The 57,671-nt window shown below is 35.9% G+C and carries 47 protein-coding genes and 1 pseudogene (1 of these 48 cut by a window edge); 34 read left to right on the forward strand and 14 right to left on the reverse strand.

The annotated features are described in order from the left end of the window. Window positions 1–703 precede the first annotated feature (703 nt). Window positions 704–1,522 (forward strand): pseudouridine synthase, encoded by an 819-nt coding sequence (locus tag P700755_RS10555; RefSeq protein ID WP_015024656.1) that lies wholly within the window; start codon window positions 704–706, stop codon window positions 1,520–1,522. 243 nt (window positions 1,523–1,765) lie between these two features. Here the strand turns inward: P700755_RS10555 and P700755_RS20270 are convergent. Beyond that, window positions 1,766–2,478, reverse strand: a pseudogene (locus P700755_RS20270) (IS1595 family transposase). A gap of 260 nt (window positions 2,479–2,738) precedes the next feature. Between P700755_RS20270 and P700755_RS10560 the strand changes: the two are divergent. The 6 genes from P700755_RS10560 to P700755_RS10585 all read left to right on the forward strand — a co-directional run bounded on the left by P700755_RS10560 (window position 2,739) and on the right by P700755_RS10585 (window position 9,932). Continuing rightward, window positions 2,739–4,139: an arginine decarboxylase gene (locus P700755_RS10560; RefSeq protein ID WP_015024657.1), complete on the forward strand. Its 1,401-nt coding sequence runs from the start codon at window positions 2,739–2,741 to the stop codon at window positions 4,137–4,139. Next, on the forward strand, window positions 4,129–5,004 hold the full coding sequence (gene speB, locus P700755_RS10565; RefSeq protein WP_015024658.1) for an agmatinase: 876 nt from the start codon (window positions 4,129–4,131) through the stop codon (window positions 5,002–5,004). The genes P700755_RS10560 and speB overlap by 11 nt, the downstream gene beginning before the upstream one ends. A gap of 354 nt (window positions 5,005–5,358) precedes the next feature. Then, a complete protein-coding gene (locus P700755_RS10570; protein WP_425357611.1) occupies window positions 5,359–5,685 on the forward strand; it encodes a four helix bundle protein in 327 nt (108 codons plus the stop codon). A gap of 472 nt (window positions 5,686–6,157) precedes the next feature. Further along, on the forward strand, window positions 6,158–7,126 hold the full coding sequence (locus P700755_RS10575; protein ID WP_015024660.1) for a deoxyhypusine synthase family protein: 969 nt from the start codon (window positions 6,158–6,160) through the stop codon (window positions 7,124–7,126). Window positions 7,127–7,365: 239 nt separating this feature from the next. Beyond that, window positions 7,366–8,904 carry a carbon-nitrogen hydrolase family protein gene (locus P700755_RS10580; protein ID WP_015024661.1) on the forward strand — a complete coding sequence of 513 codons (1,539 nt, stop codon included), beginning with the start codon at window positions 7,366–7,368 and terminating at the stop codon, window positions 8,902–8,904. A gap of 101 nt (window positions 8,905–9,005) precedes the next feature. After that, entirely contained in the window at window positions 9,006–9,932 is a 927-nt protein-coding gene (locus tag P700755_RS10585) for a M43 family zinc metalloprotease (RefSeq protein ID WP_015024662.1), read from the forward strand. Window positions 9,933–9,984: 52 nt separating this feature from the next. On the opposite strand, the gene P700755_RS10590 is transcribed toward P700755_RS10585, so the two are convergent. Together P700755_RS10590 and P700755_RS10595 are read right to left on the reverse strand one after the other, a co-directional pair. Continuing rightward, on the reverse strand, window positions 9,985–10,677 hold the full coding sequence (locus tag P700755_RS10590) for a zinc metallopeptidase (RefSeq protein WP_015024663.1): 693 nt from the start codon (window positions 10,675–10,677) through the stop codon (window positions 9,985–9,987). 63 nt (window positions 10,678–10,740) lie between these two features. Beyond that, window positions 10,741–11,262 carry a DUF5004 domain-containing protein gene (locus P700755_RS10595; RefSeq protein ID WP_015024664.1) on the reverse strand — a complete coding sequence of 174 codons (522 nt, stop codon included), beginning with the start codon at window positions 11,260–11,262 and terminating at the stop codon, window positions 10,741–10,743. A gap of 169 nt (window positions 11,263–11,431) precedes the next feature. Between P700755_RS10595 and rplM the strand changes: the two genes are divergently transcribed. From rplM to P700755_RS10655, 12 genes are all read left to right on the forward strand, one after another. Continuing rightward, on the forward strand, window positions 11,432–11,887 hold the full coding sequence (gene rplM / locus P700755_RS10600) for a 50S ribosomal protein L13 (protein WP_015024665.1): 456 nt from the start codon (window positions 11,432–11,434) through the stop codon (window positions 11,885–11,887). Then, window positions 11,888–12,274 carry a 30S ribosomal protein S9 gene (gene rpsI, locus P700755_RS10605; protein ID WP_015024666.1) on the forward strand — a complete coding sequence of 129 codons (387 nt, stop codon included), beginning with the start codon at window positions 11,888–11,890 and terminating at the stop codon, window positions 12,272–12,274. Window positions 12,275–12,435: 161 nt separating this feature from the next. Then, the gene (gene rpsB, locus P700755_RS10610) at window positions 12,436–13,377 is read left to right on the forward strand and encodes a 30S ribosomal protein S2 (RefSeq protein ID WP_015024667.1); all 942 of its coding nucleotides are present in this window, start codon (window positions 12,436–12,438) and stop codon (window positions 13,375–13,377) included. A 74-nt stretch (window positions 13,378–13,451) separates the two neighbouring features. After that, window positions 13,452–14,273: a translation elongation factor Ts gene (gene tsf, locus P700755_RS10615; protein WP_015024668.1), complete on the forward strand. Its 822-nt coding sequence runs from the start codon at window positions 13,452–13,454 to the stop codon at window positions 14,271–14,273. 134 nt (window positions 14,274–14,407) lie between these two features. Further along, on the forward strand, window positions 14,408–15,115 hold the full coding sequence (gene pyrH, locus P700755_RS10620; protein ID WP_015024669.1) for a UMP kinase: 708 nt from the start codon (window positions 14,408–14,410) through the stop codon (window positions 15,113–15,115). 11 nt (window positions 15,116–15,126) lie between these two features. Next, window positions 15,127–15,681 (forward strand): ribosome recycling factor, encoded by a 555-nt coding sequence (gene frr, locus P700755_RS10625; protein WP_015024670.1) that lies wholly within the window; start codon window positions 15,127–15,129, stop codon window positions 15,679–15,681. A 34-nt stretch (window positions 15,682–15,715) separates the two neighbouring features. After that, complete coding sequence (locus P700755_RS10630) at window positions 15,716–18,019, forward strand: DUF5686 family protein (RefSeq protein WP_015024671.1); 2,304 nt, start codon at window positions 15,716–15,718, stop codon at window positions 18,017–18,019. 56 nt (window positions 18,020–18,075) lie between these two features. Next, window positions 18,076–20,490 (forward strand): efflux RND transporter permease subunit, encoded by a 2,415-nt coding sequence (locus P700755_RS10635; protein ID WP_015024672.1) that lies wholly within the window; start codon window positions 18,076–18,078, stop codon window positions 20,488–20,490. 130 nt (window positions 20,491–20,620) lie between these two features. Then, complete coding sequence (locus tag P700755_RS10640) at window positions 20,621–23,884, forward strand: T9SS type A sorting domain-containing protein (RefSeq protein WP_015024673.1); 3,264 nt, start codon at window positions 20,621–20,623, stop codon at window positions 23,882–23,884. 68 nt (window positions 23,885–23,952) lie between these two features. Beyond that, the gene (locus P700755_RS10645) at window positions 23,953–24,669 is read left to right on the forward strand and encodes a tRNA1(Val) (adenine(37)-N6)-methyltransferase (RefSeq protein WP_015024674.1); all 717 of its coding nucleotides are present in this window, start codon (window positions 23,953–23,955) and stop codon (window positions 24,667–24,669) included. 91 nt (window positions 24,670–24,760) lie between these two features. Then, the gene (locus P700755_RS10650) at window positions 24,761–25,939 is read left to right on the forward strand and encodes an acyl-CoA dehydrogenase family protein (protein WP_015024675.1); all 1,179 of its coding nucleotides are present in this window, start codon (window positions 24,761–24,763) and stop codon (window positions 25,937–25,939) included. A gap of 90 nt (window positions 25,940–26,029) precedes the next feature. After that, entirely contained in the window at window positions 26,030–26,815 is a 786-nt protein-coding gene (locus P700755_RS10655) for a DUF3050 domain-containing protein (protein WP_015024676.1), read from the forward strand. A gap of 41 nt (window positions 26,816–26,856) precedes the next feature. On the opposite strand, the gene P700755_RS10660 is transcribed toward P700755_RS10655, so the two are convergent. The 6 genes from P700755_RS10660 to P700755_RS21105 form a co-directional block, all read right to left on the reverse strand. Beyond that, window positions 26,857–27,186, reverse strand: coding sequence for a 2Fe-2S iron-sulfur cluster-binding family protein (locus P700755_RS10660; protein WP_015024677.1), 330 nt, complete (start codon window positions 27,184–27,186; stop codon window positions 26,857–26,859). Between the two features lie 141 nt (window positions 27,187–27,327). Continuing rightward, entirely contained in the window at window positions 27,328–28,389 is a 1,062-nt protein-coding gene (locus P700755_RS10665; RefSeq protein WP_015024678.1) for an NAD(P)/FAD-dependent oxidoreductase, read from the reverse strand. Between the two features lie 42 nt (window positions 28,390–28,431). Further along, window positions 28,432–28,692: a NifU family protein gene (locus P700755_RS10670; protein ID WP_041758764.1), complete on the reverse strand. Its 261-nt coding sequence runs from the start codon at window positions 28,690–28,692 to the stop codon at window positions 28,432–28,434. Continuing rightward, complete coding sequence (locus P700755_RS10675; protein ID WP_015024680.1) at window positions 28,692–29,837, reverse strand: Mrp/NBP35 family ATP-binding protein; 1,146 nt, start codon at window positions 29,835–29,837, stop codon at window positions 28,692–28,694. The genes P700755_RS10670 and P700755_RS10675 overlap by 1 nt, the downstream gene beginning before the upstream one ends. Window positions 29,838–29,981: 144 nt before the next feature. Then, window positions 29,982–30,959: an acyltransferase gene (locus tag P700755_RS10680; RefSeq protein ID WP_015024681.1), complete on the reverse strand. Its 978-nt coding sequence runs from the start codon at window positions 30,957–30,959 to the stop codon at window positions 29,982–29,984. Between the two features lie 75 nt (window positions 30,960–31,034). After that, window positions 31,035–31,151 (reverse strand): hypothetical protein, encoded by a 117-nt coding sequence (locus P700755_RS21105; protein ID WP_342626312.1) that lies wholly within the window; start codon window positions 31,149–31,151, stop codon window positions 31,035–31,037. A 591-nt stretch (window positions 31,152–31,742) separates the two neighbouring features. On the opposite strand from P700755_RS21105, the gene P700755_RS10685 reads away from it, so the two are divergent. The 4 genes from P700755_RS10685 to P700755_RS10700 all read left to right on the forward strand — a co-directional run bounded on the left by P700755_RS10685 (window position 31,743) and on the right by P700755_RS10700 (window position 38,602). Next, entirely contained in the window at window positions 31,743–34,538 is a 2,796-nt protein-coding gene (locus P700755_RS10685; RefSeq protein WP_015024682.1) for a TonB-dependent receptor, read from the forward strand. Between the two features lie 57 nt (window positions 34,539–34,595). Then, complete coding sequence (locus P700755_RS10690; protein WP_015024683.1) at window positions 34,596–36,515, forward strand: hypothetical protein; 1,920 nt, start codon at window positions 34,596–34,598, stop codon at window positions 36,513–36,515. Window positions 36,516–36,839: 324 nt separating this feature from the next. Further along, window positions 36,840–37,526 carry a response regulator transcription factor gene (locus P700755_RS10695; protein WP_015024684.1) on the forward strand — a complete coding sequence of 229 codons (687 nt, stop codon included), beginning with the start codon at window positions 36,840–36,842 and terminating at the stop codon, window positions 37,524–37,526. Beyond that, window positions 37,523–38,602 (forward strand): sensor histidine kinase, encoded by a 1,080-nt coding sequence (locus P700755_RS10700; RefSeq protein ID WP_015024685.1) that lies wholly within the window; start codon window positions 37,523–37,525, stop codon window positions 38,600–38,602. Before P700755_RS10695 ends, P700755_RS10700 begins: the two co-directional genes overlap by 4 nt. Here the strand turns inward: P700755_RS10700 and P700755_RS10705 are convergent. Next, a complete protein-coding gene (locus P700755_RS10705; protein ID WP_015024686.1) occupies window positions 38,541–39,602 on the reverse strand; it encodes a glycosyltransferase in 1,062 nt (353 codons plus the stop codon). The genes P700755_RS10700 and P700755_RS10705 overlap by 62 nt on opposite strands. Window positions 39,603–39,663: 61 nt before the next feature. Here P700755_RS10705 and trmB point away from each other — a divergent pair, with 61 nt between their 5' ends. From trmB to P700755_RS10725, 4 genes are all read left to right on the forward strand, one after another. Continuing rightward, window positions 39,664–40,341: a tRNA (guanosine(46)-N7)-methyltransferase TrmB gene (gene trmB / locus P700755_RS10710; RefSeq protein ID WP_015024687.1), complete on the forward strand. Its 678-nt coding sequence runs from the start codon at window positions 39,664–39,666 to the stop codon at window positions 40,339–40,341. A gap of 8 nt (window positions 40,342–40,349) precedes the next feature. Next, complete coding sequence (locus P700755_RS10715; RefSeq protein WP_015024688.1) at window positions 40,350–40,973, forward strand: LysE family translocator; 624 nt, start codon at window positions 40,350–40,352, stop codon at window positions 40,971–40,973. Continuing rightward, window positions 40,974–41,315 (forward strand): MGMT family protein, encoded by a 342-nt coding sequence (locus P700755_RS10720; RefSeq protein ID WP_015024689.1) that lies wholly within the window; start codon window positions 40,974–40,976, stop codon window positions 41,313–41,315. Between the two features lie 224 nt (window positions 41,316–41,539). Next, entirely contained in the window at window positions 41,540–44,944 is a 3,405-nt protein-coding gene (locus P700755_RS10725; RefSeq protein WP_015024690.1) for a hypothetical protein, read from the forward strand. Here P700755_RS10725 and P700755_RS10730 read toward each other — a convergent pair. Further along, window positions 44,941–46,461: a lytic transglycosylase domain-containing protein gene (locus P700755_RS10730; RefSeq protein ID WP_015024691.1), complete on the reverse strand. Its 1,521-nt coding sequence runs from the start codon at window positions 46,459–46,461 to the stop codon at window positions 44,941–44,943. The two genes, P700755_RS10725 and P700755_RS10730, sit on opposite strands and share 4 nt — an antisense overlap. Before the next feature lie 140 nt (window positions 46,462–46,601). On the opposite strand from P700755_RS10730, the gene P700755_RS10735 reads away from it, so the two are divergent. Then, window positions 46,602–47,645: a ferredoxin--NADP reductase gene (locus tag P700755_RS10735; protein ID WP_015024692.1), complete on the forward strand. Its 1,044-nt coding sequence runs from the start codon at window positions 46,602–46,604 to the stop codon at window positions 47,643–47,645. Window positions 47,646–48,171: 526 nt separating this feature from the next. On the opposite strand, the gene P700755_RS19340 is transcribed toward P700755_RS10735, so the two are convergent. Next, window positions 48,172–48,408 carry a hypothetical protein gene (locus P700755_RS19340; protein WP_015024693.1) on the reverse strand — a complete coding sequence of 79 codons (237 nt, stop codon included), beginning with the start codon at window positions 48,406–48,408 and terminating at the stop codon, window positions 48,172–48,174. Window positions 48,409–48,507: 99 nt separating this feature from the next. On the opposite strand from P700755_RS19340, the gene P700755_RS10740 reads away from it, so the two are divergent. Genes P700755_RS10740 through P700755_RS10750 form a run of 3 tightly spaced genes read left to right on the forward strand, consistent with a single transcriptional unit; the run spans window position 48,508 to window position 50,467 of the window. Then, window positions 48,508–49,161: a metal-dependent transcriptional regulator gene (locus P700755_RS10740; protein ID WP_015024694.1), complete on the forward strand. Its 654-nt coding sequence runs from the start codon at window positions 48,508–48,510 to the stop codon at window positions 49,159–49,161. A 1-nt stretch (window position 49,162) separates the two neighbouring features. Next, window positions 49,163–49,984 (forward strand): ZIP family metal transporter, encoded by an 822-nt coding sequence (locus P700755_RS10745; RefSeq protein ID WP_015024695.1) that lies wholly within the window; start codon window positions 49,163–49,165, stop codon window positions 49,982–49,984. Window positions 49,985–50,032: 48 nt separating this feature from the next. After that, window positions 50,033–50,467, forward strand: coding sequence for a hypothetical protein (locus P700755_RS10750; RefSeq protein ID WP_015024696.1), 435 nt, complete (start codon window positions 50,033–50,035; stop codon window positions 50,465–50,467). 1 nt (window position 50,468) lies between these two features. Here P700755_RS10750 and P700755_RS10755 read toward each other — a convergent pair whose 3' ends face one another. Then, window positions 50,469–51,068: a lipoprotein signal peptidase gene (locus tag P700755_RS10755; protein ID WP_015024697.1), complete on the reverse strand. Its 600-nt coding sequence runs from the start codon at window positions 51,066–51,068 to the stop codon at window positions 50,469–50,471. Window positions 51,069–51,725: 657 nt separating this feature from the next. Here P700755_RS10755 and P700755_RS10765 point away from each other — a divergent pair. Then, on the forward strand, window positions 51,726–53,246 hold the full coding sequence (locus P700755_RS10765) for a hypothetical protein (RefSeq protein ID WP_015024699.1): 1,521 nt from the start codon (window positions 51,726–51,728) through the stop codon (window positions 53,244–53,246). A 435-nt stretch (window positions 53,247–53,681) separates the two neighbouring features. Here P700755_RS10765 and P700755_RS10770 read toward each other — a convergent pair whose 3' ends face one another. Further along, window positions 53,682–54,206, reverse strand: a complete 525-nt coding sequence (locus tag P700755_RS10770) for a hypothetical protein (RefSeq protein WP_015024700.1) — start codon at window positions 54,204–54,206, stop codon at window positions 53,682–53,684. A 69-nt stretch (window positions 54,207–54,275) separates the two neighbouring features. Here P700755_RS10770 and P700755_RS10775 point away from each other — a divergent pair, with 69 nt between their 5' ends. After that, complete coding sequence (locus P700755_RS10775; RefSeq protein WP_015024701.1) at window positions 54,276–57,257, forward strand: zinc-dependent metalloprotease; 2,982 nt, start codon at window positions 54,276–54,278, stop codon at window positions 57,255–57,257. A gap of 72 nt (window positions 57,258–57,329) precedes the next feature. After that, on the forward strand, window positions 57,330–57,671 hold the beginning of the coding sequence (locus tag P700755_RS10780; RefSeq protein ID WP_015024702.1) for an NAD(P)/FAD-dependent oxidoreductase. The gene runs 771 nt beyond the window's last position; 342 of the gene's 1,113 nt are visible here — the first part of the coding sequence; it begins with the start codon at window positions 57,330–57,332; the stop codon falls past the right edge of the window.

Raw genomic sequence — 57,671 nt, forward strand, 5'->3', positions numbered from 1 at the left:
ATTATTTTGAATATAACTACTTTTACTCCCCCAAATAAGCATTAGGAATCGTGTTTTGTTTGCGTATTGGTTATTTTTTCTGTGACATACTTGAAAGCTCAAGACAAATTAGTTCTGTTTTTTTATAGGCTTAAACTCGGGGTTTCTGTTTCAGAAGTTTAAGGTGCTGAGAAAATTAATCCTTTCAGGACACCGATATTGAGTGGTGTGCAGACGGAATATAAATTTATAAAAAGTTGGTAGTCAACCTGAGTTAATTTATACCAAGTGAGGTATTGTAAAAGAGGCAACCCCAATAGAACTCAATTTGATCTTTCTTTGAAATTAGATCATCTAAATCTGCCGATTTTATTTAAATACTTTGTTGTGGAAGGCTTAACTTTGAAATTGGGGTCTGGAATGAGTTATCTTATCAATTCTCAACACAAAACTATAGTAGTGTCTAAGTCTTCTATTTAATAAATTTCAGACCAATTTAAGGACGTAAATTATAGAGCTAATAGTGGAGGTCAATTATAAAATGGAATGAGGCTTTACTATTGGATTTAGATATGATAGAAATTTTATCGTTATCAACAACGGAAATAACCCAGAGACAGGTCAACTCAATACCATTATATGACAGCTCAGTTTTCAATACTTTTTTAAATAATACTAAATACTCAAGAGTCTAAAAAACAGTACCTTTGCAAAAAATTTGAAAATGAAAGATCCTAAAAAAAATAAAACCAATCCAAAGACGTCTCCAAAAGATAAATTCAGTAAGAAAGAAGTTGCGCAGTCCAAAGTAGACAAGCAAATTAAGAATCCAAGTGCGGGCATGCGTCTTAACAAATACATTTCTAACTCAGGGGTTTGTTCCCGTCGCGATGCTGATATCTATATAAAATCTGGCAACGTAACGGTAAATGGAGAGGTGATTATAGAAATGGGACACCATGTGAAGCTAGAGGATGAGGTTAAGTTCGACGGACGTAGAATCAATCCAGAGCCTAAAGCATATGTTTTGCTTAATAAACCCAAGAGCTTTTATGTCACGGGTAGTTACGAAAAAGGGAAGCTTACCGCTTTAGACCTAGTCCAAAATGCCTCTAAGTCTAAACTTGCACCGGTTGGCAAATTAGACACCAGTGCTATGGGACTTATCCTCTTTACAAACGATGGTACGCTGGCTAAAAAACTCTCGGGTCATAAAAATGGAATTCGACAAATTTATCAAGTTGAATTAACTAAGCCTTTAAGAGAATCTGATTTAGAAGTGATTAAAGATGGTCCGTTTATCGAAGGTTCTAAAGTAAAAATTGAAGAAGCGGCTTTTGTCGACAATAGACCAAAAAACATCGTAGGACTTGAACTAAGGAGTCAACGTGCTCATATCGTTCAACGTATATTTAAAAAACTGGGTTATGAGATTGAAAAAATGGATCGCGTGATTTATGCAAATCTCGATAAGAAAAATTTACCTAGAGGTCATTATCGTCACCTTACCAGACAAGAGGTCATCAATTTAGGAATGGTTTAAAACACTCTAATTGGCAATCTTTGTCATAATTTTAATGTTTTGAATTGTCTTGTCTTTTTGATTACTCGGCTCAAAATATAACAGCTCGCAAAGCAACTTATGATCACCAAATGGACAACATTGAATTTATGGAAAGGTAAAACTTTTCTAGTATCTTTTCCGATTTAGGTAATACAATGCTGCTGAGGGTAATGTAAAAAAGATGCGTATAAGTGATAGTAGTTAAAGTTATGGAGGTTACCGCTAATTACTTATAATTCCCTTCTGATTAATTTTATCATCAAGCATTTTGGTTATTAGAGTATTGAAAATCGCGACCTTGTTCCGCAAGTGGTTTTGTTTATGACAGAACTCATTGAAATACCGATTGATGTTGAACTCGCTTACCCATAAATATGTTTCTTTTATCTATGATTTTACCTGATGAATTATGGTGTGCAATGCTTTAAAGTTCTGCCTAATGTTGCTTGGTATTTGGGCAATGTTGAAAGCTTAGGCAAAAGATCCGTATCTTCTCCAAGGGTCTGTCGTGATGAGCGCATCTCTTTAGATGTGGTCCACAGATATATAATTGTAATGAACTTGTCGAAAAGTCCATTATGCTTACCATATACAAAGTTTGACCTTACCCAGATCGGTAAGTTGTAAAGCTTTCGATGCTTTCTTTCTCTTTCTTGACGTCACAGCTACGAAAGATTTCCACTTCCTTATAGCCCCAAGTACAAACTCTACAACATGTACTACGCGATACAAGTGTTTGAAGTAGAAGACCATAGGTGTATGCAGATATTATATTGGCGAGCAAAATCCATCTTAATTTGACAGGCGGTAAGGTTATATTTTAAACACATACATTTGTTCTAATTCTTCAAACTAGAGAGGTATTCCTTGCATTCGAGACTCGTTTTAAACCGATCAGAGAACTCTAGAAGATTTTGATCTTTAAGTGTGCTCAAATTTATTAATTTTAATTAGCCTAGAGTTAAGTATTTGTTGACTGACCTCTTTAATCTTAAACAAATTTGGACCTTTAAATCTTAAAAAGAGATCTATAATTTTAACAAATTATCAGTTTTTTTTTATTCATAAATAAACTTATTTTGCATAATATTATTAGTCTTTTGTCTATTTTTATTCCCTATTACTAATTGAAATAGGTGTTCATTTTTAAAACTATTTTTTTACTTAACTTTAAACCAATAATTACCTATTATAAATGAATACAAAGTATATTGACCTCATAAGTCAAACTTATCAATTTCCTCAGGACGAATTTCAACTTAAAAACGATCACCTGACATTTCACGACATCGATTTGATGGAATTGGTTGAAAAATACGGCGCCCCTCTTAAATTTACCTACTTACCAAAGATTTCTGAAAATATTCACAGGGCTCAAAAGTGGTTTAAAGATGCCATTGAAAAGAATAATTACAGAGCGACTTACAATTATTGCTATTGCACCAAGAGTTCTCATTTTAAACATGTTCTAGATGAAGCCCTTAAAAATGATATTCACATAGAAACATCATCAGCATTTGATATAGATATTGTCAATAGTTTAAAGGAAAGGGGTAAAATCACCAAAGACACTTATGTTATTTGTAATGGCTTCAAGAGAGATCAATATGTCTCTAATATTGCTAATCTCATCAATAATGGACATCAGAATTGTATTCCAGTGATAGATAACTATGAGGAAATCGATTTGTTAACCAAGGCGATTGATAAAGATTTTAAAATAGGTATTCGAATTGCATCAGAGGAAGAACCAAAGTTTGAGTTTTATACCTCAAGGTTAGGAATAGGCTATAAAAATATTATTCCGTTTTACGAAGATCAAATCAAAAACAATGATCAAGTGGAGTTGAAAATGCTTCATTTCTTTATCAATACAGGTATAAGGGATAATGCGTATTATTGGAATGAACTTCAGAAGTGTTTACGTGTATATACTCGCCTAAAGAAGGTATGCCCAAGTTTAGATAGTCTCAATATTGGTGGGGGTTTTCCCATAAAAAATTCACTGGCTTTTGAATATGATTACCAATATATTATTGAAGAGGTTGTTAGTCAAATTAAATTAACTTGCGAAGAAGAAGAGGTGCCTGTCCCTCATATTTTTACGGAATTTGGTAGTTTTACGGTTGGTGAAAGTGGAGGTGCCATTTATGAAGTCCTTTACCAAAAACAACAAAATGATCGTGAAAAATGGAATATTATTAATTCTTCTTTTATCACAACTTTACCCGATTCTTGGGCGATTAGTAAGCGTTTTATTATGCTAGCTTTAAACCGTTGGAACGATAGATACGAAAGAGTCCTACTGGGCGGCTTAACCTGTGACAGTGATGATTATTACAATTCGGAACAACATGTGAATGCTATTTATTTGCCTAAGTATGAAAAGGAAAACCCACTATATATAGGCTTTTTCAATACTGGAGCCTATCAAGAAACCATAGGTGGTTTTGGCGGATTGCAGCATTGTTTGATTCCAAGTCCAAAACATATTTTAATTCAAAAGAACGATGACGGAAGTCTGTCAACGAAACTATTTAGTGAACAACAAAAAAGTGAAGATTTACTCAAAATTTTAGGTTATCATGGCGTTTAAAACAAATTATGCAGGAATTCCAGACAAGTATGCCCGTATCGACGAGGCGAAAGTTATTCTAATTCCAGTTCCTTATGATGGAACAAGCTCTTGGCAAAAAGGAGCAGATAAAGGCCCTGAGGCTTTTTTAAAAGCTTCGGAAAATATGGAGTTGTACGATATTGAAACCCGTACTGAAGTCTATAAAAAGGGTATTTATCTTGCGCCAGCAGTTTCAGAGAATAGCTCTCCAGAAAAAATGGTTGAGGCAGTGCATAAAACCACTAAGAATTACATCAATCAAGATAAATTCGTCACTATTTTTGGAGGAGAACATTCGGTTTCAATAGGAACCATAAGGGCTTTTCATGACCATTTTCCAGACCTTACTGTTCTTCAATTAGATGCTCATGCAGATTTGAGGCCCTCTTATGAAGGGAGTACTTGTAATCACGCTTGTGCTCTTCATGAAGCCAGCAAAAAAGGGAACCTTCTTCAAGTAGGTATTCGGTCTATGGATGTTTCTGAAGTAGAACATATGGACGAAAATCGCGTTTACTTTGCTCATGACTTATATGAGGATTGGACTGAAGATGCCATTGGGCAAATGACCCCTAATGTTTTTATAACGATAGATCTAGACGCTTTTGATCCTTCTATTATGCCTTCTACAGGAACTCCCGAGCCAGGTGGACTTTTTTGGTATGAGACTTTAGAATTCTTAAAAGAAATTTTCAAAAAGAAAAATGTGGTCGGATTTGATATTGTTGAGCTCTGTCCCAATGAAAAGGATAAATCTTCAGACTTTCTTGCTGCGAAACTTTATTATAAAATGTTGAGCTATAAGTTTAAATATGAAGATGGATATAAAGAGGATGAGGAGTAGATTTTAAAGGTTTGATAAATAGAAAAGAGAAAAGAGGAAAAAGAAAAAAGAGAATAGAACAAAGAGAGAATAGAACAAAGAGAGAATAGAACAAAGAGAGAATAGAAAAGAGAAAATAGAAAAAAGAGGAAAAAGAGAATAGAACAAGGAGGAAATAGTAAAAGAGGATAGAGAGAGAATTGAACAAAGAGAGAATAGAGGAAAATAGAACAAGGAGTTTAGGGAAAAGAGCAAGGAGGAAATAGAAAAAGGTGTGTAAAGAGTAAGAAATGATTTAAGTACTGATGAAAATTTAAAGTTGAGTGTATTATTTTAAAATCACTTCTAATGGCTAAAAGGCACAACTATAAAAATTTGACTATTTGGAAATTGGGTCTTGAAATTGCTTTCAATATTTCTGATATTATAAAAAAGTTCCCTGAAATTGAAAGATTTGCACTCTCTGATCAAATGAATCGTTGTTCGATTTCTATACCGAGTAATATAGCAGAAGGCTCCGCTAGAAGTCAAAAAAGCTTTAAATATTATGTAAATATAGCAATGGGTTCTTCTTTTGAATTAGTCACACAATTAATTATTGCCAAACATAGAGCATATATTACAGAAGCCGAATTTGAAATGATAGAGGCTAAGATTGAGCATTTTCAACGAATGGCATCTGGTTTTCAAAATCAACTTTAAGTTAGGGAGAAGGACGGGAGAAGAGAAGAGAAGAGAAGAGAAAAAAGAACAAAGAAGAGAGCAAATGTGAAAGTACAAGGAGAAAAGAACAAAGACTAGAAGAGAAAAAAGGTGGAAGAACAAAGAAAATAGAAAAAAGAACAGAGAAGAGAGCAAAGGTGAAAGAACAAAGAAAATAGAAAAAAGAACAGAGAAGAGAGCAAAGGTGAAAGACCAAGGAGAAAAGAACAAAGACTAGAAGAGAAAAAAGGTGGAAGAACAAATAGAAGAGAAAATAGAAGAGAACAAGGACAAAGAAAGACAGAGAATAAAGAAAATAGAGTAAAGAAGTTAGCCAATAAAAAAATTAGAGTTTTTTAAAAAGATATTGAATGGCTAAAATCTACATCTTTTTGAAATTTAAATACAACTATTAAAGTCCTTTTTCTTTGTTCTATTATCTTTTCTATTGTTTAAATTATATAAAAAAAATATGGGTAAACCTATTACAGACTTTATTGAAAAGTACTTTCTCCATTTTAATGCGGCAAGCCTAGTAGATGCTGCTAAAGCATACGGAAAGCAATTGGAGGGAGGGTCAAAGATGTTGGTATCTTTAGCTGGGGCTATGAGTACAGCCGAACTTGGTAAAATATTTGCTGAGATGATTCGTCAGGACAAGGTACATATCATTTCTTGTACTGGGGCTAATTTAGAAGAAGACGTCATGAACTTGGTGGCTCATTCTCATTATAAGCGTGTTCCAGAATACAGAGATTTAACCCCCAAAGATGAGTGGAATTTACTAGAAAAAGGTTTAAATCGAGTTACCGACACCTGTATTCCAGAAGAAGAGGCCTTTAGACGTATACAGAAGCATATCGTAAAAATCTGGAAAGAGGCTGAAGCTAAAGGAGAACGCTATTTACCTCATGAGTATTTGTATAAACTTCTGCTTTCTGATGTTTTGGAGGAGCATTACGAAATCGATCTTAAAGATTCTTGGATGTATGCAGCTGCGGAAAAGAACCTGCCTATTGTAGTTCCAGGATGGGAAGATAGTACGATGGGGAATATATTTGCTAGCTATGTCATGAAAGGAGAGCTTAAAGCATCTACGGTTAAATCTGGGATTGAGTATATGACGTTCCTAGCCGATTGGTATACCGAAAATTCTAGACAAGGTATAGGATTTTTCCAGATTGGTGGTGGTATTGCTGGTGATTTCCCAATTTGTGTAGTTCCAATGCTTTACCAAGATATGGAAAGAACCGATACTCCTTTTTGGAGCTATTTCTGTCAAATATCAGATTCAACGACAAGTTATGGGTCGTATTCTGGAGCAGTTCCAAATGAGAAAATCACTTGGGGAAAACTGGATATAAATACTCCGAAATTCATTATTGAAAGTGACGCTACTATAGTAGCACCGTTAATTTTTGCTTACCTATTAGAGATGTAATTTTAGTTATCCTCCTTGCTAACCGTACTTAATACCAATTTATTTATGCGACATTATAAATTTAATTTGGTACAAGACCTTCAGAACTCATCTTCACTATTGATCTTGATTTTAAATGGAGGGGTATTTTGATGCTTATTTCCTGAGAGCTTATAATTAACTTTGCACTAAATCTATTTAATTTTTTTTGTCAAGATTTTCTTCTGAAGTTAATTGATATTAACCCAAATTACTTTTATATGTCCGCCGAGAATTCTCCCAAAATTGAACAAATTGAGTTAAAATATCTCTCCTTAAAAGATTTTGAAGCTTTAAAAGAAGTCTTTATTGAAATTTATGGAGATGCTCCAGATGCGTATTGGAAAAAGGATGAGTTGAGGGGTTTGATAGATGTTTTCCCTGAAGGTCAAGTGGTGATTTTAATCAACGGAGATTTAGCTGGTTGTGCTTTTTCGATAATAGTAGACTATGGAAAGTTGTCTGATCACCATACTTACGATGATATTGCTGGGGATAGTAAATTTAAAAACCACACGGAATTTGGGGATATGCTTTATGGAATTGATGTTATCATAAAAAAAGAATATCGAGGTTTAAAGCTTGGAAGACGCCTTTACGACTACAGAAAAGAATTGACGGAGCAGCTTAACCTCAAGGGAATTGTCTTTGGTGGGAGAATCCCTAATTACTATAAGGTTTCTCATGAAATCACTCCCAAAGAGTACATCCAAAAAGTGAGAACTAAGGAAATAGACGATCCCGTCTTGAATTTCCAATTGTCCAACGACTTTAGGCCTGTACGGATCTTATCGAACTATCTAGATGGAGACAAAGACTCTAAAGAATATGCAGTGCTAATGCAGTGGGATAATATCTATTATGAAAAACAAACCAAAGTCCCTACCAACCAAAAAAGTGAAGTAAGGATTGGGTTGGTGCAATGGCAGATGCGTTCCTATAGCAGCTTGGAAGAATTACTTCATCAGGTTGAGTATTTTGTAGAATCGCTTTCGGGTTACCGATCGGATTTTGCTTTGTTTCCGGAGTTTTTTAATGCGCCTTTGATGTCGAAGTATAATCACTTGAGCGAGCCTGAGGCAATTAGAGAATTGGCTAAGTATACAGAACCTATCAAAAATAAAATGTCCGAATTATCTATTGCTTATAACATTAATATTATTTCAGGGAGTATGCCTGAAATGATTAATAACAAGCTATATAATGTCGGCTATTTGTGTATGAGAGATGGCAGCACAGAGCGCTATGAGAAGATACATGTTACTCCAGACGAAGCCAAGATTTGGGGTATGCAAAAAGGAAGTGAGTTTAAGGTTTTTGATACCGATTGCGGTAAAATAGGGATCTTGATTTGCTATGATGTTGAGTTTCCGGAGCTTTCTAGGATTTTGGCTAAAGAAGGGATGGATATTCTTTTTGTTCCTTTCCTAACGGATACTCAAAATGGATTTTCTCGAGTTAAACTTTGCGCTCAAGCTAGAGCAGTAGAAAATGAATGCTATGTGGCTATAGCAGGAAGTGTAGGTAATTTACCTAAGGTCCATAATATGGATATTCAATACGCTCAGTCTGCAGTCTTCACCCCTTCAGATTTTGCGTTTCCTAGTGATGGGATCAAAGCTCAGACTACGCCAAATACAGAAATGATATTGATTGCCGATGTAGACCTATTAGCTTTAAGAGAACTCCATAACTTTGGGAGTGTCAAAAACCTAAAGGATATTAGAAACGATCTGTATACGTTGACCAGAAAGGAGTAGGGTTTTAATTTCTTGTTATTTTCAATTTGATAAAGGGTATAACGTTGGTTTTTATAGATTGATCTGTTTTCTGTATTTTAGTCATTATTAAACGATGAATTATGGATTGGACATTGAAGAATTTAGGTTTTTTTTTACTGAGTCTCACACTAGGGTCTACAGCTTCTAAGGAGAATATAGCTGGAGATTGTTTTTACGATTTGAGTGAAATTGTAGGATTTCCTCAAACGACTTGCAAGCCAGATCCGAATTACAGCTATTCCACAGATCCAGACTACTTAAACAACTTTTCAGAATTAATTGTGCCTTTAGTGTTTTGGGGAATTAATCAAGATGATGGAAGTAATGATGATTTTTTGACTGAATCTAAAGTTCGAGAGTCGGTGGATCTCTTAAATTCTGCTTTCGCAGACATGAAGATTTGTTTTAAACTTCAAGAATTGAAGTATGTCAATGACTCTGAAATCTATTGGACAGATTATTACAAGTTTAATAAATATATCCGTGAAAACGACTATTCCAAACCTGCAGCTTTGAATGTTTATATCCCCTATAGATTTACTAATAATGATAATAGCTTAAGAGGAGGAAAATGGTCCGCAAATCAATTTGCAGTTAATATGCTAAATTATAATACGGGTATACTCCCTCATGAAGTGGGTCATATTTTGGGGCTACTGCACACACATGCAGGAGCAAAAGCAGTTAATTGTGAACAGGTTATTAGAGATGAAGAAGATCCAGATTACAATGCCAGATGCTCTGGGGATAGAGTTACAGATACTAACGCTATACCAAGTCTTTATGGTAAGTTCCACTTAATAGACACCCATTGTGAATACGTTGGAAATCTAGTGGATTGTAAAGGAACACCTTATACGATTTCAGAACAAGACGTACGCAACTTTATGGCTTACACTCAGCATTTCTGCAGGTCGGTATTCACTGTTGGTCAAGGTATAAGAGTAAGGGAGTTTATAAAAAACAAAAGAGCTCTAAAAAAGTTGGAGTTTGTAAGCAATAAATAAAATAGGCGTGTTGAAATTTCAATACGCCTTTTTTAGTTATAGCAAGATAACTCTAGTCTCTTCCTAGATAAATACTTATGAAATATAATAAAGTAGCTAACGAACCTATTGCTGCAACTACATAAGTTCTAGCAGCCCATTTTAAAGAATCTTCAGACATTTTGTACTCTTCTTGATTCACTATATTGTGATCTTTTAGCCAAGCAAGGGCTCTATTGCTAGCATCATACTCTACAGGTAATGTAATAAAGCTAAAAAGAGTTCCCAGTCCAAACATGATAATTCCAGCTAGTAGAACCATTTGGCCAACACCCACAGAAACCATAGTCATTAATATAAGACCTCCAAAAATGACCCATTGACTCCATTGCGAAGCTACACTCACAAGGGGGACAAGTTGACTCCTCATTTCCAGCCAAGAATAGGCTTTAGCATGTTGTACAGCATGACCTACCTCGTGAGCAGCAACAGCTGCAGCTGCGGCATTTCTTTCGTTGTAAACACTTTCGCTGAGGTTGATTGTTTTTTTTGTGGGATGATAATGATCGGTTAATTGTCCTGGTGTTGAAATGACTTTCACATCATAGATATGATGATCTTCTAGCATTTTCTTGGCGATTTCTGCACCACTCATTCCATTCTGAAGTTGAATTTTAGAATATTTTTTAAATTTCTTCTTTAGTGTGTTACTCACGTACCAGCTCACAAGTAGTATGGCTCCAATTAATATATAGTATCCCATCATTTCGTTATAGTTTTTATAATAATTATTTCATCAAAAGTTTGACCAAAACCTCATTTGTCATGTCTATTTTTCAAATATAAATTCCAAAGTTTCTAGATCTGCATTTTCATTATCACTACTCCCAAGGTCAAGATATTCGTTCACCTGAGCTCTAGTGATAGTAAATTTTAAAAGGTCGTTGTCAAGCTGAACAGAAACACGTTCTGTTGTTGTAGAATTATCGATGGTGGTAGTGGCTGTCAAAATTCCATTTTCTAAACCATAACTACCGGTGTTGAGAGTATCTGTGCAGCTGATTTCATTATTATTTTCTCCTATAAAATCAAGTTTTGGATAAGTAAAGGTAAAGGTGTCATTTTCAAAATTAATCGCCATGGTTGAAAAGCAATCGGTTTCAAGCCTTAGATTTGTATTTGAAATTCCATCGTTATTTAAGTCTGTAGGTTCATTTGCATTTAGTTCAACCAAAAACCAATCCCCTTGAATATCACTTTTGGATAATGCTTGAGGAGTGTTATCGTCGTTGCTACATCCCAAAAGAATAAAGCTTACTAAAAGGGTATAAACACACTTTATTAATTTCATAAGTCAATTTATTTCAAGCTAAAGTACTATCTAAATACTTGAAAATAAATACACTTAACAAAATATTCTAGAGCATACCTTGCTATATAAATTTATAATCGTAAATTTGCAAACTTATTTTCATGACATTGAAAGTAAAAGGAATGTTTAATTATTTAAAAATTTAAGTGTGGATACATTAAGTTACAAAACGGTTTCTACCAACAAATCAACTGCAGATAAGCAATGGGTTGTTGTAGATGCCGCCGGACAATCTCTTGGACGTGTATCTTCTATTGTTGCCAAATTTTTGAGAGGTAAGTACAAACCTAGTTTTAGCCCTCATGTAGACTGTGGAGACAACGTAATTGTTGTTAACGCTGAAAAAGTCAACTTGACAGGTAAGAAGTGGGACTCAAAAAATTATATCCGATATACAGGATATCCAGGTGGACAAAGAAGTTTAACAGCTCAAGAAGTATTTGACAAGAGCCCAGAGCGTCTTGTTGAAAAATCTGTAAAGGGAATGCTGCCTAAAAACAAATTAGGTTCAGCATTGTTTAGAAATCTTCGAGTCTTTACAGGCGAGGAGCACAGTTTAAGTGCTCAAAAACCAAAAGAAATTAATATAAACGAACTAGTGTAAATGGATACAATTCACAAAATTGGCCGTAGAAAAACAGCCGTAGCTAGAGTTTATCTTTCTGAGGGTAAAGGTGAAATTACAGTTAACAAGAAAAAAGTTAGCGAGTATTTTACAACAGGACCTTTACTTTATAAAATAAATCAAGCCCTTATATTGACAGGGAATGAGGATAGATTTGATATCAATGTAAATGTCTTTGGTGGAGGTATTACCGGACAAGCAGAAGCTATCAGACTTGCCTTATCCAGAGCAATGTGCGAGCTAGACCCAGAAAATAGAACTACTCTAAAACCAGAGGGATTACTTACTAGAGATCCTAGAATGGTTGAGCGTAAAAAATTCGGTCAGAAAAAGGCAAGAAAGAAATTCCAATTCTCAAAACGTTAATCGAGAATTTCCTTCACAAATTGAAATTATTAACAGTTCAATTTTTTGTTGTTATCTGGAGTGCAAACCCAGAGTTAGTTTAGCATCTAAATGAATAAGGTCACTATTAATTGCAACTTATTTATTGCTATCCCAACAGAAGAACGTAAACTAAAACAAAAATGGCAAACCCAATAGTAGTCAAGGATTTACTTGACGCTGGTGTACATTTCGGACACCTTACCAGACGATGGAATCCAAACATGGCTCCCTATGTATACATGGAGCGTAATGGTATTCACATCATCAACCTTTACAAGACAGTTGCTAAAATGGAAGAAGCTGGAGAAGCTCTTTCTAGAATTGCAGCAAGCGGAAGAAAAATACTTTTCGTCGCTACCAAAAAACAAGCTAAAGAAATTGTAGCTCAAGAATCTCAAAGAGCTCAGATGCCTTATATCACTGAAAGGTGGCCTGGTGGAATGTTGACAAATTTTGTCACCATTAGAAAATCAGTCAAAAAAATGGCAACTGTAGACCGTATGAAAAAAGACGGAACTTTCAATTCTCTTTCTAAAAAGGAAAGATTGCAAGTTGACAGGATGAGAGCTAAGCTTGAGAAAAACTTGGGGTCTATTTCAGAAATGTCTAGATTACCTGCTGCAATATTCGTTGTAGATACTTTAAGAGAACATATTGCGGTAAAAGAAGCACAAAAATTAAACATTCCTGTTTTTGCATTGGTAGATACTAACTCTAATCCTAGAGATGTAGATTATGCTATCCCTGCTAATGACGATGCTTCAAAATCTATCCATAAAGTTATGTCTTATATGACAGACTCTATTCTTGAAGGTTTAAACGAACGTAAAGACGGTAAAGACAGCGGAGAAGACAAACCTGCTAAAGCTAAAAAAGAAGCTAATGCTGATGAGAAGCCAGCTAAAGCCGAGAAAAAAGCAACAGCAGTAGAAGAAGCTCCTGAAAATAAAGCTAAAGAAGAAACTAATACTGAAGCCCAACCAGCAAACGCTGAAGAAAAAGCGGCAGTAGTAGAAGAAGTTCCAACTGAGAAAGCTGAGCCCAAAAAACCAGCTGGAGAAGAGAATAAAGCTTCAGAATAAAATAGACTAAACTATAAAAAGTCGCTTAGGTTTATGCTTAAGCGACTTTCATGTTAACACAAAATACATATATCATGGCAAAAATTACGGCTGCTGAAGTCAATAAGCTAAGAAAAAGCACTGGTGCTGGAATGATGGATTGTAAAAAAGCTCTTGTAGAAAGCGAGGGTGATTTTGACAAGGCTATCGAAATTTTAAGAAAAAGAGGTCAAAAAGTAGCAGCAAAAAGGGCAGATCGAGATTCTTCTGAAGGTGCTGTTATTGCTTGTGTAAACGATGATGCTACTAAAGGTGCAATCGTTTCTTTAAACTGTGAAACTGATTTCGTTGCAAAAAACGATTCGTTTACAAAAATGGCTCATGATTTCGCAAACTTAGCACTTGGTGTTGAGACGAAAGAAGAGTTGCTTAAACTAGATTACAACGGAATTACAGTTGAAGAAAAATTAACTGAACAAACCGGAGTCATTGGAGAGAAAATTGAAATTGGAGATTTTAGAATTTTAAAAGCAGCGTTCGTTGGGTCTTATATCCATGCTGGTAATAAAATTGCAGTTTTAACAGGTCTTTCTAAGTCCGCTGAAGGTGCAGAAGAGGTTGCTAAAGAAGTTTCTATGCAAGCTGCTGCCATGAATCCAGTAGCACTAAATGAAGCAGGAGTCGATCAAACTACCATAGATAAAGAGATCGAAATTGCAAAAGATCAATTGAGGCAAGAAGGGAAACCTGAAAATATGCTAGACAAAATTGCTGAAGGAAAAATTAAGCGTTTCTTTAAAGACAATACTCTTGTGAATCAAGATTTTATCAAGGACAATAAAACGTCTGTTGCCCAACACGTTAAAACATTGGGTGATGTTGAAATTGTAGCTTTTGAGAGAGTTGCTTTAGGATAATCTTACAGTATAAATACAAAAAGCCCTTTCGTGTTTGCGGAAGGGCTTTTTTTGTGGGTAAAAATGAGGAACATAACTCATTTATCAGAATAAGATAATCCCTATATTTGCAAAACTTTATTTAAAAATTTACCATGCAGTATAAACGTGTTTTACTTAAACTCTCTGGAGAAGCTCTTATGGGCAATCGTAAATATGGAATTGATCCTAAGCGATTAGACGATTACGCTAAGGAGATTAAAAGTATAATCAATAAAGGGGTGGAAGTCGCGATTGTAATAGGTGGAGGTAATATTTTTAGGGGTATAGCTGGAGCTAGCAAAGGTATGGATCGAGTTCAAGGGGACAATATGGGCATGCTTGCTACTGTAATTAATGGTCTTGCCTTACAGAGCTCTTGTGAAGATAATGGAATGCAAACTAGGTTACAGTCTGCTATTAAAATCAATGAAGTTGCAGAACCTTTTATAAGACGTAAAGCGATAAGACACCTAGAAAAAGGAAGAGTAGTTATTTTTGGTGGAGGAACGGGTAATCCATATTTTACGACAGATTCTGCTGCTGTGCTCAGGGCTATAGAAATGGAAGCGGATGTGATTTTGAAAGGAACTCGAGTAGATGGTATTTACACATCAGATCCAGAAAGCAATACTGATGCCACAAAATTTGATTTTATCAGTTTTGATGATGTATTAAAAAAAGGCTTGAAAGTGATGGATACCACTGCATTTACCTTGAGCCAAGAAAATAAATTACCCATCATAGTGTTTGATATGAACACCCCAGGAAATTTATTGAGAATTATCTCTGGAGAAAATATTGGAACTAAAGTTAATTTATAGAATTAAATGTCATGAATGAAGAAATAGAATTTATTATAGATAGTACCAAAGAATCCATGGAGCAAGCTATCCAACATTTAAGAAAACAGTTGGCAAGCATTAGAGCAGGGAAAGCAAATCCTTCGATGCTATCTTCGGTAATGGTTCAATACTATGGGGCTAAAACACCTATAAGTCAAGTGAGTAATATCAATACTCCAGATGCTAGGACGTTGACCATCCAACCCTTTGAAAAAAGCATTATCAAAGATATTGAAAAGGGTATTATGAATGCTAATTTAGGATTTAACCCGATGAACAATGGGGAAAGTGTTATCATAAACGTACCTCCACTAACAGAAGAAAGGCGTCTTCAACTTTCTAAAAAAGCCAAAGCTGAAGCTGAAGAGGCTAAAATTGGTGTTAGAAACGACAGGAGAAACGCTATGAATGAGATTAAAAAAGCAGACCTTCCAGAAGATGTTCAAAAAGATACTGAAGACGATATACAGAAATTAACCGATTCTTTTATTGAAGAGATTGATAAAATCTACGCGAGTAAAGAAAAAGAAATCATGACCGTTTAATCTCAACGGACAATTCGTTTTATAAGTTCAGCATTTGAAAATTCAATATCTCTTCACGTTTTCACTATTCATCTTTGTGTTGAGCTCCAATGCTCAATCTATAGTTTCAGGAAAAATTGTTGAAAACACAATAAAAGAGTCCCCCATCTCTAACGCTGTTTTGATGACCAGTCAACAGCGTTATTTTTTTTCCAACCATGCGGGAGAGTTTAGATTTGAATTGAATCCCAGTGAGCATGTCGACCAAATCTTGGCGAAAGGCTTTTTGGTTTATAATCAGGAAAATCTCTCTTCTCTTATCAAAATGCAACCTTCAGAAGCCTCAACAGGAACACTTCTTAAAGGGTCAAAAATAGCTGAAGTAACCAAACGGCAAGTAGCTTCTATGAACTTTAAGTTCAAGAGTTTTAGTAAGACGGTAATCAGTAACGGAGCTCCAGATTTTGTATTAAGAAAAGACTTGGATTTTAGATTAACTCAGAGTAGGGGTCTTCAGCAAAAAATAAATGCAATAGGAGTAGAAGGTCTTGAAGGGGTAGTTCCACAAATGGTAAATAAAGACATCCACTTTTTTAATTGGTTTCAAACTTATATTAAAATTTTCGAAGAGCAATTTGTCTCTCCATTCAATACCTTGAGCAAAGTCAATTATGAATTTTATTCGATTTATGAAGATGCTCAATTAGAAATCATAAGTATTGAGCCCCTATCAAAAAGATTTCAAAGATCGTTTAAAGGGGTGCTAGTTTTAGATAAATCTTCCTTGAAATTCAAAAAAATTCAAGTCACTCTCAATGCAGATTACAAGTTGTCGCTGTCAACTGAATTTGATGATAAGTTAGGATTACCAGTATCCACAGAGCTATCCATTTCCCCAGGAGATGGAGGGGAAAAAGTATCATTTTTTGAAGGAGGTTTAGATTTTGGCCGTATACAAAAGAAAAATCCTAAACACGATAAGGCTGAATTAGTCCACCAGCAGATTTACTTTGACTACAAAAGCGGAGATACTGTAGCCCCTTTCCTTAAGCAACTAAGTAAAATCCTTGAGGATCGAGATTATACTGTTCCATATGCGTATTGGGAGGAATTGAATTATGACTTCATAAAAGGAAAAGTTCTTGATACATTAGCTTTAAGGCTATATGTCGACAAGGAAAATGTAAAGAATCGAGTTAAGAGAATTTCAGCATTTGATGCAGGCTATTTTCCTGTAGGTAGTGTCGATGTGGATCTAACACGCTTAATAAAGCTGAATAATTACGAAGGCTTGCGTCTTGGGTTAGGTTTACAGACCAATCAATCTTTTTCTGAAAAGTATAGGATAGGTGGGTTTACAGCCTATGGAACTCAAGATGGTAATTTTAAATACGGACTTAATGTAGGGAAATTACTCAATGCCGATACAAGCACATGGCTAAATGCTTTTTACGATAACGATATTGAAGAAGTCGGTGCTAATAGTTATCTTACAGACCAACGCGTCTATTCCCTTTTTGAACCGAGGCTGGTTAATATTACCTTTTTTTATAAGTATAAAAAATACGGGCTAAGTTTGCAGCACAACTTTACACCCCAGTTGATGTCGGAGTTGAAAGTGGATAAAAATAACATCTCCCAAACACGAGCATATGCTTTTGAAAACGATGGGAATTTATTTGAGAATTATAATTTAACAACAGCGACTTTTGGGTTGAGGTGGACGCCCAACACTACCTATTCTAAAGTTGGTGAAAGAATCTATATCGATGATGAATTCACCCCAGAAATTACGGCACAGCTAAGCCAAAGTATTGAAGGGGTTTTGGACGGTGACTTCAGTTTTACAAAGCTTAGTGCAAAAATAGATTATGATTTTCAACACAGCTGGGGGAGTCTATCTAGCATAGAGCTTGGAGGTGATCTGGGATTTGGCGACATCCCTTTAATGCACACGTTTCATGCTTTCCCTAATAGTCCAAATAAGCCGACAGTGTTGAATAGATTTTCAGTAGCTGGTGTAAAAAGTTTTGAAACTATGTATTTCAACGAGTTTTTCAGCACCAAATTAGCAACGCTTCATCTTAAACATAGACTCGCTCCTTTTAAACTTTCGAATACAATCCAACCAGAATTAGTTTTGATTTCTCGACATGCTATTGGTGATTTTCAAAACCCAGAACTTCACCAAAATATTGCTTTCAACACCTTATCCCAAGGGTATAACGAAGCAGCACTAGAAATTAATAAATTGTTTTTTGGGTTTGGTTTGAGTTTTGCCTATCGCTATGGGGCTTACCATTTGCCAGAATTTGAAGATAATCTTTCGCTTAAATTTACTTTCTATCTAAAGCTCTAATTTTGAAGTGGTTTACACATTTGATTTTTTACATTTGCAAACTCAGATTATAACTTATGCATAAGGTGTTTAGCTTTGGATTTTGGAATTTTATCGCTAGTAGGATTCTTAGGAATAGGATTGTCATTATTCTTATTCTTCTAGGATTAACTGTATTTCTAAGTATGCAGTGGCAACATATTCAGTTTTCTTATTCTGAAGCTAATTTGCTTCCAGATGATGCCCCTATCAATCAACAGTATGCAGACTTTGAAGAGAAATTTGGATCTGATGGTAATGTGATTATGCTAGCCACAGATGATGAGGATTTATTTACGTTGGAAAAGTTTAAAGCTTGGAAAACACTATCAGATACTCTTGCTACTTTTCCTGAAATAAAATCCGTTATTGGGATTCATAATCTTCAAGAATTGATAAAACTTGAAAATCCTAAGCGTTTTGAAATGCAACAGATTTTAAGTAAAAGTACTGATTTTTCAAAACAACAACTGGAAGCCTACAGCAAGTCTCTTTTTACAGATTATCCTTTTTATGATGGACTGATCTTCAATTCTAAAAATAAAACAGTGCAAACTGTAGCGTATATGCAAGATAGCATAGTCAACGCTCAAGGGCGGAAGGTATTTATCATGGAGAAGTTTGTTCCCTTGATAGAGTCGTTTAAGAAAAACCACACTATCGAGCTTCATGTTTCTGGGATGCCCTACATACGAACTCTCAATTCGCAAAATATTGTAGATGAAATCCAATGGTTTGTATTAGCGGCTTTATTGGTAACCTCCTTTATATTCTTTTTCTTTTTTAGGTCATTTCGCGCCACATTAATTTCAATGTTAACCGTTATCATTGGTGTGATGTGGGCCTTTGGATTTATGGGTATTCTAGGTTTCGAAATTACGGTTTTAACGGCCGTCATCCCCCCACTTATCATTATTATAGGGATTCCTAACTGTATTTTCTTGATCAATAAATACCAGCATGAAATCAAAAAACATGGTAACCAGGCAAAGTCTCTTCAGCGTGTAATCACTAAAATTGGAAATGCTACACTGATGACCAATGTGACTACGGCTTCGGGATTTGCAACCTTCATTTTCACTCAAAGTGAATTACTAAAGGAGTTCGGGATATTAGCATCCATCAACATTATTGCCATTTTTATTTTGAGTCTTCTTATTATACCTATTATTTATAGTTACATGCCACTGCCCAATGATAAGCACTTAAGACATCTTGGTAAACAATGGATAGAAAGCTTTGTAGAATGGATTGTGAAAATGGTAAGGGATAAGAGAATTACTATTTACTTTACCTCTGTTGCCGTTTTAGGGATAAGCATCATAGGTATTTTCAATATTAAAATTTCTGGTAGCTTACTAGAGGATATGCCACAAAATGCTGAATTCTTCAAGGATATTAAATTCTTTGAAGATAAGTTTGATGGGGTTTTACCACTAGAAATAATGATCGACACTAAAAGGCCTAATAGTGTGATTAAGTTATCAACTTTGAAAAAGATGGATCAATTAGCCTCTGAAATTGTTGATATAAAAGAGCTTTCTGCGCCATTATCGGTTGTTAATCTGGCTAAATATTCCAAGCAAGCCTTTTATAATAATAACCCCAAGTATTACCAATTACCAACCTCTCAAGAGCAAACTTTTATGTCGCCTTACCTCAAAAGTATGGAAAATATGAAAGGAGCTGGAATAAGTTCATACGTGGATTCAACCGGACAATACGCGAGGATGACCATGTTTATGAAGGATGTCACGACAGAGGAAATCAAAAAAATTGAAGAGCGGCTTTTACCCGAAATTCAAAAGATATTTCCAGAAGACCGTTATGAAGTGACTATGACAGGAAAAGCTCTGGTTTATCAAAAGGGGACACATTATTTGGTAGACAATTTAGTGTTATCCCTTTCTTTAGCTATTTTGCTTATTGCTCTATTTATGGCCTGGATTTTTCGTTCTTTTAGGATGATCTTGATTTCACTTATCCCCAATTTGCTGCCTTTATTAATGACAGCTGGTATGATGGGTTTTCTAGGTGTTCCTATAAAGCCGTCTACAATTCTCGTCTTTAGTATAGCGTTTGGGATAAGCGTAGATGATACCATACACTTTTTGGCAAAATACAGGCAAGAGTTAAAGGCTAACCACTGGAAGATTAAGCGGTCTGTATATTTATCTTTAAGGGAAACTACTGTAAGTATGTTTTATACCTCTATCGTTTTATTCTTTGGTTTTTCAGTGTTTATGATCTCAAGTTTTGGAGGAACCGTTGCCCTAGGAGGCTTGGTTTCTGCCACGCTCCTCTTCGCTATGCTAGCAAATTTATTGTTGTTACCTTCACTATTATTGTCATTGGAACGGAGTATTGCCAACCAAAAAACAATGAAAGAGCCACAGATGCAAATCATTGATAATGATGTAGATGACCGTAAATCTAGCGATAACACAGATTAAAGATTTTTAATTAGTGCTTCATTAAACTTTATTTTTTAATTAGCAATTAAACTAAACAATTCTAAATTTTATTTATATTATATTTGTTTTAACCATATTAAAATTTGTATACTATATAATTGCTTGAATTATGAAAAAAATTATTTTATTCCTAGCACTAGTCCTTTCTGTGTCCACCCAAGCACAGGTGACTCAAATCTGGACAGATTACGGTGGGTTTTGGACTTCTTCCTCCACCAGTATTAACTCTGTAAAACCAGATAACTCTCACAACTTGTTGGCGTTTAGATCCGATGGAATTAATTATTCTACGGGGGTGGATGATGCCAAGCTTAACACAAACGGTGTTTCTTTTACTCCTTTAAATATAAGAGCTTTACCCATTCCTACACTTCCACTTCCGATACCTGTAGAAACATTTTATTTAGTTGTTTTAGGACAATTGGCAGATGGTATGGATAACGGTGCAGATGATGGCCCTACAAATCCTTTTGCACCAATTACCCAAGGTTCAGAAGTTGCAAGTTATTTAACCGACGGAATTAATGGTTTAGACCTTGGTACAGGTATAGCAAATATACCCTCAGGGACAACTTCTAGATTCAATTTGAGTACTGGCGGTATCAAGACTTCTCAAATTGGTGATGGTTTACCAGATATATTGATTAGTCAGACAGCTAAACCTACTCGTATTGGAGATAAAACAGATAGGTTAAGATTTGTGGATGATAACGATGAAATTGTAGGGGAAGAGGTATTAATTAATTTATCCAGCACTACTGATTACCCAGTTGTTGGAAATTGGCAGACTGATTTTTATAAGTTTGAGAGTACACAAGAAAGAGACGCTTTAGTTAATATTGAGAAACCTTTATCTTTTTTTGCTGAAGATTTGTCTTATTTTGGCATAACATCGGCCAATGCGAGCGATGCGGTGGCGCTTATTTACGAACCGAGAGGATCATCAGACCCTGCTTTTATAGCCTTTAACGAGCCTTCTCTTGGGGTAGCGAGTCAACTTGTGGTCAACTCTCAACCTACAGAGCAAGAGTGCGACGGTACTCTGCCAGAGTCAATTTTAGTTCAAGTAGAAGATTCAGATGGTGCTAGTGTTCTACAAGAGGATCTTTTAATAACAGCCACAAAAGTTTCTGGTCCCGGAGATTTACTGGGAACCACTAAGGAACTAACAAATAAAAGTGGTTTAGCCACTTTTAATGATTTGGAGCTTAGTGTTGGTGGTACACATATTATAGAATTTTCATATACTAGTTTAGATTCAGCAACAACAACTGAAATTACTTTTTCGGCATCTTGTTCAGGAGTTCCCGTAGAGTGGACGGGAGAGGTTAGCACTGCTTGGAACAATGTTGGCAACTGGGACGGCACAGAAATTCCTAATGCCAATTTTAATGTTATCATTCCTAATGGACGCCTTAGATACCCGGTTTTAGTTTCAGATGCTGGTGCCAATAATTTAGAAATGGGAGATGGAACTTCCATCACCTTAAATGGACGCCTTTTTGCCATCAACGGTTCTATGGCAAATGTAGCTTCTGGAGCTACTGTAGACGGTTCTGTAACAGGCTCAACCTTGTATTTTTCAAATCAGGAGGCTGCCCAAACAATACCATCAGGTTTTATTTCTGGAGATTTATCCAACTTAACTGTAGAAAACCCAGATGGTGTCACCACAAACTCAGATATCTCTCTTTTAGAGGTGTTTACTTTAAAAGACGGCGATTTCACCATTGCTTCATCATCAACATTTACCTTCAAGAGTTCAGCTACCAAAACAGCTGTGCTTGATAGAGTGCCGTCTGGTTCTAGTATAAGTGGCTGTGTTGTGATAGAGCGGTTTATACCAAGTGGAAAGAGAGCGTTTAGGTTTCTATCTTCACCAGTCACCACCTCTGTTTCTTGTGGAAAGCCAACGATACAAGATAATTTGCAGGAAGGTGGCCAAATAACTGATATTGAAAATACTCCTGTTGTTGATCCAAATCCAGGTTATGGAATCCATATTACGGGATCTACAACTGGCGCAAATGGATTTGATGCCACTAATACAGGAAATCCATCTATGTTTACATTCAATGAATCAACACAAGATTGGGAGAATATTCCCAATACAGATGATGGCAGCGGACTTTCCTCTGGACAGTCCTTTTTAGCCCTTATAAGGGGAAGTCGAGCCTTAGACCTTACTGTTGATAACATCCAATCTGGACCAGAAACAAGATTGAGATTTACAGGAGAATTAGCCACAGGAAATTGGGATGTTTTGTCCAGTGATCTTGGTCCAGATCTAGTAGATTTTAGTTTTATAGGAAATCCTTATCAAGCACAAATTGACTTAAAAGCGTTCTTGGAGAGTAATAACGTAAGTGGTCTAAGAACAGATTATGTTTATGTTTTTGATCCAACCATAGGAACCTCTGGTAGCTATGTTACGGTGGACTTATCAACAAACAACGGTACGAACAACGTTGCTGGGTCTGCCGCTGATAAATATTTGCAACCCCATCAAGCCTTTTTTGCTGAGACTAGTGCTACTGATCCATCAGTAACTTTTGGTGAGATTTACAAAAAGACAGGCGCTTTGGCATTCGTAGGTAATGCTGTTTTCAGAACACCACCGTCTAATGGTTCTTTGAACACAGAGCTAAATATTAATTTGAAAAGGAATGTAGATCTCGAGAGTTTCGTGGTAGATGGGGCTAGACTTGTAATGCACGATTATTATTCCAATGAAGTAAATGAAAAAGATGCGCTCAAGTTTTCCAATAGTGAAGAGTCCATTGCATTATTAAATTCTCTAGATGGGATTGAGGACTACTTGTCTGTAGAAAAAAGAGCGACGCCTATAGAAGGTGAAGTTGTTCAATTAAGTATTTGGAATTATTTCACCCCAAACAATACTTTAAGATCCACGAGCTATACTTTAAGTATAAAAGCAAGTCAACTCAACCAGATTGTTAGTCTTGTGGACAATTACACCGAGCAAATTATCGAGCTTGCGCAAAATGATGAAACAACTGATTATAGTTTCGAAATTTATAGTGCTATCCCAAATAGTTATGATTTCAATAGATTTAAATTAGTCTTTGGAAAAACAACGCTTTCGGTTAACAATCCCATAGAGCTGGAAAGTTTTAAATTGTACCCCAACCCAAGTACAGATAATCGCTTTACTATTTCTTTACCTAAGTTTACGAGTCAAGAAGTAAGTGTTGAAGTCTACGATATGTTGGGTAGAAATGTTTTTTCAGAAAACTATAAAACAGATTCGGGACAGATCGATGTTTATGCTAAAGCTCTGACTTCTGGTATATATTTAGTTAAACTCTCTTCGGAAACTCTCCAAGCTACTAAAAAGCTGATTATTAAATAAGGTTATTCATTATTAACACAAAAGCACGTTTTTTTAAAAAGCGTGCTTTTTTATTTAAAACTCATACAGTGTCAAATATATTTAAATTCAAAGATTTTGAAGTTCGCCAATCTCAATCCTCTATGAAAATAGGCACGGACGCAGTGCTTTTAGGAGCATGGACAAAAATACCTGAAACGGTCCAAAGTATATTAGATGTTGGAGCTGGTACTGGAATATTAGCCCTGCAGATGGCTCAAAGAAGTTTTGCTGAAACTATCGATGCTGTTGAGATTGATCCGGATGCTTTTGAAGAATGTGTTGATAACTTTGAGAATAGTCCTTGGGGAGATAGATTGTATTGTTACCATTCAGATTTTCATAGTTTTGCTGAAGAAATGGAAGAAACATACGATCTCATTATTAGCAATCCCCCTTTTTTTGAAGTTTCTAAGAATCTTTCAACGAAAGGAAGGTCAACAGCCAGAAGCCAAACTGACTTAAATTTTGAAACTCTAGTGTTGGGTGTTAACCACCTATTACACCAAGAGGGAAACTTATCTGTAATAGTGCCTTACGTTGCTAGTGAAGGTTTTATAAAAATAGCAGCTAAATTTGATTTGTATCCAAACCAAATTCTAAATGTAAGAGGCCATTCATCTTCACCGCTGAAGCGATCGCTTATTAATTTCAGAAGAAATAAAGAAGAGACTATTATTCAAAACGAATTGGTTATTGAGCTGGAAAGACATGTCTATACCCGAGATTATATAGATTTAGTTAAAGATTTCTATTTAAAGATGTGATTATTTACGATTTAATCAAAATAATAACAAAGCTTCACAGATGTTCATAATTCTATTCATTAAATTTGTGAACAATATTTGAAAAAAAATTATGAGACAAGATACTTTCCAAGCTCCAGACTACTACGAAATCGACGATTTGCTTACCGAAGAACACAGGATGATTCGTCAAGCTGCTCGTGACTGGGTAAAGCGCGATGTAAGTCCAATTATAGAAGAGGCTGCACAAAAAGCAGAATTTCCAAAGTCAATCATCAAAGGTTTATCAAATATTGGTGCTTTTGGTCCCTACATTCCAGAAGAGTATGGCGGTGCTGGACTAGACCAGATCTCTTACGGTTTAATCATGCAAGAAATAGAGCGTGGTGACAGTGGCGTAAGGTCTACAGCTTCTGTTCAATCTTCTCTGGTCATGTTTCCTATATATGAATTCGGAACTGAAGAGCAGCGTAAGAAATTCCTACCAAAATTAGCTTCAGGAGAGTTTATGGGATCGTTTGGGTTAACCGAACCTGATCACGGTTCTAATCCAAGTGGTATGACAACTCATTTTGTAGATAAAGGGGACCATTATTTACTTAATGGAGCGAAAATGTGGATTTCCAACTCTCCATTTTGTGATATTGCTGTCGTTTGGGCTAAAAACGAAGAAGGTAGAATTCATGGACTTATCGTAGAGCGAGGTATGGAAGGCTTTTCCACCCCTGAAACTCATAACAAATGGTCGCTTAGAGCTTCTGCAACTGGGGAATTGATTTTCCAAGATGTTAAAGTCCCTAAAGAAAATTTGCTTCCAGGGAAAAGTGGCTTAGGAGCACCATTGTTATGTTTAGATTCAGCTCGATATGGTATAGCTTGGGGTGCTATTGGAGCGGCTATGGATTGTTACGATACTGCTTTGCGTTACGCCAAAGAACGTATTCAATTTGGGAAACCTATTGCGGGATATCAATTGCAACAAAAGAAACTAGCCGAAATGATTACTGAAATCACAAAAGCACAGCTTTTGGCATTGAGATTAGGTCAGTTAAAAAACGAAGGAAAAGCCTCTACTGCTCAAATTTCTATGGCTAAACGAAATAATGTAGAAATGGCTATTCATATCGCGAGAGAATCGCGACAAATTCTTGGTGGAATGGGAATTACAGGAGAATATAGCATCATGCGGCATATGATGAATCTCGAGAGTGTAATTACTTACGAAGGAACTCACGATATTCACTTATTGATTACAGGACTTGACATTACAGGTCTATCTGCTTTCAAATAGGTAGAATATTTTTTAAAGAAAATATAAAAATTGCAGCCAGTTGAACTTGTTTTGACTGGTTTATTTATTTTTGTAAAAAATAATATAAAGATGAAGCAGGTTGATGAAGTACAAGCAAGTTTAAAAGAGTTAAGAGACCAACTTATGGGTCACAAGCTTTATAAAGATGTAGAGAGTCCACAGGATTTAAAAATCTTTATGGAGCACCATGTTTTTGCAGTTTGGGATTTTATGTCCTTATTAAAGTCGCTTCAAACACAACTCACCTGTACGACTTCACCATGGGTTCCTATAGGAAATCCAAAGCATAGATATCTTATAAATGAAATTGTCTTGGCAGAAGAAACAGACCTCAATTCTTATGGTGAGCGTCAAAGCCATTTTGAGATGTATTTGGATGCCATGAAAAAGGCTGAATCCTCAACCAAAGCCATTCATGAGTTTGTTAGCCAAGTACAAGAAGGGACTGACATTTTTTCGGTAATCTCTACTAGCGATTTACCGATTTCCGTCAAAGAATTTCTGTTGTTTACATTTAATGTTATCAAAAGAAACAAACCTCATGAGATTGCTGCTTGTTTTACTTTTGGTAGAGAAGAATTGATTCCAGATATGTTTACCTCTATCATAGGTGAAATACAAAAGAACTTTCCAAAAGAGGATTTAAGTTTGTTTAAATACTATTTCGATAGACATATTGAATTGGATGCAGACGAACATGGTCCTATGGCCTTAGAATTAATCACCGAGTTGTGTGGTTCAGATAAGCAGAAGTGGGAGGAAGTAGAGATTTGCTCTCGAGAAGCTTTAGAAAAGAGGTTAGGCTTATGGAACGGGATCGCTAAAGAAATAAATTATTATAAGGCTATAGCTTAGCCTTTTGAAGCTGTCTTTATTAGGCTTATAGAATTGTCAATTTACTCTTCACTAGGAGCTAGCTCTATTTTAAGACCCTCCATACTTTCAGTAATAGGGAGTTGGCAGCTCAATCTACTATTATCTTCTACATAGAAAGCTTCAGCTAGCATAGCTTCTTCTTCATCTCCTTTTTCTGGAAGCGGAGTTATAGATTGGATGTAGCACTGGCAAGAGGCGCACATCGCCATACCACCACAGATACCAATAGTGCCCTCAGGAGCAAGTTCATAAGAACGAATAATCTCCATGAGATTCATAGCCATATCTGTGGGAGCATCTACTAGGTGGGACGTTCCTTCCCGATCGACTATTGTAATTTTCACATCCATAAGAATTCTCCAATCAAAGGTTAATTTGGTCAACAAAAGTACTTGGTCTGTAGATACATGTTTAGTACTTCCATAATGATTTTAAATAAAACACCTTGCTAAGATTGTTCCTAGCAAGGTGAGATTGTTTATGACATACTATCAATCAATAGTTCTAACTACGGCCTTAGGGGCTTCTTTTCTGGTCCCATCAAATCCAGTCACACCGCCTACTGTTGTATATTTCATCACATAGCGTTTATTGGGATGGATTCTCCGAAAAGCGCTCTGACACATAAGTGTAGCTTCATGAAAACCGCATAGAATTAACTTCAATTTTCCAGGATAAATATTCACATCTCCAATAGCGTATATTCCAGGAATATTGGTTTGATAATCTAAGGTATTATCGACTTTTATAGCATTCTTTTCAATTTCTAATCCCCAGTCGGCAATAGGGCCTAATTTAGGAGATAAACCAAATAATGGAATAAAATAATCTGTATCTAATTCGAAATCCTCCTCAGGATTATTGTTCATCCTTATGGACACGGACTCCAATTGCTCGCCTCCGTGAACATCGACAATCTCTGCAGGGGTGATCAATTTTATTTTACCGATATCTTTTAGTTCTTTCACACGATCTACGGACTCTAGAGCCCCTCTGAATTCATTTCGCCTATGGACTAAAGTTACTTCAGAAGCAATATCTGCCAAGTAAATACTCCAATCTAAAGCAGAATCTCCACCGCCAGAAATAACCACAGATTTATCTCTGAACTTCTCAGGATCTTTTACCATATAGTGAACTCCTTTATTTTCGAATAAAGAAAGATTAGCAATAGGTGGCTTTCTGGGTACAAAGCTCCCTAAACCTCCAGCAATAGCAATGATAGGGGCATGGTGTTTTGTCCCTTGGTCTGTTGTGACAATAAAGCTCCCATCTTCTTGCTTTTCTATATCTTGAGCTTTTTCGCCCAAAGTAAATCCAGGCTGGAAAGATTTGATTTGCTCCATCAAGTTATCGACTAGTTGCCCAGCTTTCACCTCAGGAAATCCCGGAATGTCATAAATAGGTTTCTTTGGGTAAAGCTCAGATAATTGTCCACCAGGTTGTGGTAGGGCATCAATGATATGACACTTCAGCTTTAATAAACCGGCTTCAAATACTGCAAAAAGTCCCGTTGGACCGGCGCCTATAATTAGAATATCAGTTTTAATCATACTTAAAAGTAACGTTTGAATAAAAATTAAAAAATCTCACTTTTATTTTTTAGCAAATTGACCTACCGTCACATTTATCACCTCTTTTATTTGAGGAGCATATTTTTTTATCGTCATCTCTACTCCAGACTTTAAGGTCATTTGGTTGACTGTGCAGTCTACGCAAGTTCCTAAAAGTTGAACTTTAACCAGTGAGTCGTCTTCAATAGATAATAGCTCGATATCTCCACCATCACTTTTCAAAAAAGGACGAATTTCATCTAAAGCAATTTCTACTGTTTTTCTTAATTCTTGACCAGTCATCATATTTTCTTATTTTTAATCGCACTACAACCCGCCATGGTTGTTATCTTAATGGCATCTGTAGGCGGTAAGTTTTTATTTCTATTTACTACTTCTTGTACAGTGTTTTTTGTCAATTCCTTAAAAGACTCACTAAGTGGTGTTCCATCTTGCAAGGCTGCGGGTCGACCGATATCACCTGATTCTCTTAAACTTTGTACCAATGGAATTTCACCTAAAAAAGGCACTCCAATATCTTCAGCAAGATACTTAGCTCCTTTTTCTCCAAAGATATAGTATTTCTTATCAGGTAATTCCTCTGGAGTAAAATAGGCCATATTTTCGCAGATACCTAAAACTGGAACGTTTATGCTTTCCTGTTGAAACATAGACACTGCTTTTTTTGCGTCTGCCAAAGCCACATTTTGTGGGGTACTTACAATTAAAGCTCCTGTAATGGGCATGGACTGCATAATCGATAAATGAATATCTCCAGTTCCTGGGGGGAGATCAACTAATAAGAAGTCGAGTTCTCCCCAATCTGAATCAAAAATCATTTGGTTGAGAGCCTTTGCTGCCATAGGTCCTCTCCAAATCACGGCTTCATCGGGTTTGGTAAAAAATCCTATCGATAATATTTTAACACCATAATTCTCAATGGGCTTCATTTTGGATTTGCCGTTCTTAGTTACCGAAAGCGGCTTTTCATTAGCTACGTCAAACATCATTGGACCAGATGGGCCATAAATATCAGCATCCAAAAGTCCTACCTTAAATCCCATCTTAGTTAGAGTTACCGCTAGATTTGCAGTGACTGTAGATTTCCCTACACCTCCTTTACCAGAGGCTACGGCAATAATATTTTGAATCCCGGGGATGGGTTTACCTTTTATTTCATTGGTGGCCTTTTTCTCTTTAGCCTCCACACTGATTTTTACTTCAACTTTGGCTTTTTCGTAAACATGTTTGTGGATAGCTTTCATTACATCTACCTCTGCACGTTTCTTAATATGTAAGGCCGGAGTAGATAGTTTTAGATCTATAACAACCTCATCGCCAAAAGTGACAATATTTTGTAGAGCTCCACTTTCTACTATATTTTGCCCTTCTCCTGCAACAGTTATAGTTTCAAGAGCTTTTTTTATGTCGTCTTTATTGAGTTTCATACACTTATAAAAATTCTAATTAAGATTTAATCTAAATGCAAATATACAAGTTTATGATCTATTTACTTATTCTATATTCTATTTTACAAGATTTCTTAGGGATAAATTAACGTGTTGAAAAGTTTAGGACTAAATCTTATCTCATTAGAGAACCAGCAAATTACAACCTCGAATATCACTTTGATCGAAGCGTCCTAAGATTTCAAATTCTGTATCGTTGATTTGCTTGCCAAGATCTTGAGTGGCGATAAAAGGGCATGAGTTGAAATTGGCAAGATCAATCACATTAATACCACCTGTACTGCCAAAGCTTAGATAGTGAAAGGGATCTTCTGTATCTCTTATCATAATTTTCATGTGGTGAGGACATTGGAATTTGCTTTGTCCTTGAGAATAGGCCTGAGACAGGAGCTCTGTCATACCATATTCGCTGTGAATGTTCTTTACACCGAAACCTTTAGATAGAACAGCATGAAGTTCTTTACGAATCATTTCTTTACGTCTGCCTTTCATTCCTCCTGTTTCCATCACAATACTGTGCTTCAATTGAAATTTTTTATTTTCAACTAAATCTAATAGAGCAAACGAAACTCCTATAAGTAATACCTTATGTCCAGCATCATCTATTTTTTGAAGTGTTTCCGAAAGCTGTTCTATTTCATCTAAATAAAAGCCACTCTCTTTAAATTTGCTTTTTTTTATAAAATGGTCTACCATATATACCAACGAAGATCCTTCTCTTTCCAAGTAGGAAGGTAGTAAGCCTAAAATGACATAGTCTTCGATAGAACCATAAGCTTCCTCAAAAGTATGGATAAAGCTATCCTCATAAACCCTAAGGTCCTTAACGTAATGTCGACTTTGCTGTTGCCCAGTGGTTCCACTGCTCAAAAAAGTCATTTCAGGAGTGAACTCTTTCGTTTTGACTTGGTGAGTTTTGAAGAATTCAATGGGTAAAAAAGGGATTTCATTTAAGGTTTGAACTTCTTGTTCTCTGATGTTTAAATAACTGCAAAATTCCTTATAAACAGAATTATACTGAATTTGTTCCTTAAAAAGCTTTAGAGCTATAGTTTGAAAATCTTTTTCTGATTGTATTGAAAAAGGAAAGACAGAAGTCATATATATCAATTGACTTCAAAAGTAATAAAAAAACACCCTGTAGAAAGGGTGCTTTAGTTTTAAAAGTATTTCAGTTTAGTTTATAACATTTTTTTTCGTAACAAATGAGGTTCCTAGAATCACTCTTATAAGGTAAACTCCTGTATTGAGGTTTGATACATTTATAGATCCCAAAGCTTTTGAAGTTAACACGCGTTATCCAAGCATATTAAAGAGCTGAACTTCCAAATCATAAGATGTTGAAGATTCTACAGTCAATACTCTATGATACAAATTCAGCATTTAAATGTAGTATAAAATCAGTTTTTTTTACTTATTAATCGTTATAAAATAGAACTATAACTAGTGCTATGCTTATTTTTTTTCCTCAACTAAGTAAAAAGCCTGTGCTGAGCTACGTCGTTGTATAATTCTATGTATTCATACGGCATTATAAATATAATTTGGTATTACCTGTTATAACAGGATTTTGTGCAAAAGCAAGAGATGAGAATATTAAAACAAATATAAAAGTATTTTTTTATAATATTTTTTCTAGAGGCCAGCTAAAAGTGATACAAATTTTATAAAAAATAAAAAGCTTTTTACCACAATATCAATCAATTAACGCTTTGGTAAACTTTAAACCCAGTATATGTTGGAGTTTTAAAATTCAAAATAGACAAGGTTAAGCCAGTATTAATAAATCAAGAATCTATTAATCTAAATGAAATCTTTTGTTAACATCGAGATAACATCGACGGTGGGCTTGAAACTTAGATTTGCGTCAAAATTGAAACAGTAATGCACAAACGATTAATTATTCTTTTAAGCTTAATAACCACAATTGGTTTTTCACAAAATCCTGAAAAAGGGACTCTCGTCGGAAAATTACTTGATATAGATTTAGGGAACCAATCTTTGCCGTTTGCTAATGTTCAAATAAAAGGAACCTCAAAAGGGGCTACAACGGATTTTGATGGTTTATATAAAATTGAAAACTTAGATCCTGGAACCTACACCGTTGTTTTTAGTTTTGTTGGGTATACTTCTGTGGAAGTTTCCGATGTAGAAATTGTTGCTGATAAAGTCACAGAAGTGAATACATCTTTAACATCTAGTGCTGCCTCTCTTCAAGAAGTGATCATCACTATTGTATCTAGAAAAGATTCTGAAGTTGCTCTTCTGCTAGAGCAAAGAGGAGCAATAAGTATTAAGGAAAGTATAGGGTCTCAGCAGTTAGCTAAATTGGGAGTTTCCGATGCAGCAGTGGCTACCACTAAAATTTCTGGGGTATCCAATAGTGAAGGCTCAGGAGATATCTACGTAAGAGGTTTGGGAGATCGGTACTTACTAACCACTCTAAATGGACTTCCTATTCCATCAGACGATGTAGAAAAGAAGAATATTGATTTGAGTTTATTCCCTACTAGACTGGTTCAGAATATTTCCATTAGCAAGTCATATTCTGTCAATATGTATGGTGATCAGGCTTCGGGAAATGTAGATATTACCTCTAGAGAATTAGTTGGTAATGAAGAGTATTCACTAGGTTTTTCTACGGGGATTAACACTGAAGCTATTGGAGCAAATGACTTTAAATTAGGAGCCTATCAAAGTGATGTTAATCTAGGATTTTACAATAACAATCCCAATAATTTTAATGCGTTAACTCAACAAAGCTGGAATACAGAATCAGTAGATGCTCCTGTCAATCAAAATTTCAACTTAACTGCTGGTAAAAAGTTTGGAGATAAGTTTAGAACTTTAGTGACGGCTTCTCAAAAATCTAATTTCGAGTTTAGATCAGGAACTTTTCAGGAATACGATAACAATAACTTTAGAGACGGTTTTACCGATGTTGAAGAGTTCAGGAAAGAGGTCACAACCTCTGCTTTGTTGGATTTGAGTTACAGATTTAACGATAAAAACAAAGTCAAATTTACTAGCTTATTTGTCAATAAGTTATCTGGGCAGGTTTTTGAAGCTGGTAGAAATGGAGAGGGTGTTGTCTTCGATGAAGTAGATCCTCAGTCAGATTTGAATCAATTTATAAGAGATCAAAATATCAAGAAAACTCAGTTATGGGTAAACCAACTTATTGGCGAAAGTAAAATAGGAGTTCATAATATTGATTGGGCTGTTGGTCTAAACACCGTCAATGCCGATGAACCTAACCGAATCAGAAACGAAATAAACTTTACCGATACCAGAGTAGAGTTAGGGAGAACAGGCGGTTTTCAACAACGTAAAAGCAATCAAATCATAGACGATTACGAAGTAAATGGAAAAATTAATGACTCCTTTAAAATTACAAATTTAAAAGAAGAGGAAAACGATTTTGGATTAAAAGTGGATGTTGGAGGAAACTATAGATTTAAAGAAAGAGATTTTGAATCGCAGTTCAATGGGATCCAAGAAACCAATTTGAACAACGTTAACCCACCAAGCATCGATGATTTATCATCCGTATTTACTTTAGACAATGTAGAAAATGGATTGTTGTCTTACGTATCGCAAAAGCCAGATTCCTATTTAGGCAAACTTGAAAGTTTAGGGGGATATGCACTTTTTAACTACAAAATGGAAAAATGGAATTTCAATTTTGGTGGACGTTTTGAATCCAATACGATAAAGGTCAATTGGAATGTTAATAATTTTCCTGGAAGAATAGGAGCTGCTACAAAGGAATACGAAAACTTCCTGCCTAGTTTGAATTTAAAATACGAGCTTAATGATAATAACAACTTAAGACTTTCTGCTAGTAAAACCATCACGTTACCAGAATTTAAAGAAATTTCTCCTTTCGAATATGTTTCACCAAATGGACAAGTGACTAGAGGGAATCCAAACCTAGAGGCCAGTGAAAATTACAACTTAGACTTAAAGTGGGAAATGTTCCCTTCCAATGGGGAGCTTATTTCTGTCGCTGGTTTTTATAAGCAAATCAATGACCCTATCAACAGAGTCTTAACGAGAGGTGCTGCAGGAATTTTTTCATACTTCAACTCTGGCGAACAAGCAGAAATTTACGGTCTAGAGCTAGACACAAAACTGGATGTGATAGCTAAAGATAAAGATTTAGGTTATATGGTTAACGTCAACTTTAATGCAACTAGAATGTGGCATGAGCAAGATCTCAAAGAAGTTTTTGAAATTATAAATGGAGAAAATAGATTGACTAGAACTTTTAGATACAACGGTAAAACCAAAACAGATCTACAGGGAGCTTCAGATTGGATTTTTAATGCCAACACTACTTTTGAGACGTCTGGGGAGAATCCTTTTGTAGCCAATATTTCAGCTAATTATGCTTCTGAGAAAATATTTGCTTTAGGAAATCCAGACAACCAAGTTAATCCCGACGAGTTTTTTAATGAAGAGATACGGGAGCAAGGCTTTGTCGTTCTTAATGCAGTATTGAGAAAAGACATCAATGAAAACCTAAGTGTGCAACTTATAGGTAAAAATCTTTTGAATCCTCAAATTGAAAGGACTCAAACCATAAAACCCCTTAGTACGGGTGTTTCAAGAGAAGAAGTAGTTAGATCTTATACTAGAGGGGCGCAACTATCTATAGGATTTAATTATAATTTTTAAAACTTAATAATTTTTGAACTTAAACTTAATATAAAAACAGCACTTAAATTTAGAAACATGAAAACAACAATGAAATCTTTAACTTATTTTTTTGCATTGGCCTGCTTTACTTTAGTAGCATCAAGCTGTATTAGTGACGATGATGCTCCTGTTGGTCCTGAACCAGGTTCTGAACTCGAACTGGAAGGGAGTATTTCCTCCGATGTAACTTTAGATTCTAGCTTAGAGTATACTTTAAATGGAAGGCTTACCGTAGAGGCGGGAGCTAGCTTAACCATACCTGCAGGAACAAATATTGCTACGGGAACAGGGACTGATGTTTTTATTATCGTTCAAAAAGGGGCGACTATCGATATTGCGGGGACTCCATCTAATCCAGTGATTATGAGTCCGGTAGGTGCAGGGTCTTGGGGTGGTTTAGTAATCGCCGGTAATGCAGAAACTACTGAAGGTATAGATGCTGTAGCAGAAGTAGGTGGAATTCTTTACGGAGGTACCAAAGCGGAGGATAATTCTGGTAGCGTTGAGTATTTGATTTTAAGACAAACGGGAGCACAAATTAATGCGGATTCTCAATTTAACGGTCTTACGCTTTATGCTGTTGGAAGTGGAACCACATTAAATAATATTGCCATTTTCAATGGTCAAGATGATGGTGTAGAGTTTTTTGGAGGATCTGCAAATCTAACCAATTTTTATGCTGAAAACTTACAAGATGATGCTGTAGACTGGACCGAAGGTTGGAACGGAGTCCTAACAAATGCTTATGTACTTCATACCGATGAAAACTTTTCTACAGCAGTAGAAGCTGATGGTTTAAATGGAAATCCAACGTTGACCAATTTTACAGCAATATCTACAGTTGGAGGAACAGCCTTGCAATTTAAAGTAGAATCTGGAGCTACTATTACAGGACTTTCTTTATCTGGTTACGGTACTTCTGTCGACATGAGAGACAATGGTGCACTGTCTAACGTGCAAATTGAAGGCGAAAGTGCTGATCTTAACTTGCCCTATACTGGTCCAGCAACTGTAAATGTTAGTGATTTTGATTGGGCAACTGAGGCCAATAGCAACGTAAATAACGTGTTAAGTGGTGAGATTACGGGTACTGTCACTTTAGATTCAAGCATTAGCTATAGCTTACCAGGTGTCCTAAGTGTTGAATCTGGAGCTACATTAACTATCCCAGCAGGAACAACAATTACAACTGGTACTGGAACAGATGTTTATATGGTAGTTCAAAAAGGAGGAACTATAAATATTAATGGTACTGAAACTAGCCCAGTAGTTATGGCTCCAAGTGGAGAAGGAGCATGGGGAGGTTTGGTGATTGCTGGAAAAGCAGAAACTACTGAAGGTATTGATGCAATCGCAGAAATAGGAGGGATAGTATATGGTGGTATTGATGTTGAAGATAATTCAGGAACTATCACTTACTTAATTTTAAGACAAACTGGTTCTCAAATTAATGCTGAATCTCAGTTCAATGGTTTGACGCTTTATGCTGTAGGCCGTATGACTACCTTAGAAAACATTGCAGTGATTGGTGGGCAAGATGACGGCGTAGAGTTCTTTGGAGGATCTGCTAATCTAACCAATTTTTATGCTGTAGATACTGAAGATGATGCAGTAGACTGGACTGAAGGCTGGAATGGAGTTCTAACCAATACATTTGTAAAACATACGAAAGAGAACTTTTCAACAGCTATAGAAGCTGATGGTTTAAATGGAAATCCAACCATTGTTAACTTTGCAGCAGTTTCAGAAACAAATACGGGAACAGCATTACAATTTAAAGCTAATTCAGGAGCAACAATTACTGGTTTGTCTCTTACAGGATATCAGACAATTATTGATATGAGAGATGATGGGCCATTAGAAAATGTTGTAATTGATGATGCTACAGGAGATCCAAGTGTTACTTATGACACAGCAACTGTTGTGGAATCAGATTTCAGTTGGGCAACTAACTAATTGTTTTTTTACTACCAATTAGCCAAAAGCTGCTCCACTTAGAGCAGCTTTTTTTATTCCTAACCCCAATTTAAATTTATAATGTCGTGTCAATAAATTGAATTATACTTCGACGTAGCTCGGCACAGGTTTTTTGATTCATTGAAGCTAGAATTAATTAGGATAGCGGCGTTATTTTTTAATAAAAAGCAAGCAAAATGGTGGGTGTCGAATTTGTTTTGTAAAAACGATTTATTGCGGCACCACAATTTTAAATAGGTACTAACCTTAACTTTATGCTAATATTCAATTTGCTAAATTTGTCAATATCAAAACTTAAACTACATGAAGAAATCTGACATCACTATCCTTGTTGTAGACGACGATCCGGATATTTTGGAAATATTGAGTTACAATCTCAATGCTGAAGGCTACAAAGTGATTACTGCGGAAGATGGCGTCCAGGCTGTAAAAAAAGCTAAAAAGAAAAAGCCTCATTTGGTAATTTTGGATGTTATGATGCCAGAGATGGATGGTATAGAGGCTTGCGAGCAAATTAGAGAGACCAAAGGCCTAGAAAATACCGTCATCACCTTTTTAACGGCTAGAGGAGAAGATTATTCTCAAGTGGCAGGATTCGATGCGGGTGCAGACGATTACATAACCAAACCTGTAAAGCCTAAAGTGTTGATGAGTAAAGTAAAAGCTTTGCTTCGACGATTTAAGTCTAATGCTTCCGAAAAGAATATTTATAAAATTGGAGGAATCGTTATCAATCGCGATGAATATAAAATTTCCAGTGATGGCATAGAAATGACTTTGCCAAGAAAAGAATTTGAATTGCTATCTTTACTCACTTCAGAACCAAACAAAGTATTCAAAAGAGATGATATTTTGAATACCGTTTGGGGAAATGAAGTTGTGGTTGGTGGAAGAACCATCGATGTTCACATTCGAAAGTTGAGAGAAAAATTGGGCGACGATAAATTCAAAACAGTGAAAGGCGTTGGCTATAAGTTTGTACATGAATGAGTAAAAAATTAAAAAGGTCTTATAAGTTTGCGCTAAATACCTCTACGTATATCACCATTTTTCTATCCAGCCTTATTGCGTTATACGAGTATATCAAATTAGAAATCGATCCGGCTTCTATTTTTATTTTTGCTTTGGTTTGTTTTTTATTTTCCTTTTTAATTATACAATTGAGGATAGAGTATTTCATCTATAAACGGGTAAAATCTATTTATGATAGTGTTTCTATCTTAGACCAAACGGCAGTTGGTAATCAAAGGGTCACATCAGATATAAAGACTCTTACCGAGGAAGTAGAACGATTTGCAAAAGGAAAAAAATTGGAGATTGAAACCCTTAAAGTAAGAGAAAACTACAGAAAGGAATTTATAGGAAATGTTTCTCACGAACTTAGAACTCCCTTATTCACCGTTCAAGGTTATATTCTAACCCTCCTTGATGGAGCGATAAAAGATAAAAAAGTTAGAAAAAAATACCTTAGCAGGGCTAGTAAAGGTGTAGACCGATTAATTTATATCGTGAAAGATTTGGATATGATCACCAAACTAGAAACTGGTGACCTCAATCTTTATATCGAGACTTTTAATATTTTGGAGCTAACCCAGAATGCCTTTGATTTGCTAGAAATGAAATCTACCAAAAGAGAAATCAGTCTTACATTCGATAAAGACTACCCGCTCACTTTTGTTAAAGCAGATAAAGAACGAATTCAACAAGTGATTACCAATCTCATTGTGAATTCTATCAAATATGGAAAAAAAGGGGGCACTTCTGAAATCAGTTTAGAACAACTGGAAGGAGGCAAAGTCATGTTTAGAGTTACCGATAACGGAGAAGGTATCGAGAAGGAAAATATTCCACGCCTTTTTGAGCGTTTTTTTAGGGTAGATAAAACAGGCTCAAGACGAGAAGGAGGTTCTGGCTTAGGCTTATCTATCGTGAAACATATTATTGAGGCTCACAATGAACAAATCTTTGTAGAAAGCGTTTATGGTATTGGTAGCGAGTTCTCCTTTACCCTTCCAATGTCCGACGAAATGTCTGAAGAGGAAATCGAAGATGCTCGTCAGCTTTAAAGCCTGAATACTGACTTACCTTTTGGAGATCTGAAACCTTAAAATTTTCCTGATCTGAAAAAGGAGCAATGCCTAGTTTTTCAAGCCGCTTAGCCAGATACTCTTGCTCTCCTTGGTGAGGTGTTGGTATAAAAAAGGCTTTCTTACCCAAGCAAGCGAGGTCCATAACCGAAGAATATCCAGACCTGCAAACGACTAGCTTGCTTCTGCAGATTAGTGCATTGAGTTCTTTAGATTTTAAATGATTGTAAAAGCTAATGTTGGGGAAGTCCTTTAAAGACTCTGTGTTATAAACTCCTCTTACTATAACTGTTTTTTTACCAGAAAGACCCTGGAAAGCTGTAATCAAACATTTTTCCAAAGAGGTTCGCAAAGGCTCTGGTCCAGAGATCACGGCTAGATAATCAATATCTTTGGGAGATTCTATTTTAGAAAACCGACTTAAAACACCAATTCTTTGGGTCGGGACCTTCACTTGTTCAGAATGGCTTAAAACACCACTTAAGTCAAAAGTGACTTCAGCATCTGGAATCCAGATTTCGTCATAACGATTGTGGTACTTTGCATTCATAAAAGATGATGCTCTGGAAAATAGTCCAGCTTTAAACTGTAATTGATGAGAAATAATCACCGATTTTATCAGTTTTGAAAAAGCTCCAAATCTGTGATCTGAAATAATCAAATCGACATGATTTTTTTCAGCATAACTCTCAACCAGTATCTCATCTTTTTTTGCTCTTTCTTTTAAACCATGACCTTGCAGAATCAATTTCAGATAAAAGAAAAAACCAGAGCTAGAATAAACGACTTGGCTGGAATTTAACTCTAAGCTGTTTAGGTTTGGGAATTCTCCTTTTAAAAGCTCTAAGGCTGCCCCATCGGAGGCTATACTAACAATAGCGCCCTGTTCCAGAAAGTAATTTATAATAGGAATGCATCTTGAGGCGTGGCCCAATCCCCAATTGAGAGGGGCAACAAGAACATGAGTAGGAAAGGCCAAGGGTTTTAATTTTGTGTATCGGTAAATTTAACTAATTTTACCTGAAAATTTCAGCAAAAACGTGGGTAGTAAAAATAAACTAAAGCGATTTCAGGATAATGAGGTATTTGATAATGTCATTCAACCTCTCAGATCTGAAATTGTAGATGAGGAGTTCCAATTTAAAGGGAAATGGAAACGTGATTTTTTCAAAAATGATAAGCCTTTAATTTTAGAATTAGGCTGTGGTAAAGGGGAATATACTTTGGGGCTTGCTGAAAGAAACAAGGACTGTAATTATCTAGGTATAGATATAAAAGGCGCTAGATTTTGGAAAGGAGCTAAAACCGCTTTGGAAGGCGATTTGCCCAATGTAGGATTTTTAAGAACTCAAATCGAGTTAGTCGATCAAGTTTTCGCTAAAGGCGAAGTGGATGGAATCTGGATTACCTTTCCCGACCCACAAATCAAATGGAAACGCACCAAGCATAGGATGACCAATCCTGAGTTTTTAAAGAAATACAAGCATATTTTAACTAAGGAAGGGATTATACATCTGAAGACAGATAGCGAATTTATGCATGGCTATACGCTAGGAATTTTAGAAGGCTTAGGCCACGAGATCATATATGCTCACCATAATATTTATGTAAATCATGAAGCTCCAGAAGAAGTAGTAGGGATCAAGACTTTTTATGAGCAGCAGTATCTGGATAAGAATAAATTGATAACTTACTTGAAATTTAGACTTAAACCATAACCTTAATTTTGGACTATTTTCAAATCTATGTATTAACTTACCTTGCCGCCTTTGTCGGTGTGGTTCCGCCAGGTCTTGTTAACATGAGCGTAGCTAAAACCTGTTTAGAAAGAGGGCGTAGAAATGGAACCTTGATGGCTTTAGGGGCTTCTTCTGTAGTATTATTCCAAGCTTTATTAGCTGTTCTAATTTCAAAATATATCTTTTCACATCCTTATGTGAAAAGCATGTTTCTTAAAACTGGTATTGCGATATTAATTTTGATGTTCATTTATTTCCTGCTTTCAGCCAACCGTAAGAAAAATAAGCAAAGCATTAAAGAAAGAACAGGGACCAAGAGTTTTTTTACTGGGATTTTAGTATCATCCCTTAATATTTTTCCCATACCTTACTTTGTCCTCATGTCTACTTTATTGAGCAATAATTTCGAGATAAAGTTCAGTCTTATGAACGATATTTTATTTGCAATAACCGCGGCCTTAGGAACGCTAACCACTCTTTACCTATATGTGATTTTTATTATGAAAATAGATGGGAAGACAGAATTATTTAAGAGGTACTCCAACTATTTTATGGCGGTATTAATGTTGATTCTTGTTATTGTGTCTTGGATTCGCTTATCTAATATATAAATGGCAAAATCAGATTTTTTTGAAAAGGTTTATGAAGTTGTAGCTTTGATTCCTGAAGGCAAAGTAACTAGTTATGGATCTATAGCTAAAGCGATAGGAGCTGCCAAAAGTTCACGTACAGTCGGATATGCCATGAATGCTTGCGTAAAGTTAGATCGAGATTTACCGGCGCATAGAGTTGTGAATAGAAATGGCGTATTAACAGGTAAGCATCATTTTCCCGGTCAAGGCGTCATGCAAAAGTTACTTGAAGAAGAAGGATTGGAGATAGAGAACGATCAAATTAAAGATTTTAAAAAGTATTTTTGGCAACCTCCTGTAAATGAGGTTTTTGACAGTTGATTTTTAATTTTAGTAAAACTTTAGCTTGTTTATTGTTTCGGTAATAGGACTTAAATCTTATATTTGGTGCAGGATGAAGTTTTTCATAATAGATTGGTTAATTATCAAAGCCTCGGATTTTTTTTAAAAACCGAGGCTTTGTGTTTTTAGAAACTTTTTTCCGCTTTCCGATTTCTTTTTCACAAGACTTTAAAATATTTTAGTAAAGCTTTAGTTTTACACACATGAGGCGATATCTTTTAGGTGTGTTTTTATGTTTAGGGTTCTCCTCCTTATTTGGACAGTCGGGACTAGTCGTAAAAACTTTCCCCGTAAAAGACACCATACAGCTAGAAGAAGTAAGTATAAGCCCCTTTCAATTTAAAGTTCAGTCTACAGATAGCCTTATTATTGACCCTTCTTTATATACAATCGATTTTCCGGGCTCCCAATTAATTCCTTCTTACAAATTGAAAATGGAACAGGATAGTTTATTAGTGACTTACTTCAAATACCCTGAGTTTCTTACCAAAACCTATAAGGGCTTGGATGAAAAGCTTATTGTGGACATCGGTAATCCTGTCGATAATTTATATGAATTGCAGCAAGAAAGGCAACCTAGTAATTTTGTACCCTTCGCGGGACTAAATACGAGTGGTAGTATTTCGAGAGCGATTAGTGTGGGTAATAACCAAAATGCAGTGGTAAGGTCGGAGCTTGATTTGCAGATCTCTGGTAAAATTTCTGAGAATGTGACTCTTCGAGCCTCCATTCAAGATGATAATGCTCCCACACAATCTGGAGGATATACACAACAGCTGGATGAGTTCGATCAAATTTTTATAGAATTGGAGTCAGACAAATGGAGAATACGAGCTGGTGATATTGATTTAATAGAAAACGAATCTTTCTTCGCCTCCTACACCAAACGAGTACAAGGCTTATTACTATCTGCCGATGTAGGAAATGAAAAACGACAAACACAAGTTTACGCTGCTGGCGCTTTGGTGAGAGGTGTATTTACAAGAAGTGAATTGACCGCTCAGGAGGGAAATCAAGGTCCTTATAAACTAGTCGGCGAAAGTGGGGAATTATTTGTGTTGATTATTTCTGGTAGTGAAGCGGTTTTTGTGAATGGCAGACAACTCTCTCGAGGAGAGAATGAAGACTATCTCATTGATTATAATGCCGGTGAAATAATTTTTAATTCCACGTTTCCTATCACTTCAGAAATGAGAATCGTGGTAGAGTACCAAGTTTCCGATCGAAATTTCTCTAGAATTGTGGCTACAACTGGCTCTAGATTTAGGTCTGAATCTCTTCAACTGAACGGGTTTCTTTATAATGAAAATGACCTTAAAAATCAGCCCTTACAGCAAAGTCTTACAGATGAGCAGGTGAATGCTCTAGAAGAGGCAGGAGATAATCAAAGTGAAATGTTTGCACCAAGTGCAGTCCCTTCAGAATATTCAGAAAATAGGGTTTTATACGTCAAGGAACTTCAAAACGGAGAAGAGATTTTTGTTTTTTCCAATGATTCTGAAGCTGAATTGTTTAATGTAAGGTTTACCAACTTAGGATCTAATCAAGGAAATTATGTGCTTTCCAGTCAAAATGCTATTGCCAATATTTATGAATACATACCTCCAGTTGATGGAATTTCTCAAGGAAATTTTGAACCTGTTGTAAGGTTATTTGCTCCCACCAAGCTCCAAATTGCAATGGTGAACGGTAAGTATTCCCCTTCTGAGAATACCAATATCCAGTTTGAAGTGGCGGCGAGTAATACTGACGATAATTTATTCTCGGATCTGGATCAAGAGGATAATAGAGGCTTAGCTGCACAAGTTTCAGTTAAGCAAACCTTGTATAGATCTAAAGCTAACAAAAAGCTTGATGTGTTTGGTAATTTGAACTTTATTGAAGATTCCTATTCTAGCTTGGAAAGACTTTATAATGTTGAATTTATAAGGGACTGGAATTTATTTGATCCTACAGGAGATCAGCTTTTTGTCGATACGGGGTTCGATTTTCAAAACAATGCTTCAAGCCACTCTCAATATAATTTTCAACGTTTAGACTACACAAATGAGTTTGAAGGTTTAAAACATTCTTTAATGACGAGGCAAGTTCTAGATAAGCTCAGTATAAATGCTAAGGCAAGTTACTTGGATAGTGAATCTTCTCGACTTACCTCTAAGTTTGCGAGGGCAACTCTGTCTGGGATTTATGATTTCGGTAAATTTTGGTCTGGATTGCGGTATGATCTGGAAGATAATGAAGAAGTGATTGTGGATAGTAAAGAATTTACCGCTAATACTCAGCGATTTTCAAGTTACGAGGTCTATTCTGGAGTTGGAGATTCTACCGATGTGTATATAGAATTAGGGTATAGATATCGACAAAATGATAGTTTACGTGCCAATGTCTTGCAAAGTGTAAACACGTCCAGCAATTATTTTATGCGTTCTCAACTAGTCAATTCTAAATCCACAGCCCTTAGAGTTTTTGCTAATTTAAGAAATCTAAAATTTGCAGAAGAAGATCGAGACGATGAGCAAAGTATTAACTCCAGAGTCACCTTTTCTCAAAATTTATGGGATAGACTTGTCAATCTCAATACTACTTACGAAACCAATAGCGGAAGCATTGCCCAGCAAGAATTCTCTTATGTTGAGGTGGAACCTGGTCTAGGGCAATATACGTGGATAGATTATAATGAAAATGGTATCCAAGAACTCAACGAGTTTGAAATTGCCCAATTTCAAGATGAGGGGAGGTACGTTAGAATTCTTTTGCCCAATCAAGTGTTTGTGAGAACCAATCAAACTCGCTTAAGCCAGCAGGTTACCCTTAACTTCCTCAAGTGGCAAAACGAAAAAGGATTTAAGAAGTTAGCTTCCAAATTTTATAACCAAACCTCTTTGCTTTTGGATAAAAAATTGAGAAAAGAGGGCAATGCGTTAAGCTTAAATCCGTTTGGTGATGATGGTCAAGAGGTGCTAGGAGAAAACACGACGTTTAGAAATATTATTTTCTTTAATAGAAGCTTACAAAAGTTCACAACCTCTTACAATTTCACCCAGAACACGACCAAAAATTTAAGTCTCTTAGGACTCCAAGAAAATTCGAATACCTTACATGAACTCAAATTTATTCATAATTTTAAAGAAAGTTGGTTGCTTACCCTAACTCAGAATATCAACTCTTCTGAAAGTTTTTCGGATCGATTTGAAAATAGGAATTTTAAAATTGAGGGTTTTAATTTTAATCCAAAAGTGTCCTATCTGTTAGGTGATAAACGCTTTGATGTCTTCTATGAATTATCTGAAAATAAAAACCAGCTCGGCGAAATGGAATCCTTAGACCAGCAAACCTTTGGCTTGTCTTTTACGCTTAATAATGCTCAGAAATACAGTATTAATGGGGAGGTGAATTTTATTCAAAATAAGTTTGAAGGTAGTGCATTTTCGCCTGTCGCCTATCAGCTGTTAGAGGGGTTGCAGCCCAACGATAATTTCACTTGGTCGCTTTTTTTACAGAAGAAAATCACAGATTTCCTAGACCTCAATTTAACTTACTTTGGGAGAAAAAGCGAAACTGCCAATGCCATTCATACCGGAAGTGTTCAGTTGAGAGCTTATTTCTAACCTTTGGAAACTTTAAGGGTCATCCCTGGTTTAAGGGTGTTACTTTTAAGTTGATTAAGGCTTTTCAAATCTTCTACACTCAAATTTGAGTATTTTCTGGAAATGATCCAAAGCGAATCCCCTGATTTTACTTTATAAATTTTAGAATCTGTTAAGGAAGAAGTTTCAGTATTGGATTCTTCACTGGATGGTTTCGTTTCTCCGATTGCTGAGGTATTTCTAGGGTAAATCACCAAACGCTGACCAATATTGAGAGAATTACTTCTTAGATTATTCCAAGTTCTAATTTCACTTATTCTCACTCTAAATTTCGAAGCAATTCGCCCTAGGAAATCTCCAGATTTCACATAGTAGTTAATTTTGTCTTCCGCTTTAGAGTCTTCAGTTTTGGCTAATTGCTCTTCTGCATACCCATAGATTTTATCTTCGTTGGCAACAAACAACCCAGACTTGGCATAAGGAAGCCTTATGTAGTATGACTTATCATCTTCAAAGGGAATAATTCCTAACTTGTAGCTAGGGTTCAAGAACTCTATAAATTCTTTTTCTGTTTGAGTTACTTCAGCAATTTGGTCTAAAGTGATCATCTTTTTAACTCTAATAGTATCTGTTCCGTAATAGATGGTTTTTGGTCGCTGAGGTTTAAAGCCATGTTCTTCCGCATATTCATACATGTAAAGCATCGCCTGGAAAGAAGGAACATAACCAGCGGTCTCTCTAGGTAAATAACTTCTCAGCTTCCAATAGTTGGTTTCGCCACCACTGCGCCGTATGGCTTTAGACACATTTCCAGGACCAGAATTGTAGGCAGCTAGAGCCAAATCCCAATCGTTAAACATAAGATATAAGCGCTTAAGGTATTGTGCAGCAGCCTCTGTAGAAGCCACAGGATCCATTCGCTCATCGACGTAACTGCTTACATCTAGATCGTACATCTTACCTGTACTGTACATAAACTGCCATAAGCCAGTAGCACCTACTCTAGATTTTGCTTTAGGATTTAAGGCAGATTCTACTAGCGCCAAATACTTCATTTCCAAAGGCACATCGTATTTATCTAGAGTGGCCTCGAACATAGGAAAGTAGAACTTGCTCAATCCCATTAGTCGTTCTGTGCCTTCTTTTTCTCGTTTTAAAAAATAACTGATAACACTTTCCAAGCTTTCGTTGTATTCTATGTTGAACGGTGTTTTAGCATTTAAGGCAGCTAGTCTTTCTTTAAGAAGTTCTGTGGGTATTTCTTTAATGACTTCACTGGACTCTAAACTATCTTTAATGATTATTTCCATTCGTTTAGAATAAGATTGGTTGATCAGTTGAGATCTCCATACCGAATCCAGTTCCATATTTCTTTGATAATCCTCAAGAATGAGTTCCAGAGAATCTCCAGTAATTTTGTGGAATTCTACCTTTTCAGTAGCCCATTTCTGTGTGACTTTCTCCTTAGTATCTTGTGCAGAAGAGAGAAGACATGATAAAAAAATAGCAAACAGGGAAATCAAAGATTTGTAGGTCATAAAAATGTATATGTTTTGTAATTCAAATTTAATTTTAAAAACTGGATTTCTATGATAAAACTTAAATCCACATTAAAATAGTGTTCTTTTTTAGAGCTAATTTCTATGAGGTTGTATTTTCGCGATCTAAATTTAAATTAATGGCACATTTTAACCAGCTTTCTATAAAAGAAATCAGTAGACAAACCGATAAAGCGGTTCATATTCTGTTTGACGTTCCTTCTGAATTAAATTCAGAATTTCAATTTAAAGCAGGGCAATATCTAACCCTAGAAACCAATATTAATGGAGAAGAAGTAAGACGATCGTATTCAATTTCTTCTGAAGAGGGAAAGGATTTGGGGATTGTAGTGAAAGCCATTCCTGATGGTAAATTTTCCAATTATGTGAATTCTCAACTAAAGGTTGGCGATCCAATACAGGTTCACCCTGCTGAAGGAAAATTTCTACTGCCTCAAGAACTAGATCATAAAACGTTTGTAGCTTTTGCAGCAGGAAGTGGAATTACCCCCGTCATGTCTATGATTCAGACAGTATTATCTAAATCTGATTCTGCAAGATTCGTATTGGTGTACGGAAATAAATCTCCAGAGCAGACCATTTTTATGCAAGAACTCCTCAGTCTTCAGAAAGAATTTTCAAAGCGCTTTTTTACTGAATTTATCTATAGTGAAACTCAAGAAGGGGATGCCCAATTTGGTAGAATAGAAAAATCTACCGTCAATTATGTTATAAAAAATAAATACGATGGTTTTGAGTTTTCAGAATTTTACCTCTGTGGTCCAGAAGCTATGATTGAAACTATAGAAGAGACTCTAAAAGCCACTGGTGTAAAAGGTGACCAGATCAAGCATGAATTGTTCTTTTCAAAATCAGAGGGGAATGTGGATGCCGCTACCGATGGCAAAAGCTTAATTACTGTGATCGTGGACGATGAAGAATTTGAGTTATCTATGGATCGAACTGACTTAATTCTGGATGCGGTATTAGCACAAAATATCGATGCACCGTATTCTTGCCAGGGTGGAATTTGTAGTTCTTGTGTGGCCAAAATCAAAGAAGGGACAGTGGAGATGAGAAAAAATCAGATCTTAACCGATGATGAGATAGAAGAAGGGCTCGTGCTCACCTGCCAGTCTCAACCTACCTCGGCAAAAGTGGTGGTAGATTACGATGATATTTAATCTTTCTCTGGATGTTTTAGTGGACTATTTTGTTATGCTGCCTCGAAGTTTTGGGATCTTTTCAGCATCTTTATTAACTTGAAAATAATACCAAAACGAGGGGACACAGAGTGATAAATGATCTATGTTTACTCAAAGACTTATTGTTAACTTTTATAGAGACCCTGAAAATAAACCTGTATGAGAGATAAACTCAGGCAGGTTTAGGGTGTTAAATAAACTTTGCTTTTCTGCTAAACAAGAGCGTTTCATAGACTTGTTATGCGGTCAGGGAGCATCAGGATTGTTTAGCATATCAAGCCAACGGAAACTCAAAGCTAATCGGTTATCTTTTATGGAGATCTTGAAACGTAAGGTCTGCTAGATAGATAAACTCAGATGCATTAAGGAGTACCAAATAAACCTAGTTTTGTCCTCCTATAACTAAGTATCAGAACTTATTTCTCAATAAAAAATAAGCGTCTTGCCTCACAAAATAGAAAAAAAACCTTAAAAATCAAATCTTAGGCTAAGCATAATATTTTGATCAGGATTCGGAATATTCAATACTCTTAATATGGATAAATGGCGGTATAGGCTTAATCTGGTATAAGGCAAAAATACCCTCTTCAATTTCCTTAAAAGTAAATGAATTCTCCTTATTGGGAATGGTATTCTCATGCAGTTCCTGTAGGATCATCGTTGCTGAAAGTCTTGCGTTGTCTTCAAAAATAATTCGACCTTCCACAGATCCCGACTGAGAAAGTACAGGCGAAGAGATCAAAGGTATTAGGACTAAAAGTTTAAATTTAATGTATCTGTAATTTATTTTTAGACAAAACTAAAAATAAAACCATACTTTTGCACTGCTTATAATTAAACTATGTTTTCCTTATCCGAAGAAAATTACCTGAAGGCCATTCTACATTTACAAAAGACGTCCAAGTCTGGAGTAAATACCAACGCCCTTGCTGAAGAAATGCAAACCAAAGCCTCTTCTGTGACCGATATGGTAAAGAAGCTCTCTGAAAAAAATCTGGTTATATACAAAAAATACCAAGGAGTGTATTTGTCGGATAGTGGACGAAAAACCGCTTTACAGATTGTTAGGAAACATAGATTATGGGAAGTGTTTTTAGTTGATAAACTAAGTTTTTCTTGGGATGAGGTCCATGAAGTTGCGGAACAGCTAGAGCACATCAAATCTGATAAACTGATCACCGAACTCGATAAGTTCCTGAAGTATCCGAAAAGAGATCCACATGGGGATCCCATACCAGACGCTAAAGGTGATTTTCACGTGGCCAATAAAATTTTACTCTCCAGCCTATCTAAAGGTGAACATGGGACATTGGTAGGTGTAAAAGACACCTCCTCCGAATTTTTAAAATATCTAGATAAAAACAATATTGCTTTAGGGAAAACCATTCAGGTTTTAGATAAAGAAGAGTTTGATGAATCCATGTTGATTCAGACAGATGGAAAAAGTTTAAGAGTTTCACCTATGGTGGCTGTCAATATTTATATAAAACAATAGTATGAAAGAAATCATTGCTTATTTTGAATCAATAGATCCTATAACTGCTGCCTTAATCGCCACCACTTTTACGTGGTTGGTAACTGGACTGGGGGCTTCCTTGGTATTTTTCTTTAAGTCTATGAATCGTAAGTTATTTGATGGAATGCTAGGCTTCACTGGAGGGGTTATGGTAGCTGCTAGCTTTTGGAGTCTTTTAGCGCCAGGTATAGAAATGAGCGATGGCGAAGGATTTATAAAAGTGATTCCCGCTGTGGTAGGTTTTTCACTCGGCGCCCTTTTTATTTTTGGATTGGATAAAGTACTTCCGCATTTGCACATAAATTTTAAGGAAGATAGAAAAGAGGGCATAAAAACCAAATGGCATAAATCTGTTTTATTGACTCTTGCGATTACCTTACATAATATCCCAGAAGGGCTTGCGGTTGGTGTCTTGTTTGGAGGAGCTGCTGCAGGAATAGAAGGTGCCAGTATTGGGGGCGCTGTGGCTTTGGCGATCGGTATTGGTTTGCAAAACTTTCCTGAAGGCTTTGCAGTGGCTATGCCGTTGCGCGGACTCGGGTTATCGCGTTGGAAAAGTTTTAATTACGGTCATTTATCTGCCATCGTAGAGCCTGTGGCCGCCGTCATTGGTGCTTGGGCAGTTTTAACTTTTGAACCTATTTTGCCTTATGCCCTCTGTTTTGCAGCTGGAGCTATGATTTTTGTGGTGATAGAAGAAGTCGTCCCCGAATCTCAACAAGCCCGGAATATAGATTTGTCCACCCTCGGGTTTATAGGGGGTTTTGTAGTTATGATGACTTTAGATGTAGGCTTAGGCTAAATTTTTTGACTTATATTTAGTTTTAGAAACGTAAACCCCGCACGACTTATGAAATTGTACCTATTTCTTCTAGGTGTTCTGTCTATAACCTGCAGTCTAAATGCTCAAAATTCAGAAAAAAACACTACAGAAACTGAAAAAAAAATAGAAGTGCCAGAGATTTTGACTAAGGTCAACCTTCTGGATCATATTGAAGTGGGGGCTTATACTTTAACATTTACAGCAGTAGAAAGCGATGGGCGTTGTCCAAAACAAGTAACATGTGTCTGGCCTGGTGAAGCCAATATTGTCATAGAAATTAACGATGGGACAGACGCTGAGCAGCATCGAATAAGCATTCCTGCACTGGGTTTCCACAGGGAAATCTTTTCTACAGATTCTCATAAGGTGTATCTTAAAAATATAGAACCCTATCCAATTAAGCCAGATGATAAACTAGAAGCCTACAAACTCATGTTGAAAATAGAACCTCAAACTCTATAGTCTACTTATCTTTTGGGAAAGCTTTTTTGTTGAACACCACCAAAAGTCCAAATCCAGTACTAATGGCCGTATCGGCGATATTGAAGACTGGCGCAAAGAATACAAAATACTCACCTCCCCAAAGGGGAACCCAGTTGGGCAATATGTCACTATACATAGGGAAGTAAAGCATATCGACCACTTTACCTTTTAGCAATTCGCCATAAGGTTCGTCAGCAAAAAGGGTGGCGATTTGACCTAAGCTGCTATCGAAAATTACACCATAAAACACAGAATCGATGATATTTCCAAACGCACCAGCAAGGATTAAAGAAACTGAAATGATTAAAATTCTTGGCGATTTTTTCCTTATAGTATCCCACAACCAATAGCTAATTAAGCTAACGGCTACAATTCTAAACGAGGTAAGGATGATTTTACCGTAAGATCCAGGGATTTTAGCTCCCCACGCCATCCCGTCATTTTCAACAAAGAGGATACGAAACCAGCCTAAAACGTCAATTTCTTGCCCCAACATAAAGTGGGTCTTTATATATATTTTAGACACTTGGTCTATCAATAAAATGAGTAGGATAAGAAGAGAGGCTTTCTTTAAAGACATAGCTATAATTTAAAAACACAAAAATAGTTTTTTTATTGACTTGGGATTTTATTTTCACTCCTTTTGCTAAGCAATTGGGTTTTTTGAGTTAATGGTTGTTATAATTTCTTCTGATTTTGACTCGAAAATGCTCGATGCTTTTGAGATGGTCAACTTTAAGTTTGGGTTAGTTTTGTGTAACGTCTGGAGTGGGATGATAACCAATGGATTTGAGTGCGATTTAAAAATGAGTTTAACACTGAAAACCAACTCCAAAGAAACCGATTTGGTTTTGAATGAATAAGCAAAAGCATCTTCAGTATTATACCAATTTAGCATTCAAATGTCGTATAAAATTAGTTTCTTTTTCACTTACTAATCGTCATAAAATAGAACCATAACTATTGCTATGCTTATATTTTTTTCCTCAATTAAGTAAAAAATAATTCAAATTTTTAATGCAACATTTAAAAACTAAATTGGTATTAGTCCCCTTTTTTTAAGCAAGATTAATTTTAACTTTTAAAATTCTAGATCAGGATATTTCTTTAAGATCTTAGAAATATCAACATTAAAAAGTCATGGCCTAAAAAATCGATTTTTTTAAAAGACTTATTTATTGGTCAAATTTGATATTTTCGTCAGCAACAAATCAATCAATCAATCAATCAATCACTCATGAAAATAATTATCCTCATTACTTTTATTTTATCCTTGAGCAATGTTTTTGCTCAAGATAATCCAACTTCATTCAATATCACGGAGAGTGAATCCTTCCATTACGATAAGAAAATCGATGGTATTTTAGCCATGAAAACCCTTAACACAGGGGTGACAGGTGTCGTTCTAGAGCATGAGAAAAGAAATGTTCTCGACAAACCTTATTTCTTCTTCGATATTTTTGATAAAAATTTGATTCAAATTTTTACAAAAAAAGTAGAGATTGATAAAAATGAAAGTTATGTAGGAGACCTATATTACAACGGGATACTAAAAGTGTTTACAGTATATCAGCCCAATAAAAAGGAGCGAACTGTTTATGTGCACCAACTCGATATCAATCATAAAACGTATAAGAGAGTCAAGCTGTTTGATGCTAGAATACAAAAAAAGCAAAACTTATTTGCTACAAAGAATAGCCATGTGACTAACTTTTCCATCTCACCAAACAATACCTATTTTGCTGTGGCCACAGACAACATTTCAAAAAAGATGAACGATTATGATATTCGTGTTTTCGATGTTGAAACTAATGAGTTGATTTATAAAAAAAACTATCAAAAAGATAAGGAAAGGGGATACGAGCACAACGATCTTTATATTGACAACGATGCAGTAGTCTATTCAGTTGGGAAACGTTTTCTAAGCAAAAGAGAAAGAGTCGAACAAAAGCGAGGTTCTATGTATAAATTTGTTTTGAATAAGATCACCGAGACCGATTCACAAGCCATTGATATAACCTTAGACCAAAAACATGTTCAATCTTTAAGCATAACTGATATAAATGATGAAATGCATCTATTGGGATTTTATTCTGAAAGAAATGAAAACCTGCTTAAGGGCGGTTGCAATTTTACGATAGATCTAGAGAACTTTAGGGTTATGTCCAAAAAGTTTGATGAATTACCTAAACAAGTCTATGATGATATGTATAATGAAAGAGCATCAAAACGTAAAAATGAGGATAAAAAAGAACTTAAAAATTTTAATATAGACCATGTCATAACCACAGCCCAAGGAGATTCTTATTTAATAGCAGAAGAATTTTATATCACTACAAGTTATGCTCCAAATGGTCAATTTGGAGGGGCTCAGGTTACTACTTATCATTATGACAACATACTTATTCTCAAATTTAACTCAGAAGGAAACCTAGATTGGGGCAGAAGTATTTTTAAGGTAGCAACAAGCCCTTCCTACAATGTATTTTATAAAGATGAAAAACTTCACGTATTACTAAATTCTGGTAAAAATCTTAAGGAGAAAAAAGATGGTAGAGTCAAAGTCTCAAAAGGCTTTTTTGAGTCTACAGCTTTATATGATGTTGAGATTTCTCAAAACGGAGAGGTTTCTTACAACAAGATTCAGGACAACAAAGGGGAAACTACATATCAACCCTTTTATGGCACTTATGAATTAAACCGTTTCTTGATGCCAAGCGATGGAGGTAAAGAGAAACGGTTTATGATTTTGGAATAGTAACTTATCTCAGGCTTTAGTGTTGAAGCTTTACTGGTGAACTTGATATTTATTTTTTTCTGTTAATAAGCCTTAATCACTTAAAGGAATTGAGATCAACAGCTTAAAAATTTTATCAGCTTCAATTTTTTTAAGAGTGAGAAAAATTACACAAGGGAATTTTGATAAAGTCTAAAACTGAAACCCCTCTAAACGTAAAAGCTCCGGTTTTGATCTCGACTAAATTATCGATCGTATCTATTTTTATAGTTCAGGTTCGTCTTGTAATACTAATTTAGTTTTTAAATATTGCATTAAAAATTTGAATTATTTTTTACTTAATTGAGGAAAAAAATATAAGCATAGCAATAGTTATGGTTCTGTTTTATGACGATTAGTAAGTGAAAAAGAAACTGATTTTATACGACATTTGAATGCTAAATTGGTATAAGTCAACTATCGTGTCACAGAAAAGTGAGTAAGACGTTGTGGGACTTTATCTGTAGTAAAGGTAAACGCATAGGTTTTAGATAGATCCTTAGCGGTCGAAATCACCAAAGCTCCTTGGTCAATTCGAAAATAACCAGCTTGACCTTTGCAAAAGCATAAACGTCCAAATACAACATTAGCGGAGGTGAGTTGCTCATCGCTTAGACTTAGGTTTTCAGTTTTAGGGTCAATTTCGGCGTAGACAATTTCAGTATATCCACCATCAGCAATGCGAGGATCTACAGTGCGCTTGTATTCAAATTTCAGTACTGTTTTGTTTCCTTTTTTAACCTGTGGATAGAGTTGACCAATACCATCTGTAAGTAGATTTAAGCTTGAATTGGTTAAAACCTCGAAAGTACAGTTTCCGTCCTCGGGGCAGAAGGTAGATAAGGTCTCTCCCTTTTCATCTTCAGCGTTTAGACCTTTTTGTGACTGACAAGCTAGTAATACAGTACTAATAACTACTAAAAATAAAAATCTCAAATTCATTAATACCAATTTAATAATTATTAAGTTTACTAAATAATCTAACAATATAAATAAAATAGGATACAAATCATGAAACAATTTAACTTTAAAAAAATATTATTTGTCGTTTTTGCGGCATTAATTTCAAATTTTGGATTTTCTCAAGAGGGTGTGTCCTTTTGGAGTTCTTCTGAAAAAGAAACAACTAGCCCTCAAGAGGTTATTTTCACAAAAGCAATTCCAGAGATAAGCAGTTTTTTAAAACTAGACCTTCAAGGTCTTAAAGTAAGTTTAGAAAATATACCTAAACGCGGCCTTACAAAAAAGTCGACCACCATACTAGGATTTCCAAATGCTGAAGGCGAAATAGAATTATATAAAGTTATGGAAGCTTCGGTAATGACGGCAGAGCTCCAATCTCAATTCCCTATGACCAGATCTTTTGTAGGCCAAGGAATTGATAATCCCTCAGCAATGCTTCGGTTTAGTTTATCTGAGGAAAAGGGGTTAAGTTCTATGGTTTTATCCGATAAAAAAACAGTTTTTATAGAGCCTTACAGTGAAAATTTGGGGACTTACATCAGTTATGTTAATTCAGCTTCAGATCCGGTGGAAGATGATTTTAAATGTCATACAGAATCTCTAATGTCTGAGTCTACTATTTCGGATGAAGAGTATAATACTTTAAAGAATGCAGATGATGGCCAATTAAGAACCTATAGATTGGCTTTAGCGTGTACGGTTGAATATTCTCAATTTCACGGGGGCACTCTTCCTGATGTGATGGCAGCTATGAATACAACAATGACTCGAGTGAATGGAATTTATGAAAGGGATTTAGGTTTAACGATGGTAATGGTTCGGAATGAAAGTATTATTTTTCTTGGTCCTGACACTAATTCTGATCCTTACACCAACAATAATGGTCCTGCTATGCTAGGTCAAAACCAACAAGTTTGTGATGCTAATATAGGACCAGCGAATTATGATATTGGTCACGTGTTTAGTACTGGTGGTGGAGGTATTGCGCGTTTACGATCACCTTGTACAAATGATAAAGCCCAAGGAGTGACAGGACAATCGTCGCCCACAGGTGACAAGTTTGATGTGGATTATGTTGCCCATGAAATGGGGCATCAATATGGTGGAAATCATACTCAAAATAATAATTGTAATCGATCCTCTGTTTCTGTAGAACCAGGTAGCGCCTCTACCATTATGGGCTATGCAGGTATTTGTGCCCCTAATGTTCAAAACAATAGCGACGACTATTTCAACGGCGATAACCTTAAAGAAATGTGGATTAATATTTCTCAAGGGAATTCAAGTAATTGTGGAGAAAAAACTCCCACAGGAAATTTAGCTCCCAATGTCGATGCTGGTCCAAATTATTTTATTCCAAAATCTACAGCCTTTATTTTGAAGGGTTCTGCTATCGATGAGAATACAGATGATGTTTTGACTTATACTTGGGAGCAAAGTGATGCTACTCCAGCCCCTATGCCTCCTCAATCTACTTCAACGGTAGGCCCTGCTTTCCGGTCCTTATCACCAACGACATCTCCAGATCGATTTATGCCAAACTTTAGTACAGTGCTATCGGGTTCACTATCTTCCACTTGGGAGGTTGTACCATCGGTAGCTAGGACAATGATTTTCTTACTAACAGTAAGAGATAATTCTATACTAGGAGGAAACTCAAGTTCAGATCAAACGGTTATTAGGGTCGTAGATACTACACCATTCGAAGTTCAGACTCCACCAACATGGGCGCCAGGGTCTACCCAGACAGTTAATTGGACGGTTGGAGAAAGCAATATAGCTCCAATCAATTGCGAGACTGTTACTATTTATTTTTCTGAAGATGGAATAGATTTTTCTACTATTTTAGCAGAGGAAGTTCCTAACTCAGGATCTGCGGAAATCACATTACCAAATATTGAAAATACAACTGAGGCCAGAATATTAGTAGAAGCTGTAGACCATATTTTTTATTCTGTATCGGATGTTTTTGATGTCAATACCACACAAGATTTTAATATTAATGCTTTAAACGGTGATCAAAGTATTTGTAATTCAGATTTTGCTAGTTTCGAGTTTGAGTTCATTACTTCCAATGGATTTTCAGAAACAACTACGTTTACTGCTAGCGGGCCTAACCAAGCTAACTATAATTTTACCCCAGCCAGTTTGGATGCGGATGGAACGTTTACGTTAGAAGTGTCTAACCTTTTAGAACTTAATCCAGCAAATTATACGATTGACGTTATAGCAACATCAGCATCTATTACAAATTCTGTAAGTGTAAATCTTAACATCCTTAATGGAGCTTGTGTATCAGTAGCTAATACTGATTTCGCAACCAGTACAACGGGAGTTATTATTAATGATGGAGAAACAGATATTCTAAGCAATCTGGATACGGGTAAGCCTTCTGGCTACAGTGATTTTACAGATATCATTACAGATTTGAATATAAATTCTGACTATGAACTCACCGTTAATGCTAATAGTGATGGGAACTTTCAGATCATTACCTATGTATGGATAGACTGGAATCAAAACTGTAGTTTTGATGATGCCGGTGAGCAATATGATTTGGGTCTCTCAGCTAATTTGTTTAATCAACCCACCTCAGGGTCTCCTTTATTGTTTAGTGTCCCTTCCAATGCTGTTTTAGGAAATACGACTATGCGGGTCACGACAAAATATACCCCAAATGGAGCAAATGACTTCCCACTTTCTTGCGAAAATGGGCACGATGCTGAAGTAGAAGATTATACCATTAATGTAGAAACCACTTTGAACCAGAACTCTTTCGCTCTAGAAGACTTTTCGGTTTTTCCAAACCCAAGTCAAGGAGAATTTACTATTCAATTTGGCACTGCAACGAGTACAGCAGTCCAGCTGAAGGTGTTTGATATCCGAGGACGTACTCTTGTTCAGAAAACCTATGAGACTTCTGGGCAGTTTAATCAAACTTTAGATTTACATGATTTAGCGTCGGGAGTTTACCTCTTAGAGGTGGGTGACGGCTCTAGATCTATGACTAAAAAAATCATTATCGAGTAAATACAATTTAATTTCACTACAATTAAAACTCTTTTTAGGCAGTGATTGCTTGAAAAGAGTTTTATTTGTTAGATGAATTTATCTTATTGGGAATATAAATCTTGGCTTACCAATGTAGACTACACCGTTGTGGGAAGTGGTATTGTAGGATTAAACTGCGCTCTACAACTCAAACGACGATTTCCTAAAGCTAAGATTCTTGTTTTAGAAAAAGGAATGCTCCCTCAAGGGGCGAGTACCAAAAATGCTGGTTTTGCCTGTTTTGGAAGTCTAAGTGAGCTCCTGTCCGATTTAAATTCTCATACTGAAGAGGAAGTGGTTAATTTGGTTAAAAAGCGTGTAGATGGCCTTAACCTCTTAAGAAGTACTATAGGAGACTCTGGTCTAGATTATCAAGTTCTTGGTGGTTATGAG

The sequence above is a fragment of the Psychroflexus torquis ATCC 700755 genome, assembly GCF_000153485.2.
In the GTDB taxonomy this organism is placed as follows: Bacteria; Bacteroidota; Bacteroidia; order Flavobacteriales; family Flavobacteriaceae; genus Psychroflexus; species Psychroflexus torquis.

What these genes read in the sequence shown, in the direction of transcription:
- P700755_RS10770 (WP_015024700.1), bottom strand. Translation starts at nt 54,206, where the DNA reads ATGAATTTGAGATTTTTATTTTTAGTAGTTATTAGTACTGTATTACTA.
- P700755_RS10690 (WP_015024683.1), top strand. Translation starts at nt 34,596, where the DNA reads ATGAAAACAACAATGAAATCTTTAACTTATTTTTTTGCATTGGCCTGC.
- tsf (WP_015024668.1), top strand. Translation starts at nt 13,452, where the DNA reads ATGGCAAAAATTACGGCTGCTGAAGTCAATAAGCTAAGAAAAAGCACT.
- P700755_RS10685 (WP_015024682.1), top strand. Translation starts at nt 31,743, where the DNA reads ATGCACAAACGATTAATTATTCTTTTAAGCTTAATAACCACAATTGGT.
- P700755_RS10640 (WP_015024673.1), top strand. Translation starts at nt 20,621, where the DNA reads ATGAAAAAAATTATTTTATTCCTAGCACTAGTCCTTTCTGTGTCCACC.
- P700755_RS10735 (WP_015024692.1), top strand. Translation starts at nt 46,602, where the DNA reads ATGGCACATTTTAACCAGCTTTCTATAAAAGAAATCAGTAGACAAACC.
- P700755_RS10730 (WP_015024691.1), bottom strand. Translation starts at nt 46,461, where the DNA reads ATGACCTACAAATCTTTGATTTCCCTGTTTGCTATTTTTTTATCATGT.
- P700755_RS10590 (WP_015024663.1), bottom strand. Translation starts at nt 10,677, where the DNA reads ATGATGGGATACTATATATTAATTGGAGCCATACTACTTGTGAGCTGG.
- P700755_RS10720 (WP_015024689.1), top strand. Translation starts at nt 40,974, where the DNA reads ATGGCAAAATCAGATTTTTTTGAAAAGGTTTATGAAGTTGTAGCTTTG.
- rpsB (WP_015024667.1), top strand. Translation starts at nt 12,436, where the DNA reads ATGGCAAACCCAATAGTAGTCAAGGATTTACTTGACGCTGGTGTACAT.
- rpsI (WP_015024666.1), top strand. Translation starts at nt 11,888, where the DNA reads ATGGATACAATTCACAAAATTGGCCGTAGAAAAACAGCCGTAGCTAGA.
- P700755_RS10700 (WP_015024685.1), top strand. Translation starts at nt 37,523, where the DNA reads ATGAGTAAAAAATTAAAAAGGTCTTATAAGTTTGCGCTAAATACCTCT.
- P700755_RS10655 (WP_015024676.1), top strand. Translation starts at nt 26,030, where the DNA reads ATGAAGCAGGTTGATGAAGTACAAGCAAGTTTAAAAGAGTTAAGAGAC.
- P700755_RS10555 (WP_015024656.1), top strand. Translation starts at nt 704, where the DNA reads ATGAAAGATCCTAAAAAAAATAAAACCAATCCAAAGACGTCTCCAAAA.
- P700755_RS10680 (WP_015024681.1), bottom strand. Translation starts at nt 30,959, where the DNA reads ATGACTTCTGTCTTTCCTTTTTCAATACAATCAGAAAAAGATTTTCAA.
- P700755_RS10675 (WP_015024680.1), bottom strand. Translation starts at nt 29,837, where the DNA reads ATGAAACTCAATAAAGACGACATAAAAAAAGCTCTTGAAACTATAACT.
- P700755_RS10650 (WP_015024675.1), top strand. Translation starts at nt 24,761, where the DNA reads ATGAGACAAGATACTTTCCAAGCTCCAGACTACTACGAAATCGACGAT.
- P700755_RS10665 (WP_015024678.1), bottom strand. Translation starts at nt 28,389, where the DNA reads ATGATTAAAACTGATATTCTAATTATAGGCGCCGGTCCAACGGGACTT.
- P700755_RS10670 (WP_041758764.1), bottom strand. Translation starts at nt 28,692, where the DNA reads ATGACTGGTCAAGAATTAAGAAAAACAGTAGAAATTGCTTTAGATGAA.
- P700755_RS10775 (WP_015024701.1), top strand. Translation starts at nt 54,276, where the DNA reads ATGAAACAATTTAACTTTAAAAAAATATTATTTGTCGTTTTTGCGGCA.
- pyrH (WP_015024669.1), top strand. Translation starts at nt 14,408, where the DNA reads ATGCAGTATAAACGTGTTTTACTTAAACTCTCTGGAGAAGCTCTTATG.
- P700755_RS10660 (WP_015024677.1), bottom strand. Translation starts at nt 27,186, where the DNA reads ATGGATGTGAAAATTACAATAGTCGATCGGGAAGGAACGTCCCACCTA.
- P700755_RS10595 (WP_015024664.1), bottom strand. Translation starts at nt 11,262, where the DNA reads ATGAAATTAATAAAGTGTGTTTATACCCTTTTAGTAAGCTTTATTCTT.
- P700755_RS10740 (WP_015024694.1), top strand. Translation starts at nt 48,508, where the DNA reads ATGTTTTCCTTATCCGAAGAAAATTACCTGAAGGCCATTCTACATTTA.
- P700755_RS10755 (WP_015024697.1), bottom strand. Translation starts at nt 51,068, where the DNA reads ATGTCTTTAAAGAAAGCCTCTCTTCTTATCCTACTCATTTTATTGATA.
- P700755_RS10585 (WP_015024662.1), top strand. Translation starts at nt 9,006, where the DNA reads ATGGATTGGACATTGAAGAATTTAGGTTTTTTTTTACTGAGTCTCACA.
- P700755_RS10575 (WP_015024660.1), top strand. Translation starts at nt 6,158, where the DNA reads ATGGGTAAACCTATTACAGACTTTATTGAAAAGTACTTTCTCCATTTT.
- P700755_RS10635 (WP_015024672.1), top strand. Translation starts at nt 18,076, where the DNA reads ATGCATAAGGTGTTTAGCTTTGGATTTTGGAATTTTATCGCTAGTAGG.
- P700755_RS10745 (WP_015024695.1), top strand. Translation starts at nt 49,163, where the DNA reads ATGAAAGAAATCATTGCTTATTTTGAATCAATAGATCCTATAACTGCT.
- P700755_RS10695 (WP_015024684.1), top strand. Translation starts at nt 36,840, where the DNA reads ATGAAGAAATCTGACATCACTATCCTTGTTGTAGACGACGATCCGGAT.
- P700755_RS10765 (WP_015024699.1), top strand. Translation starts at nt 51,726, where the DNA reads ATGAAAATAATTATCCTCATTACTTTTATTTTATCCTTGAGCAATGTT.
- P700755_RS10560 (WP_015024657.1), top strand. Translation starts at nt 2,739, where the DNA reads ATGAATACAAAGTATATTGACCTCATAAGTCAAACTTATCAATTTCCT.
- frr (WP_015024670.1), top strand. Translation starts at nt 15,127, where the DNA reads ATGAATGAAGAAATAGAATTTATTATAGATAGTACCAAAGAATCCATG.
- speB (WP_015024658.1), top strand. Translation starts at nt 4,129, where the DNA reads ATGGCGTTTAAAACAAATTATGCAGGAATTCCAGACAAGTATGCCCGT.
- P700755_RS10580 (WP_015024661.1), top strand. Translation starts at nt 7,366, where the DNA reads ATGTCCGCCGAGAATTCTCCCAAAATTGAACAAATTGAGTTAAAATAT.
- P700755_RS10750 (WP_015024696.1), top strand. Translation starts at nt 50,033, where the DNA reads ATGAAATTGTACCTATTTCTTCTAGGTGTTCTGTCTATAACCTGCAGT.
- P700755_RS10725 (WP_015024690.1), top strand. Translation starts at nt 41,540, where the DNA reads ATGAGGCGATATCTTTTAGGTGTGTTTTTATGTTTAGGGTTCTCCTCC.